This is a genomic window from Colwellia sp. D2M02, assembly GCF_018860755.1.
Lineage (GTDB): Bacteria > Pseudomonadota > Gammaproteobacteria > Enterobacterales > Alteromonadaceae > Colwellia > Colwellia asteriadis.
Map to the genome: position 1 here is coordinate 9,128 of NZ_JAHKPW010000064.1, position 57,671 is coordinate 66,798.

A 57,671-nucleotide genomic window follows, 5' to 3' on the forward strand; every position below is an offset into this window, starting at 1 on the left:
AACTCGGTTTAAGAGATATTTAACAAAAAAGTTAGGAAAAGTAGCTGCTAGAGCAACATTTGTTAAGCCGATCTCAGGTTAAGTAATCATTACTAAGGTAATTGTTTTTTAATAAAACCAATTAAATAATAGGGCTTTCCCGTGGCAAAAATAATTTCAAAAATCAATATTCGAAGTCAGGAGTTTTCCGATAATGCTGCGCATATGCAAACTCAAATTGATGATTTACGCAATAAGCTCAGTGAGATTAAATTAGGTGGTGGTGAACGCAGTCGTCAGCGCCACTTGGAACGGGGTAAACTATTACCACGCGAGCGCATTAATGCGTTATTAGATGAAGGTTCAGCTTTTCTAGAGTTATCACAACTTGCCGCTTATAAAGTGTATGACGATAATGTACCTGCTGCTGGCATTATTACCGGCATTGGTCGAGTATCAGGACAAGAGTGTGTCATTGTTGCCAACGACGCCACCGTCAAAGGCGGCACTTACTACCCTCTTACGGTCAAAAAACACCTTAGAGCACAAGCTATTGCTCAAGAGAATAACCTACCGTGTATTTATTTAGTGGACTCGGGCGGTGCTAATCTGCCCAATCAGGATGATGTTTTCCCTGATAAAGAGCATTTTGGTCGTATTTTTTTCAATCAAGCAAATATGTCTGCTAATAATATTCCACAGATTGCCGTAGTCATGGGTTCATGTACTGCCGGTGGCGCTTATGTTCCCGCCATGGCTGATGAGTCAATTATTGTTAAAGAGCAAGGCACTATCTTTTTAGCTGGCCCACCACTAGTAAAAGCAGCAACGGGGGAAGAAGTTAGCGCTGAAGACTTAGGCGGTGCTGATGTGCATTGTCGTACCTCTGGCGTTACTGATCACTATGCTCAAAACGACCACCACGCACTAGATATTGCAAGAGCTGCAGTAAAGAATTTAAATCGCAATAAACCTATTAATATGCATCTGCACGCATTAGATAGCGTAGAAGCGCCAAGTTATGCATGCGAAGAAATCTACGGCATTATCCCAAAAGAGACGAAGCAACCTTACGATGTCCGCGAAATTATTGCTCGCGTAGTTGACGGCAGTAATTTTGATGAATTTAAAGCGTTGTATGGCACAACCCTTGTCTGCGGTTTTGCAAAAATATTCGGTTATAGTGTTGGCATTGTCGCGAATAACGGCGTACTTTTTGGTGAATCAGCCGAAAAAGGCGCTCATTTCATTCAACTTTGTGCACAACGTAAAATTCCGTTGGTATTTTTACAAAATATTACCGGCTTTATGGTGGGTAAACAGTATGAATCTGGTGGTATTGCCAAGCATGGCGCTAAAATGGTTACCGCAGTAGCAACCGCTCAAGTACCTAAGTTTACCTTACTAATTGGTGGTAGCTTTGGCGCGGGTAATTACGGTATGTGTGGTCGAGCTTATGATCCTCGCTTCTTATTTATGTGGCCTAATGCGCGTATTTCAGTAATGGGTGGCGAACAAGCCGCTGGTGTTATGGCACAAGTCACTCGCGATAAAAAAGCTAAACTCGGTGAGTCTTGGTCAGCAGAGCAAGAGCAAACGTTTAAACAACCTATTATTGATGACTACGAGCATCAAGGTCACCCTTATTATGCTTCAGCACGTTTATGGGACGACGGTATTATTGATCCTGCCGATACACGTAAAGTGTTGGGTTTAGCTATTTCTGCAGCGCTTAATAAAACCATTGAAGACACCAAGTTTGGTATTTTCAGAATGTAATAAGTTACCGCCGATTTAGCTAACAGAATGTACATCGGTTAGCTCATCAGTGTTGAGGACAATAAAATGATTGATAACATTGCAAATCAAATATCTAACGAAGGTGAAAGTGCAATACTGTTTAGCGTAGATGACAGCGGCGTCGCTTTTGTCACGTTAAACACCCCTGATAAGCATAATGCCTTTGACGATACCATTATTGCCACATTAACCGCCACCTTTAGTGAAATAGCAAAACGTGATGATATTCGCGTGGTTATTTTACAAGCCAACGGTAAAAGCTTTAGCGCAGGTGCTGATTTAGCGTGGATGCAGCGAATGGCAAGTTATAGCTATGAAGATAACTTAAACGATGCCAATAAATTAGCCGTCATGTTAAAAACGCTTAACTTTTTACCACAACCGACCATTGCAAAAATACAAGGAGCCGCTTTTGGTGGTGCTGTTGGTTTAGTCAGCTGCTGTGACATTGCTATTGCAAGTAATAAAGCCAGCTTTTGTTTAAGTGAAGTCAAACTAGGATTAATACCCGCAACCATCAGTCCTTATGTTATTAACGCAATAGGGGTTAAAGCATCGCGACGTTACTTTCAAACTGCCGAACGCTTTTTTGCTGACAAAGCACTACAGCTTGGTTTGGTTGATGAGGTTACAGAGCCTGAGTTATTAAACGATGCGCTAAATGCTATGGTGAAAAAACTGCTTAATAATGGCCCTGATGCCATGGCACAAGTCAAACAGCTTATTTTTGATGTTGCTTACCAGCCCATTAATAACAATTTGCTTGCCGACACCAGTGAGCGTATCGCAAAAATAAGAGTCTCTGCTGAAGGACAAGAAGGTTTAAGTGCCTTTTTTGATAAACGCGCACCCGCATGGCAACACGCTATTACCTCACCTGTTACCGAAAATAAGAGCAAAGGATAACCCTCATGTTTACTAAAATATTAATTGCCAACCGTGGTGAAATTGCTTGTCGAATTATTAAGACCGCCAAAAAAATGGGAATTCTAACGGTTGCGGTTTATTCTGATGCAGATAAAGACGCTTTACATGTACATATGGCAGACGAAGCGATTTACCTTGGCCCCTCACCTTCGCGTGAGAGCTACTTATTAGGCGATAAAGTTCTTGCTGCTGCGAAAAAAACAGGCGCCCAAGCCATTCATCCTGGTTACGGTTTTTTATCTGAAAACAGTGATTTTTGTCGTGCTTGTAGCGAGCAAAACATTACATTTATTGGTCCTCCTGTTGGCGCTATTGAAGCGATGGGATCAAAATCTGCTGCTAAAAATATTATGGAAAAAGCACAAGTTCCTTTAGTGCCTGGTTATCATGGTGATGATCAAAACGAACGGGTGTTAAAAAAAGCAGCTGATGACATGGGTTATCCTGTACTACTTAAAGCAACCGCTGGCGGCGGTGGTAAAGGCATGCGACAAGTTTGGTCTGAAAATGAATTTAGTGACGGTTTTGCCGCAGCAAAACGTGAAGCAATGTCATCTTTTGGCGATGATACTATGCTGGTTGAAAAGTACTTAACCCAACCTCGTCATGTAGAAATTCAAGTGTTTTGTGATAACCATAATAATGCTGTTTACCTTTTTGAGCGAGACTGTTCGGTACAACGCCGCCATCAAAAAGTGATTGAAGAAGCGCCAGCATTTAACATGAGCGAAGCACTACGCGCTCAAATGGGTGAGTCGGCAATAAAGTCAGCGCAAGCTATTGGCTATCAAGGCGCAGGAACTGTGGAATTCTTACTTGATATTGATGGCTCATTTTACTTTATGGAAATGAATACCCGTTTGCAAGTAGAGCATCCGGTCACAGAAATGATTTCTGGACAAGATTTAGTAGAATGGCAATTGCGTGTTGCCGCTGGTGAGAAGCTCCCCAAATCACAACAAGAGCTAACCCTGAACGGCCATGCATTTGAGGCACGTATTTATGCTGAAGACCCAAATAATGACTTTCTTCCTGCCACAGGTACATTAAACCTACTAAAAACGCCAATAGAAAGTTCGCATGTGCGTATTGATACTGGTGTTAGGCAAGGCGATGAGGTGAGCGTTTTTTACGACCCGATGATTGCTAAATTAATTGTATGGGATGAGAGCCGTGCTAAAGCCTTACAACGCCTAACCAAAGCATTAAGAGAATACCGCATTGATGGCGTCACTACCAATATCGACTTTTTATATAATGTTGCGACAACGCAAGCATTTCAGCAAGAGCAAATTGATACCGGCTTTATTGAAAAAAATCAGAGTGCTATTTTTCACCAAGCAACGACAACCGATGAGTGCATGAAAATAACGCATAAACTACCCATTGCGGCATTATTTTTAGTGTTGTCACTCGCGCAAAAATCAAAGAAAAGCGCTTTAAAAAGCTCAGACCCTCACTCCCCTTGGCATCATAGCGATGCTTGGCGTTTAAACGAGCCACACCATCACCGTTTTACGCTTGCCTATGACGAGCAGACATTTCATATTAATGTTGAGCAACAAAGTCGAGCAGAGCAGCGCGACTTTATAATCTACATTCAAAGTGACAGCAGTGACACAAGCCAAAAATTTATCTGCCAAGGTGAATTAATGGGTGAAAATATCATTGCTGTTATTGATGGTCACCGTAGTCAAACAGTGATTGCACAAAGTGATAATAGCCTTAATTTATATCAAGAAGATGGCGTATATAGCTTTACCCAAGTAGTAGCCGATCGTGGACAAAGTAATGAAGCAAGTGATCATGGCGGCTTAAATGCCCCAATGAATGGCACTATAATCAGCGTGTTAGTTAACGCAGGAGATAATGTTACCAAAGATCAACCATTAATGATTATGGAAGCCATGAAAATGGAACACACCATTAAAGCTCCCTGCAATGGCACCATTAACGAAGTATTTTTCAACACTGGAGATATGGTTGATGGTGGTGCTGCTTTACTTGCTTTTAGCAGTGATAACAGCCCTACTAACAAGGAGCTTTGATAATGAATGATATAACTCAAACCAGCTCACCTACATTACCGACATTCGTTAAAATTGTTGAGGTAGGCCCACGTGATGGCTTGCAAAATGAAGTTATTCCTATCTCAGCACAAGATAAAGTTTCTTTAATAACTCAACTTGCAGATGCAGGTGTGAGTTATATAGAAAGTGGTAGTTTTGTATCACCTAAATGGGTGCCACAAATGGCAACTTCCACTGAAGTTTTTCAAACATTAACACGTAAACCTAGTGTCACTTATGCCGCACTAACACCAAATATGAAAGGGTTTGAAGCGGCAATGGCAGCGGGAGCTGATGAAGTAGCAATATTTGCAGCAGCATCAGAAAGCTTTAGCCAAAAAAACATTAATTGCTCAATTGAGGAAAGCATTACACGCTTTGAGCCAATATTAGCCGCCGCTAAAAATGCCAATATTAAAGTACGCGGTTATGTCTCTTGTGTTGTAGGTTGCCCATACGAAGGAAACATCTCCCCTGATGCCGTCGCTTTGGTTGCTCAAACCTTATACAACAAAGGCTGCTATGAGATATCACTTGGCGATACTATAGGTGTAGGCACACCAGCGAGTGTAACAAAGATGTTACAGGCAGTTAGCGCACGTGTACCAATGGCTAAACTAGCAGTTCATTTTCATGATACCTATGGCCAAGCGTTAACTAACATTTACGCAGCACTTCAGCTTGGTATAAATGTCGTTGACTCGGCTATTGCAGGCTTAGGCGGCTGTCCCTATGCTAAGGGCGCTTCTGGCAATGTTGCAACCGAAGATGTTGTCTACCTATTAAATGGTTTAGGTATAGAATCAAATATAGATTTCAATAAACTGCTCAGCGCAGGATGGTTTATCAGCGATAAACTAGGTAAGGCCCCTATATCAAAAGTATCTAACGCCTACCTAGCTAAAGCTCAATAAAATAGAGTTCATAACTAATTACTCAGGAGAGAAAAATGGCAGGATTTGACAAAGTAGTGTCAAGCTACGAAGAAGCCATGGCAGGGTTAACCGATAACATGACCATTATTGCTGGCGGTTTCGGTTTATGTGGTATTCCAGAGAACCTTATCGCCGAAATAAAGCGTAAAGGAACTAAAGGCTTAACCTTGGTTTCAAATAACTGTGGCGTAGATGACTTTGGGTTAGGCGTACTCCTACCTAACCGTCAAATAAAAAAAATCATTGCATCATATGTTGGTGAAAATGCCGAATTTGAACGTCAAATGATGGCAGGTGAATTAGAAGTAGAATTAACACCACAAGGAACATTAGCTGAAAAAATGCGTGCTGGCGGCGCTGGTATTCCTGCATTTTTTACAGCGACAGGGGTTGGCACTCCAGTAGCCGAAGGCAAAGAAGAGCGAAGCTTTAACGGACGAGACTATATTTTAGAAGAAGCGATTACTGGCGACTTTGCTATTGTTAAAGCATGGAAGGCCGACAGGTATGGCAATTTAGTTTTTCGAAAAACAGCACGTAACTTTAACCCATTAGCAGCGACTGCGGGTAAAATTACGGTAGTTGAAGTTGAAGAAATTGTTGAAGTAGGTGAATTAGACCCTGATCAAATTCACACTCCAGGTATTTACGTTAATCGTGTGATTAAAGGCAGTTTTGAAAAGCGCATTGAGCAACGTACTACTCGCCCAGCAGACTCAGAAACTGCCCAACCAAAGCATCAGGGAGAATAACCATGGCTTTATCAAGAGAGCAAATTGCTCAACGTGTTGCCCAAGAATTAAAAGACGGTTATTACGTCAACTTAGGCATTGGTATCCCAACACTTGTTGCTAACTTTGTGCCAAAAGGTATTGAAGTAATGTTACAGTCTGAAAACGGTTTACTGGGTATGGGACAATTCCCAACAGAAGGTGAAATTGACGCAGACTTAATCAATGCTGGCAAACAAACCGTTACTATGGCAACAGGTGCTTCTATTTTTGATTCTGCCGAGTCATTTGCCATGATTCGTGGTGGTCATGTTGATTTAACGGTACTAGGCGCTTTTGAAGTTGATGTTCATGGCAATATTGCTTCTTACATGATCCCAGGAAAGCTAATTAAAGGCATGGGCGGTGCTATGGATTTAGTTGCAGGCGCAGACAATATTATTGTAACTATGACTCACGCATCGAAGCATGGTGTATCTAAGCTGCTTAATAATTGCTCTTTACCGTTAACCGGTAAAGGTTGTATTAAAAAAGTACTTACTGATCTTGCCTTTATTGAAATAAAACAAGGTAAGTTTCATTTACTTGAGCGTGCACCTGGCGTTACCGTAGAAGAAATTATTAAATTAACCGAAGGTGAGCTCATCGTAAACGGTGATATACCTGAAATGAAATTTTAGTAAACATGAGACTCAATAAGAGCTAAGTATCCGCTAAACTTGCATTTTCGGCAAAATTTAGTGATACTTAACTTCGACAAAGAAAAGGCAAGGCTCGCGAAAACGTGCTACGCAAAACCACCGGTCTAAGGGTTTAGTAATACTGCTAAGCCTATGACAGCGGAGTTACCTCGTTAAGGGTACATCCTGTGGTTTTTTCTTTTATTAACTCAATTATTTAAGGTTATTAAAATGAAAAAATTATTACTAGCTTCAACCATTACAGCTTTAACATTAACGTTTACATTTAACGCACCAACAGCTCAGGCTGCTAATATAGCTCAAAGCTTATGCGACTATGTCGCTGCTGATGACAAAAAACGTATGCGTTCTTTTTTAAAGTCTCATAAATTAAAAATACGTAGTATTTTTGATGGTGTTCAATGTAATGGCCAGAACTTGTTAGAATTTGCAGCAACGTCAGGCTCAGTAGAGACTGGCTCTTTGATGATTTCAAAATTACCAAAGAAAGTTGTATCAGCTAATTTAGCGCTTATTCAAACAGGATCACAACCGTTGATCGATGCTGCTAACGATCGTGTTAGTAGCTAAAAATTATTTCAAGTAAACGTTAATGTTTTGTAGTAACAAAGTATAAGAATGTTTCACTGGTAAATAATTCTATGTCACTTAAAAAGCCAGCATTTGCTGGCTTTTTTTTATCTACAACTTACAATGAAGTTAGGTAGTGTTAATAATAAAATAATCGATGAGTAGTAAACGAAATAAAAACCATAGTCAACATGCTCTAGTATTAACTGGCGGTGGTGCACGCGCTGCTTATCAAGTCGGTGTATTATCTGCTATCGCTAAATTTGTGCCTCGTAATCATCCAAGTCCCTTCCCCATTCTTTGTGGAACATCAGCCGGAGCAATCAACTCAACAGCACTTGCTTGTTATACCTCATGCTTTCAATTGGGGGTTAAAAAGCTTGAATGGGTTTGGAAAAACTTTAATATTTCCCAAGTTTATCACTGTGATCCAACAAGGGTTTATGGTCACATTGCTTATGGCATGCTGGCTAGCTTTCAGGCGGATTACGCAAATAAATCATCACACAGTTTATTAAATAACGCACCATTAAGACACTTACTTAATCGCTTGATCGACTTTAGGAGAATTGATAGAAATATACTTCAAGGAACATTATCTGCATTATCAGTTACGGCATCTAGCTATAGTAACGGCGATTCTATTAGCTTTTATCAAGGAAAGGATAATATACAGCCTTGGTCGCGTGTGAAACGAAAAGGTGAAAAAAGCCAATTAAACACCGAACATTTAATGGCTTCGGCCGCTATTCCTATGGTATTTCCATCAGTAAAAATTAAAAACCAATATTTTGGTGACGGGTCTGTACATCAACTTTCACCGTTAAGCCCTGCAATACATTTAGGCGCTAAACGATTATTTATTATTGGCGTCGAACAACCAAAAGAACTAATACACCCTAATGAAAACAACCCTCACCCACCAACAGGTGCAACAGTAGCAGGGCACTTACTCGACTCTATATTTTCTGACACTATGAGTAGCGACCTTGAAAGAATGTCGAGAATTAATGCAACCTTACAACTCATTCCTCAAGAAGTGCGCGCTAAAAATGAAGGGTTGCAGCATATTGACAGTTTTGTCGTCAACCCAAGTCATAATTTTAACGCAATTGCTAGCGACTATTATCAAGATTTACCGCTCTCGATTCGGTTACTACTAAGAAGCTCAGGTATTAAGAGTGAGTCTGACTCAAGTATTATGAGTTATTTACTCTTTGATAAAAATTTTTGTAGTGAGCTGATTAAACTTGGTTTTGAGGATGCAATGCAAAAAGAAAGTTCTATACGAGCATTCCTTGACCTTTAGAATTTTATCACCAATAAAATCATACACCTATTGTGCTTAATGACCTTTTTGAATAAAACGTTCTACTTGCTCTATGCTTTTAGGCTTACCGCGCACAATCAGTGTATCTTGGGCTTGTAAAATGGTATGGCTTTCAGACATTTCAATTTCTTTATTTTCTCGGCGTAAACTTACAACATGGATATTTTGGGCTGATAAGTTAAGTGCCTCAATAGACTGCCCTTGCGCAAAGGAGTCTTCGTTAATTAAAATTGCATGAGCAAATTCAACCCTATCTATGACAGCTGAACTCATATCTGTTTGTTCGCCTTGAAAAAAGCCATGAAGGTGATTGTAATGATTTTTACGCTCGTGCTGTACTCGGCGCATAATACGAGAAAAAGGCACGCCCGTTAACGAAAGTACTTGTGAAACTAACATCAAACTGCCTTCTAAGCTTTCGGGCACGACTTCATTAGCGCCAGCAGCTTGCAATACGTTAAGTTGATCATCATTACGAGTTCTGACCAGAATAGGGACATCAGCCGACATAGATCTTATTTTTTGTACTACCTCTAAAGATTGCTTGTCTTCACCAAAAGCAATCACTACTAACTTAGCTTTAGTAAGGTGCGCGGCATTAAGTATTTCGCTTTGTCGAGAGGAGCCAAACAATACTTTTTCACCTGCCTCTCGCGCTTTCCTTGTTCTAAGTGGATCTATATCAATAGCGACAAAATCAATGTTATCTTGTTTTAAAAAACGACTAACCGTTTGCCCTACACGACCAAAACCACAAATAACCACGTGATTTTCAAGGCTAAAATGCTCAGGCAGCTGTATTAAGTCTTCAGTATCGGGTGACTTTTCTTGACTTAAAAATAATGACCAAGCGCGTGCATTATTTATCATATAAGGTGTAATAGCCATACTCAGTACGCCAGCACCTAATAACATCGACGTTTCACGTAATGATAAAATTTGGCTTTGATCGGCTAAGGCAATAAGTACAAAGCCAAACTCCCCCATTTGAGCTAGTATTAAACCCGACGCCCAAGCATCTTTAGCGGACTCTCCTGCCTTCATTGCTAAGAACTTAATAATCAATATTTTAATTAACATAAAGCTAATAATTAGCCCTAATAAACTCACTGGTGAAGAGAGTAATAATCCAACATCAAGTTTCATTCCAACGGTAATGAAGAATAGCCCGAGTAAAATATCGCGATACGGCCTTATATCAGCCTCAAGTTGATGTTTATATTCACTCTCACCCAGCATCATTCCTGCTAAAAAGGCTCCTAAAGCCATAGATAAGCCAAACCATTGAGTAAAAGCCGCAGCTAATAAAGTGACCAACAGGGTCGTTAATACAAACAACTCATCGGTTCTCACCTGCGCAATAATATTAAATACTTTAGGTAGTAACCATTTACCGATAAGTAAAAGTAGCGCTACGACAAAAACACCTTTAACCATGGCAAGCAATAACGCCCACACCATAGAGCCCTGACTATCAAGCGCCAACATAGGAATAATAATTAATAACGGAACAACAGCAACATCTTGAAAAAGTAAAACCGCAACAGAGAGCTGCCCTGACTTACGCTGCATTGCGCCACTTTCACTAAGCTGCCTAATAACAATTGCAGTTGATGATAATGTTAATACACTAGCCACCACAAAAGCGCCCGCAAAACTCAACCCAAAGAACAGCCCAGCAAGAATAAAAACAATTAACGATAGGACAACTTGTAAACTACCAACAGATAGCACTATATGTCGCATAGCGATTAAGCGGGGTAATGAAAATTCAAGACCAAGGGTAAACAACAAAAAGACAATGCCAAGCTCCGCAAAATGTTCATAACTTTTCTGATCATTAACAATATTAAAACCATATTGGCCCACCAACATACCTGCAACCAAATATGCGAGAATAGCTGGCAGCTTTAAGCGGCGAAATAGCCAGACCACAAAAACGGCACAAGTTAAAATAGCTAAAATATCAAAATATCCGCTCACGTATTATCCTTTCGTTATATTGTAAAAATGTTCATCCGTAGAGCTATACGCGTAATAAATAGTAGTTATAGGCATAAAATAACCTATGGCAAACTATTGCCGCTTACTACTTACTAATAATTTGACGTTAGTACAAATCCAATAACATCTTAATATTGTAGTCTATAGCTTCAGGTACATACTAAATTTTAGCTCACAAACAAAATTACTTTTCAATGACTTAAGTTATCACACACAAGCCACATCTAAATTATTCTTTTAGCTTTAACTTATATTTTAAAATTGGCTTAAAGCTTGCTTGGTTACAACTATTAACTCAATACGTCAGATTATTAACACCATTATAAATACCTTGGCGTTACCCTGACGAATAAAAGCTGAACCCAGAGGTATATGCATGCAGACTTTAAATGTATTGGATAATAGGTTTTCATCATTTTCAACATTAAGTACATCACCAGCCGATGAGCTAGCAGCTAAAAAAACATATGAAGCGCTTTTTAGTGCTGATCGTACTTTATCGTTAGTTGAATTATTTAATACCACATTAGACTTAGCGTCATTACTCAATAATTTCTCTATTGAAGCTACTCGCTATTTAGATTTCAGTGGTTTGTTTTTTAAAAGTTACTCCGTAAACATAGCATTAGATGGCAGTAAAAAGGCTAAGTATGAACATCGTTTTGATTTAAAAATTAGTGACACATATATTGGCACCTTAACTTATGCCATTAATACACCGATGAGCCTTATTAACATTCAAATACTAGACAAACTACATCAATGTTTGTCTTATCCATTAAAGAATGCAATTAGCTATTACGACGCCATTCAATTAGCGATGCAAGATGCACTAACAGGCTTAGGCAACCGTCGCTATTTTGATGAGCAACTCAAACGTGCTATGCACAATGCAAATCGCCATCATAGTGTGGTTGGTTTAGTGTTAGGTGATTTAAACAAGTTTAAAGCCATTAATGATAATTATGGCCATGCCGTAGGCGATCAAGTACTGATTGAGTTCTCAAACATTTTACGTTTATGTATCCGTGACTCAGATAGCTTATTTCGCTTTGGTGGTGATGAGTTTGCGATATTGATTGAAAATGCTAATGAAAGTGCTATCAACCTTATTGAGCACAGAGTAAGTAATGCACTACATGAGAATATATTGTTAAGTAAATACAATTTGGGGTGCAGCTTAGGCGCAACCTTAATGAATAGAGCGGATAGTGAACAAAGTATATTTGCGCGCGCTGACAGAGCGTTATATAGAAAGAAAGCTTATACCGCACAACACTTAAGTGTGATCTAGCTTATTGATGTATAAACTATTCATAAATAATGACACCCGCTAAAATAAGGTTATTCACGAACTAGTTATAAAACTTAAGATATTAAATATTAGGAAAAAAGCGGCTAGAGAAATATTTATTAAGCCAAGTTCAGGCTAAATACTAACTCAATTGCTTAAAAGCAACTTGCCGTTCAGTTGCAGAAGCATTGACAAGTAAGCGACAAAAACGCACCGTTTGCGCAAAATAGCGCGGTGTAATATCACCTTTTGATAATTTATATAGCACCGCACTGAAGTAATGCCGATCAATGAAAAATGTTTTTGCGTAATGCTTAATCGCATCATCTAAAGAAGGGTAAACCACATCATCAAAAGTAAACGTTAAAGTAGGCTCATTGTCATAATATTCAACTCCGTCAATCACTAGCGGCCAGCTTTGATAATTAACTCTATCTCTGGCGACTTCGTAAACAAACCAAGCACTACGAGCAAAGCCTGCAAAATTCCCATGCTCAAACTCACTGGTAGCTAACTCTTCTTCCGTCCAATTAATGCCGATGGCTAAGTGTTTATTGTACCTAACCATTAGGCTACTTTTAACAAAATGATTAACTTGCCAAATAGAGTGTACCGCCGCGCTTTTGGCTATTTTATTACACTCATCACAGCTAGGAACCGATAATAAAACGTGCGGGCAATTAAAAGCAGAACGTTCTCCATCAGGGAAAGTAAACTCCCCTGAGTTAGGCTCACCACAAAACCAGCAACAATGTCTTTTATCAAAAGGGGTTTCTGTTATTACTGGCATCATAGTAGAAGACTTAACGTTTTTTCTTTATTTTATTATTGTATTTAGTGGCACTTGCTCCACGACCTTGTCCTTTTTTCTTCAATTCTTTTTTCGCTATACCTTGATTTTTTTCTTGAGTAGCACGGTATCTATTTTTACTCTCTTTTTTTACCGTTGCTTGCTGATACTCATCAGCTTCTGTGCGGTTAAACTCATAACCAGGCACAATAATACGTTCAAACTTGCGCTCTATAAGTAACTCAATATTTTCTAAGAAGCGTTCATCTTTAGGGCTAACTAGCGAAATAGCGGTACCAGATTTACCTGCTCGGCCTGTACGGCCAACACGGTGCACATAATCCTCGGCTAAAAATGGTAGGTGGAAATTAACCACATAAGCTAAATCATCAATATCTAAACCGCGAGCAGCAACATCAGTTGCAACCAATACTCTCACTTGACCTTCTTTAAACTGCTCTAATGCTTTATTACGCGCACCTTGTGTTTTATCACCATGGCACAACGCCGCTTTAATGCCATCAAGCTTTAGCTCTTTAGCTAAGGTGTTAGCACTTTCTTTAGTTCCTGCAAAAACTAATACTTGCTGCCAATTGTTCACGCCAATAAGTTCTGATAATAATTCACGTTTTCTTGCTTCACTTACCCAATAAACGGCCTGCTTAATTTTACCTGAAGTGGTATTTTGTTTAGCAACACTAATTGTTTTAGGTGTTACTAATAACTGGTTAGCGAGTGATTTTACACGTTCAGAAAATGTTGCAGAGAACATTAATGTTTGATGCTTATGTTTAATTGCCACCATTAGCTTTTCAATATCCGTTAAAAAGCCCATATCGAGCATTCTATCGGCTTCATCGAGTACTAAAAATTTCACTTGTGATAAGTCAACATTACGTAATGTTAAATGCTCTAACAAACGACCTGGCGTGGCAATTAATACATCGAGCCCTTGCTTAAGCATGTTAGTTTGCGAGGCCATTCTGCCGCCGCCATAAATAACGCCACTTCTAATTGGAAGGAACTGACTAAAGGTTTTAACATTTTCGGCAACTTGATTAGCAAGTTCGCGTGTAGGCGTTAAAATTAACGCACGAATAGCTTGCCCTGACGCGACTTTATCATTTTCAGCAGCTGCGCTATTTGCCGCATTATTGGCTTTAGCTATTTCATCTAGAATAGGCAAACTAAAAGCGGCTGTTTTGCCTGTTCCCGTTTGGGCGCTCGCTAAAACATCAACACCTTGACGAATAACAGGAATAGCTTGTTGCTGTATCGGGGTTAAATTTTTATAACCACATGCTTTTACTGCTTTTAATAAATTAGCCGACAAGCCAATTGCATCAACACTCATAAATCACCTAAGTTCAAAAATCAAAGCTACAATAGTGAAGCTTAATATGGCGGCGATTATAATATAAATAGTAACGTTAGTCTTATAATCCTCATCATTATCGTGAACATTACCGCTATATATTCAACTTATGATGAGTATTCTGATTTTAATGATAATTCACTTGCATGTTTCGCCTAGGCTTATACACTTAGATTACCTAATTACATGTATATACAGTTTTTATTATATTTTATCGTGATTATGTTGAGTCGTTAAAGGAAGTACGTTGTTCAAATCATCTATTATATTATCAATAATAATGTGCTTTAGTACTACGGTGCTGGCCGACACTAAAGTTAAGCTTGGCATGTCTAATGCCACAGCTGGCCCTGTCGCATCCTTAGGAGCCGAGCTATACCTTGGCTCTCAAACCTATTTTGAACAACTCAACTTACAAGGCGGTATTAATGGGAAACAGGTTGAGTTACTTAGCTTAAATGATAATTATGAGCCTAAATTAACGGTAATTAACACCAGAACTTTCATAGAACAAGAACAAGTATTTGCTTTATTTGGTTACGTTGGTACACCAACATCCTATGCTATTTTACCGATTTTAAAAAAAACCGGAATCCCTTATCTGATGCCATTTACTGGTGCTGACTTTTTACGCCGCCCGATTAAAGAAAACATTTTTAATTTAAGAGCAAGTTACCTACAAGAAGCACAAACCCAAATAGACTATTTAATCAATAAAAAGCGCTATAAAAACATTGCCTTAGTGATACAAGCGGACGAATTTGGTTTAGCCGCTCAACGAGCTTTAAACAAAGAGTTGAGTCGCTACAATATAACGCCAGTTGTGAATGCTCGTTACCAGCGAAATACACGAGATATGAGTCATGTTATTAAAAAACTACAAACAAAACCTATTGATGCGGTTATTTTTATTGGTACTTACGAGCCCTTTAGTCACTTAATCAACACTGCCGCTCAAGAAAAAATTGACGTACTGTTTACCAGCCTATCGTTTATAGCCAGTCACGAAGTATACTCTCGGCTCAAATATAATAGCCGCGTGATGATAACGGAGGTTTTCCCCGATCCAAGTGAATGTCAGTGGACTATCTGTCAAAAGTTTAAAAATGATATGACAAAAGCGGGAGTAAATAAATTAAATAGAGTGCAGCTAGAAGGTTATATAAATGCCCATGTATTTTCCGAGGTTGCAAAACGCTGCGAACAGGAATTAAGCCATGCATGCTTAATAAAGCAGTTTGAGCAATACTCCTTTAAAGACAAATATTTAGACATTAAATTTAGTGATAGCAATCACCAGGGCTTACAAAAAATATATTTATCTTTTAGCCCTGGAGCATTATTGCCATAGTTAATTTATAAATAAGTTAGCCAATATCATCAAGCGGCCAAGTCACAATGTGATTCTCATAATCTTCGAGTCTCACTTCATCATCTTTTAGAATTTTACCGCGTACCGACATGCCCGCTTTATGCATGGCAGATTTTTTACCTTTATGTAACAGTGGATGCCATGATGGAATATCTCGCCCTTCTTGCAATCGACGATAAGTACAACTGGGTGGCATTAGTAATACAGCTTCAATATTTTTGGGTGTTAACCGAATACATTCAGGCACTAATTCTGTTCGTGCTTCATACTTAGAGCACTGACAAGTCTTTTCATTAAGCAACTGACATGCAATGTTTGAATAATATACTTGCTCACCTTCATTAATATGATCTGTCGATAATAATTCGTTTTCATCTTCAGCGCTTTCATCATCAATAAATTTGTTTAAACAGCACTTTCCACAGCCGTCACATAATGACTCCCATTCACTCTTGGTCATTTCTTTTAATGATTTTTGCTGCCAAAAAGGTTGCTCTGCTTGGGTATTAGTCATGATATTAGTTCAAGTTATATTCGACAAAAGATAGTACGAGAGCCTACTGATCTGAGTACATAAAATTCAGACATAAAAAAAGGCATCGCTCCAGGATGCCTTTATTATAACAGTTTACTGAACGGGCGGGAACTTGATACGATCAGATAAAAGCCCAACAGAGCTAACAAAATAATATGATAAATTCCAATGCATTAAGCTCTTATAGTTATCATAAGCTAAGTACACTCGACCATTTTCATCATCAGGAAAAACCAATGCAGCTTTAATATCAACATGTGGTAAGTTAGTACCATCAACACGGCGTATTCCTAATGCCTGCCACTCACTCAAGGTTTTTTCACTGTCACCCCAAGCTTTTAACCAGTTTTTACGACTACCGGTATTTCTAGGAATAGCTAACGATGTGTCAAAGTTTTCTGGCAATTTAACTTGTCGACCCCAAGTTAGCTCATCATTCCAACCTTCTTTTTGTAAGTAATTGGCCATTGACGCAAATATATCAGCTTGGTTTTGCCAAATATCTTTCTTTCCGTCACCGTCGCCATCAACCGCGTAACTTAAAAATGACGTAGGCATAAATTGGTTTTGTCCCATAGCACCAGCCCAAGAGCCTTTCATGTTATCAATATTAATATGTCCTTCATCAAGTATTGTTAATGCTGCCATAAGCTGCTTTTTAAAAAAGGTTTCGCGTCGCCCTTCATACGCTAATGTAGATAACGCTGAAATAACATTGTAACCGCCGGTATAACTACCAAAATTTGTTTCTAATCCCCATAAAGCAACAATAAATCGTGGCTGAACACTGTACTTTTCAGCAACATCATTAAGCAAGTCCTTATGTTGTTTATACAAAGTTCGTGCTTTATCCACTTTCCATTGCGGCACGCGCTTTGGTAAGTATGTATCTAGGGTTTCTACTTTTTCAGGCTGGCTTCGGTCTGCCTTGACCGCTCGCTTATGAAACTTAACATCGGCAAAACTATTATTAACTAATGCTTCACTAAAGCCTTGCTTAATCGCTTCATTTTTTAGTTCGGTAACATAAAGTGCAAAGCCCTCTTCTGTTAGCTCTTTTTTTTCAGCTAACGCTTGAGTCGACATGGCGCTGGTTGCTAAAACGAGTGCCGTTAAAGCTTGTTTTATTTTAGTTAGGTTAAATGGCATCATCATTCCTTAGTGCTTAATTCATTTTGAGCTGTCATTTGCGCTTTATGTGTTTTTAGTAAATCTTCCTTCGGTGGTGGAAGTTGCAAATAATATCCTTGCTCGTTAAGGCTACTTTTTACTTTCTCTAAGTCAGCCAACGCTAATTTTTTCTTAGTGGCCAAGTTAGTTAAGGTAACTAAGTGTGGTGTGCCAAAAGTAATCATGAGCGCTTCTGGCACACTAGAGAAGTCATCTCGTGACTTAACATAAAGGTAAGTTTGATCTTTTTTGGGGCTTTTATAAATTGCACATAGCATAATGGAGACCTATATCGGATAAGTAAGTTAACGAGATAAATATATCACGAGCATCTGTTTATGTTCAGTGCTTATCGTAAATATATTTCAGCCTAATAGAGTCTACGTTAAGCAGAGTGAATTTATTAGGTGGAATATGTAATTTAACTGTTATGTTGCTCGAGTGTTTCGACGAATGTTTCGCATACATTATTTAACCTGAACCAGGTTTAAAAGATATTTAGCAAAATTGTCGCTTACTAGACGTTAAACTGGTTATTCGCAAAGTTAATCAGCGCTTCACCCACTAACGCTTTACGCCAGCCACTAAGCAATTCCACAGTGGACTCTAGCTCTTGAGCACGGTTTAGGTTGAAATGCCATGTTAAAAACTGATTTATTTGCTTTTTAGAGGCTAAGCACTCAAGCGGAATATGATGTAATTCACTTTGCTGGGTAATAAAGGTTTTAACTTTCTTAAAAATTTGTTTGTAACCGGGGTAGTCATCTAAACGCTTTATTTTTTCGGGGTATGAATTAACGTCACTGTGCTCGGCTTGTTTTAACACAGCCAGCATAGCCTTACCTTGATGGCGTACATCAAGTACTTCAGCCCCTTCAATTTTTTGCATCGCTTGCAAACTATCAGGGTTACTTTGTGCTACGGCCATTAACGTTGTGTCTTTCACCACAAAACCTAACGGTAAGTCACGACTTTTGGCTTGTTGATAGCGCCACTGACAAAGAAACTTTAAGGTATTAAGTTGTTTGGTATTTAAACGCCAGTTCATTTTCATATTAAGATAAAGCTGGCTATCATCAATAGGCGTGAATTTCTTATCAATTAAAGATTGCGTTTCTTGTTGGGCTATTTCTACATAACCCGCTTGTGTTAACGCTGCCAATAACTTGGGGTATAAGGCAAACAAGTGCTCAACATCAGCGCCAGCATAAGATAACTGCTTTGCTGTTAAGGGTCTTTTGGTCCAATCGGTTCGTGATTCTGATTTATCAAGTTCAAGATCAAGGAAGTGTTTAACCATAGCAGCATAGCCCATAGATAGACCATGTCCTAAAAATGACATCATAATTTGGCTATCAATCAAGTTAACCGGTTTACAGTTACCTGAGGTTAAAAACACTTCTAAATCTTCAGATCCAGCATGGAGCACTTTAGTTATTTTTTCATTACGCATTAATTGCCAAAATGGTGATAAATCGGCGATTGCGATCGGGTCTATCAAAGCAACCACATTACCATCAGATACTTGTAACAGTCCTAGCTTAGCGTACAAAGTCCGTGTACGAACAAACTCAGTATCAACAGCAAGCAATGGAGCCGCTGATAGTTGTTCACATAATTCATTTAATTCGCGTTGGTTTTCAATTAACTGATAAGGCATGTAATAGTATTTCTAATGGTAATAATGAGAATTAACAAAGTGCTATTTATGGCGACGACGAGTACTTTGACTTTGTCTTTGTTGATGCTTTTTAACTGAGCGACGAATACGACGACTTTTAGCGTTATCCATCGCTTTTTCGTCAACTTTTACCTTACTTTGTGTTTCAGGCGTTAAGTTAACCAGCTTACGATAATAGTTTACATCTTTTAAGCCAAGTTCTTTCCAACCACCTAAAGGCAGTTGACGTTGCATTTCCATGTCGCCATAACGGACACGAATTAATCGGCTAACCTGTACTTCTTGGCTCTCCCATAAACGACGTACTTCGCGGTTACGTCCTTCAGATAACACTACATGAAACCAGTGATTACGGCCTTCACCACCACGGTAGGTGATTTTTTGAAAACGTGCAGGACCATCATCTAAAGTAACACCTGTTCGTAAGGTTTGTAACATCGCTTCGTTAATTTCACCAAACACACGTACCGCGTATTCACGCTCTACTTTTTGAGATGGGTGCATTAAACGGTTTGCCAATTCGCCATCGGTAGTAAATAACAGCATACCCGAGGTGTTAATATCTAAACGGCCAACCGCAACCCAGCGCCCAGTTTCTAATGGTGGCAGACGATCAAAAACCGTAGGTCGACCTTCAGGGTCTTTACGCGTACACATTTCACCTTCAGGTTTGTTGTAAATAAGTACGCGACAAATATCATCACTTTGTGCCGTTAGTTTTACTAAGTGACCATCAATTCTTATTTGCTCTGTACCTTTGATACGATCGCCTAGAAACGCTGATTTACCGTCAACACTGACACGGCCTTCGGTTATCATTGTTTCTAATTCACGACGTGAGCCTTTACCGGCTCGAGCGAGGACTTTTTGAATTTTTTCTGAATCGGTGTTTGAAGCCGTTTGAAAATTTACCTTAACTGGCTTTGGCGCAACTTTTTTACCTTGTTGGCCATTTTTTCCCACTAACTTTTTAGCCGCGCCTTTAACAGTACCTTTTTTAGCGGTAGTGTTTTTATCACTGCCGCGTTTGCCGTACTTGTTATCAGCAGCGTTGTTTTTATCTGCTTTATTTTTACTTGCGTTATCTTTATTTGCTTTTTGCTTATCAACAGCCATGCTATTTTCTCGATTACGTCAGTAGTGGCTCCCTTGAAGCTTACTTCTGACTCATTTATTGGTGTATTGCTAATCACTCACCTTAATGAGCGAAAAACGCAATACGATAGTTGAATAAGGTTATTCAAACGGCGACGGATCACCTTCACCAACTCGAATAATTTCAATATCGTCATTAGAAAAATCTATGACTGTAGTTGGGTGCTCACCTAAATGACCACCATCAATAATTAAATCAACACTGTGTTCTAATAAATCTCGTATTTGCTCAGGATCAAACTCAGCCATAGTTTGGCCTGGCATAATTAAACTGGTAGACATTATAGGCTCTGCCAGTTCACTCAACAAGGCTTGTGCAATGGTATTATTAGGAACTCGAATACCTATGGTTTTCTTTTTTGGGTTTAACAAGCGCTTAGGTACTTCTTTGCTACCTTTAAAAATAAAGGTATAAGCTCCAGGGGTATTGTTTTTAAGTAACCTAAAAGCACTATTATCAACACGCGTATATTCTGAGATTTGTGATAAGTCTTTGCAGACTAGAGTAAAGTTATGCTCTTTATCGATATCTCGAATACGACAAAGTCGCTCTAGTGCTTTTTTATCACCTAAGTGACAGCCAAGTGCATAGCCAGAATCGGTAGGATAAACCACCACGCCCCCCTGATTAATGATCTCTGCGGCTTGCTTCATTAAGCGCCCTTGCGGATTATCAGGATGTACATAAAAAAATTGACTCATGATAGTTTCCTTTTCTTTTTAATGATAATTAGCGCGAATACTGCTTTCATATTATTTATCGGTAAAATTAACATTAATGCCATAGCGCCCAAATAGGTTTAGCACCCACTGGCATAGTTAAATTGCGCCCTAAATCACTCCACTTACTTGGGTAATGAAAATCAGAGCCCATCGATGCGTATAAATTGTATTCTAAACAATATTCTAGCATTTTTTTTCGCTGTTCAGGTGACATCTGTGGTAAAACCACCTCTAAGCCATCACCATTGGCATGGGTAAAATCAACGATTAAGCGCCTGAGCCACTTAGCCGATAAATCATAACGTATGGGATGCGCCATCACCGCAGTACCGCCTGCGGCATGAATAACACGCACCGCCTCTTCAATACTACACCAGTTAGGTTTAACGTAAGCTCGCTGTCCCTTAGAGCCTTTTTTACCAATATACTTGTCAAATGCCTGTTGCATATTACTAACATGGCCTTGCTGATAAAGCACCTTAGCAAAGTGCGCGCGAGTAATAGAGCCTTTGCCTGCCAATGCTTTAGCATCATCGTAAATGTTAGGAAAGCCACATTTTGCGAGTTTTTCACCCATAGTGGTCGCACGTAACTCACGAGCCGCTTGTTGGTCGCTAATTAATTGTGTGAGTTCGTTATTGCTTTTATCGATATTCAAACCAACAATGTGAATTTCAAACCCTTGCCACGCGGTAGATATTTCAATGCCGTGAATGAGTTTTAGTGGAACATTTTTTTCTGCAATATAATTATCAGCTATATCAAGTGCAGCTACCGTATCGTGATCGGTAATCGCTAGCACATCAATTTGATAGTTCTGTGCCCTATCTATTAAGCTCTGTGGCGACAATCCGCCATCTGAGCAATTAGTGTGGCTATGTAAATCAATACGTTTATGCGCATAGCCTTGGGTTTCAATGATCAAATGTGGGAAATCAATGGTTGACAGTAGCGCCATAATATTGTCTTCTATAGGAATTAAAGCTTATCTAGATGATTCTAGGCAGTACCTATAAGTTTACTGATAAGTGCATTATAAAGATACAAGCAAAAGGTTATTCTTAGATGAAAACAGCAATTAACATGACAATGTGGTGGTGGCATAACTCAACATAATACGGGTTGTGATAATTGCGTGTATCTATAAATAAGATAAAACACATTACCAAAAAACCCGCCCTATTAGCGGGTTTTTTACTTTTTAGCATTAGCGATAACAATACGAGAAAAACAATGAACAAAACAAAAACATGGTTTATTTGGTGGCTTTTGCCAATTTATGCAGGATGACAACGCCCCAATTTACATAATTTAGAAGAAAAATATCATGAATATAGAAACCATTACCGATAGCGCACGCTATCAAAGTGATCCACTGAGTGTTTATCAATTATTATGTCACAACAAAGATCATAATATTTTACTCGAGTCAGCTGAAATAGATAAAAAGCATTTACTAAAGAGCTTATTATTAACCGATGCCGCCGTAAAAATAGTTTGTCATGGTAATACTGTGACCTTATCAGCACTTTCTTTAAACGGTCAAGTTGCCATTGCTTTTGCCGAGCAACAATTACAAGCTTATGGCGATGCAATTCTTAAGAATCACTTATCAAATAACAAACAAACGTTAACCGTTACCTTTGCCGCTGTACCTAACGAGTTAGATGAAAAAGAGCGCTTAAACGCGGTCAACTCATTACACAGTTTACGCCTCTTTAATCAATGCATTACTGCCCAAAGCCACCCTTTCGCTGTATTTCTTGGTGGCGCTTTTGCTTTTGATTTAATGGCAATTGCTGAAGACTTACCAGAGGTTAACGAGGGCGAAAATACTTGCCCAGACTTTGTTTATTATTTAGCCGAAACGTTAGTGGTTATAGATCATGAAAAACAAAGTACAGAAGTGATCGGTAATATTTTTAGCCAACAGCCGTCAAATAGCGAGTCAGCTAACAGCAGCGACTTAAACCAGCAATGCGAACAACAAATTAAAACCCGTTTAGCACAAATAACGGCAGCCTTAAGCCATGATATTTCAACAGAGCAAGTAAAATCTCTGAACGTGTTGATTAATCAAGTTGTTGATGAAAACACGACAGTACCTGAGTTAACCGTTGATATTAGTGATGATGCTTATTGTCAAATTGTTGAAAAACTCAAAGAAAACATTCGCGCCGGTGATATTTTTCAAGTAGTGCCCTCTCGCACTTTTACTTTACCTTGTTATAACCCGATTACCGCTTATCAAGCGTTAAAGTTAAGTAACCCAAGCCCTTACATGTTCTACCTTAAAGACAGTGATTTTTGTATTTTTGGTGCATCGCCAGAGTCGGCCATAAAGTACCAATCAAGCAACCGACAAGTTGAAATTTACCCAATTGCGGGTACACGTTCACGTGGCTTTGATAGCCAAGGCAATATCTCTTTAGACTTAGATAGCCGTATTGAATTAGAACTACGCCAAGATAAAAAAGAATCCGCTGAGCACATTATGCTTGTTGATTTAGCACGTAATGACATTGCTCGAGTATCGCAGCCTGGTACGCGCTATGTTGCCGATTTATTAAAAGTAGACCGTTATTCTCATGTTATGCATTTGGTGTCACGTGTTTGTGGTACTTTGCAAACAGAGCTTGACGCATTGCACGCATACCAAGCCTGTATGAATATGGGCACATTATCTGGCGCACCTAAAGTTAAAGCCACGTCATTAATACGCGAAGTGGAAGGCAAACGACGCGGCAGTTATGGCGGCGCTGTAGGTTACCTTACCGGCACTGGTGAAATGGATACCTGTATTGTTATTCGTTCTGCGTTTGTTAAAAATAATATGGCGCAAGTACAAGCTGGCGCTGGCGTTGTTTATGACTCAGACCCTATCAGCGAAGCGAATGAAACCAGACAAAAAGCACAAGCGGTACTTAACGCCATTAAGTTAGCCAACCAAGAAAGTGTTGCTAGCTCAAAAAATATCACGACGACCCCTACTAAGGAGCATGCTCATGACTAAGCTTTTCATGCTCGATAACCTTGACTCGTTCACGTATAACTTAGTTGATGAATTTCATTGTTTAGGTTTCGAGCTTAACGTTTATCGCAATACCCTAAGCGCAGATTTCATTTACCATAAAATGCTAGAACATACTAAAAACACCGGTGAGCCCGTAATGTTAGTGTTATCTCCAGGCCCTGGAGAGCCTAAAAACGCTGGTTGTTTAATGGCGCTTATTGCTTTATGTGCAGGTAAAATACCCATGCTAGGTATTTGTTTAGGTCACCAAGCCCTAATCGAACATTACGGCGGTAGAGTTGATCGCGCTGAGGAAATTGTTCATGGCAAAGCCTCAAATATTGAACATAGTGCAAGTGGCGCTTTTAAAGGTATTCAAAACCCATTACCGGTTGCCCGTTACCATTCACTGGTTGGTAAAGAAATCCCCACCAGCTTAAATGTTATTGCTCACTATCAAGATATGTGTATGGCAATTAGTAATGAAAATGACGCCGTGTTAGCGTTTCAGTTTCACCCTGAGTCTATTCTTACCACCTTTGGTAGTACGCTTTTAGCACAAAGCATTGAACATTTATTAGCTTTGCAAAGCACGCTTAACAGCCCCTTTTTAACTAAAACGAATAACGAGGTAGCTCATGGCTCAGCATAACCTACTTGCGGCTTTAGTCGATGGTCAAAATTTAACGCAAGCACAAACCACTGCTTTTTTTGAGCAAGTTCTCCAAGGAAATATTGACCCCGCCTTACTGGCCAGTGTATTAACAGCGCTAAAAATAAAAGGTGAAGTACCTGCTGAAATTGCCGGCGCTGCAATGGCAATTAGAGAGGCTGCTACTTCTTTTCCAAACCGTGATAGCAATATTACCGTAGCTGACTGCGTTGGTACTGGTGGTGATGGCGCTAACACTATTAACATTTCAACTACCGCCGCTATTCTAGCTGCAGCCTGTGGTATTAAAGTCGCAAAGCACGGTAATAGAAGTGTTTCAAGTATGTCTGGCTCTGCCGACTTGCTTGAAGCGTTTGGTGTAAACCTAAACATGAGTCCTGAAACAGCCAATAGCTGTTTAACCGAAACCAACTTATGTTTTTTATATGCTCCCGCTTATCATTCTGGCTTTAAATATGCCGCGCCAGTACGTAAAAGCATGGGAATTCGTACCTTATTTAATATTTTAGGACCGTTAGTTAACCCGTCTAAGCCTGATATTATGTTACTTGGTGTTTACACGCCTGAGTTATTAGAGCCTATCGCGCAAGCACTTTTATTAACCGGCGTTAAACGTGCCTTTGTTGTTTATGGTAGTGGTTTAGATGAAATAGCTTTACACGGTGAGACTCAAGCCATTGAAATAAAAGCAGGTGAATTAATTCATCGCCGCTTTTCTCCTGATGATTTTGGTTTAGCACAATACTCATTGGAAGATATCAAAGGTGGCAGTCCACAAGAAAACGCCCAAACAATTAAAGCCATTTTATCGGGACAAGGAGAAGCCGCCCATAATGCTGCGGTAATTATCAACTGTGCCGCTTTACTCTACTTACACGATAAAGCCGACTCTTTAGCTGCTGCAGCACAATTAGCAAGCAATGTTTTAGCGTCAGGCCAAGGTTTAAATACATTAATGGCAATGGTTAACTTATCAAATTCAGCCCAATATCAAGTGACCGAGGGAGCGAAATAAGCACATGGCAAATATTTTAGAAAAAATAGTACTAGACAAGCGTATTGAAATTGACGCTTTAAAAAAAGCAAAGCCGTTAGCCAGCTTTATAGATGCGCTTCAACCAACAACCAAAGATATGTATGCGGCGCTTAAACGTACACCAGAAAAACCTGAAGCGGGGTTTATTTTAGAGTGTAAAAAAGCATCACCATCAAAAGGGCTTATTCGTCCTGATTTTGATGTGAAGTCTATTTGCCAAACTTATGATAAATACGCCGCGGCTATTTCAGTATTAACCGATGAGAAGTATTTTCAAGGTAACTTTGATTATTTAGCCTTAGTGACCCAAACCGTTACTTGCCCCGTACTAAATAAAGACTTTTTCATTGACCCTTATCAGGTTTATTTAGCCCGACATTACGGCGCTGATGCTGTATTACTGATGTTAAGTGTGTTGTCTGATGAAGAATATACCACGCTCGCTAATGTAGCAGCGCAATATAACTTAGCAGTACTGACTGAAATATCGAATGAAGAAGAACGAGACCGTGCTATTGCCTTAGGCGCTAAAATGATTGGTATTAACAACCGTGATTTACGTGACTTAAGTACCGATATTAGCCGCACTTTCGACTTTGCGCCAACACTACCTGATGAATGCATTATTATTTCAGAATCAGGTATTTATAATAATGCGCAAGTGCGAGAACTTGCTCCTGCGGTTGATGGTTTTTTAGTGGGTAGCTCGTTAATGGCAATGGATAACAACCCATTTAACGACATTGACTTAGCTTGTCGAAAACTCATTTTTGGTAATAACAAAGTATGCGGTCTCACTAATATCACGGATATTGAAAATGTTGCTAATGCAGGTGCACGTTATGGCGGATTAATTTTTGCTGAAAAATCACCCCGTGCCATTAACAAAGCACAAGCATTAGCCATTATTGACGCCAAACCACAACTTGAATATGTGGGTATATTTGTGAATCACGAACCAAGTGAGATCATAGATTTAGCTCAAAGCCTAAATTTAAGCGCTGTTCAACTACATGGTAGTGAAGATGAACATTATATCGCAGCATTACGAACGGCTTTAAATGACAATAACTGCCAATTATGTGAAATATGGCAAGCAAGTGCTGTAACCTCTGATGTGCCCACGCTAAACGCGACCGTTCCTCATCATGTGTTAGACGGTAAAAGCCCAGGTAGCGGACAAGCGTTTGACTGGCAAGTGTTAGCACAAAGCACACAAGACTTATCTACCAGTTTATTAGCCGGTGGATTAAATAGCGATAATATTGACTTAGCTCTGGCTCAGTTAACACATTTAGATTTATTTGGCCTAGATATCAACTCAGGTGTTGAAACTAGCCCTGGCGTAAAATCAAACGAAAAACTACAACAAGTTTTTTCGCGCATAAGGAATTATTAAGATGACTCAAGAAACCCAAAGCACAGGTGCAACTAGCACTATTCCTAAAGAAACCCTACCTGCCTATTTTGGTGAGTTTGGCGGCATGTATGTGGGTGAACTATTAGTACCGGCATTAGAGCAACTTGAACAAGCATTTATTGAATCGCAAACTGACGAAGAGTTTTTAACCGAGTTCAATAACTTACTCACTAAATACGCTGGTCGCCCAACACCATTAACCTGTTGTCGTAATATTGTTAAAAACCCTTTAGCAAAAATCTATTTAAAACGTGAAGATTTATTACACGGTGGTGCACACAAAACTAACCAAGTATTAGGTCAAGCCCTATTAGCAAAACGCATGGGAAAAACAGAAATAATTGCTGAAACGGGTGCGGGTCAACATGGTGTTGCAACCGCAATTGCTTGCTCGTTATTAGGGCTAAAATGTAAAGTGTATATGGGCGCTGTTGATTGTGAGCGTCAACAACCTAATGTATTTCGAATGAAGTTAATGGGCGCTGAAGTTATTCCTGTAACTGCAGGCTCTGGTACTTTAAAAGATGCCGTTAATGAAGCACTACGTGATTGGTCTGCCAATTACGAAAAAGCGCATTACTTACTCGGTACTGCAGCTGGCCCTCACCCGTTTCCAACCATAGTACGCGAGTTTCAAAAAATGATTGGTGAAGAAGCTAAAGTACAATTATTAGCTGAGGAAGGTCGCTTACCTGATTACGTTATTGCTGCGGTAGGCGGAGGCTCTAACGCTATTGGTATGTTCAATGACTTTATTCATGAAGAAGGAGTTAAGCTTATTGGCGTTGAAGCCGGTGGTAAAGGCATTAACACCAAAGAGCATGGCGCAACACTAGTTGCTGGCACTAAAGGTATGTTGCATGGTAATTACACTTACATTATGCAAGATAAGTACGGACAAATTGAAGAGTCTTACTCTATATCAGCTGGGCTTGATTACCCCGCAGTAGGCCCACAACATGCCTACTTAAAAGAAACCGATCGAGCACAGTATGTGCCAATTAATGATGATGAAGCACTTGATGCATTTCAAGCATTAGCTAAAAGCGAAGGTATTATTCCTGCGCTAGAGTCATCTCACGCACTCGCTCAAGCATTAAAAATGGCAGAGCAAGCAACCACAGAAACTATTTACTTGGTTAACTTATCAGGGCGAGGCGATAAAGATTTAGCTCATGTGCATGCCATATTATCTCCTGAAACAGCAGAGCAAGGCGCCGTAAAACATAGAGGTGAAGCGTAATGAATAATTCAACACAACATAATGATGCCACTTGTCGCTATCAAGCATCGTTTTCAGCATTACGCGAAAAAAATGAAAAAGCGTTTATTCCTTTTGTTACCATTGGTGATCCTAATGCAGAGCAATCACTTGCGGTGATTAAAACCTTAATTGATGCAGGTGCTGATGCGCTTGAACTAGGTATTCCTTTTTCAGACCCAAGTGCTGATGGCATAACAATACAAATGGCAGCATTACGCGCCTTAGGCGCTGGTATGAATACCGACGGCTGTATTGAAATAATTAAGCAAGTTAGAGCCTATGCACCACACATCCCTATTGGTTTACTATTGTATGGCAACCTTGTTTTTGCTCGTGGCATAGATAATTTTTATCGAGATATGAGTGAAGCAGGCGTTGACTCGGTTTTAATTGCCGACTTACCAATAAGAGAGAGCTTACCGTTTAGAAAAGCGGCATTAGCACACAATATTGCGCCTATTTTTATTGCCCCACCCAATGCTAGTAGCGACACATTAAAGGAAGTCGCTTCTTTTTCACGTGGTTATACCTATGTGTTAAGCCGTGCTGGCGTAACAGGGGTTAATGTACAGTCAACACAAGCAGCACCTGCAGCCGACAACCTCATTGCTGCGTTAACACAATATCGCGCAGCACCACCTGTGATTGGTTTTGGGATATCAACTCCTGAGCAAGTTAAAGCCGCACTCCTTGCTGGTGCTTCAGGTGCTATTAGCGGCTCAGCTGTGGTTAAAATAATTGAAGATAATTTACATGACAATCAACAGATGCTAACTCAACTACATAGTTTTGTCACAAACATGAAAGCAGCGACTAAAAGTAGTTAACCTGAATAGGGTTAGTTAATACTTTTTAAGCTCAGCAAAAAGGAGTCTTGGTACTCCTTTTTGCTATCTATACGTAAACCTACCAACGATTAATCGGCTAAATTTTTTTCCCAAAACTGATTCGCTATAGCACATTAAGCAACCTAAACGTTAAGAACGTAATGACTAATGTTAGTAAGGTGAAAACAAGCGCCAGTATATAATAACCTACCCGCTGCAGCTTTATTTTATAGCGTTTAAAGCGTGAAGCTTGCTCACCCGTTAAATCAGGAAAATCATTAAATACAACCGTAATAGTATGAACAAGTAACAACCATAAACATAAAAGAAAGCTCAACACGGTATGCGTATCACCGATACTTTCACTTTTCAAAGCGGGTATAAATTGCGTAATTAAAAATACAATAAGTACCATTAGTAATAAATGAACTAATCGCAGGTATGGATGTAATTGTTGCGCTATTTTAGAGAAAAGTATCAACATAGTGTTATCACGGTAACATAGCCTAAAAACCAGAGCTTAGGTTAAGATATTTAATAACATACTAATATCAAAAGCACAGAAAAAACATAAAAAAAATGCGACTCAAAGAGTCGCATTTCTGTATCTAGCTTATATAGCGCATCCTGCACTTATATTTATATTCTCATTTCTTCCTTGAATACAATCCTTGTAACTCCTTAAATATATATCCCTAAGTAAGTCATCCTAAACTTATGTCTTCCTGACCTTGATAATCCTTATCAAGCTACATCCTTGTTTAGTTTTCCCTATAGCATCCTGCTATTAGACTTCATCCATAAAGTCTTCCTTTAAACCTGTCTCAGTTAGTTACCTAAATGAGTAAAGCATCCTGCTTTAGGTTTTCCTTAAGTTTACTATTCCGTAACATCCTTATTGCTTCGTCCCGAAGTATCCTTGGCATCCATTTTATTGCCTTGCTTAATCATTAAGCGTTATACTTTCCAAGTATTTTCCATTTGTAGTAACAACATCCCCGTAGCTACTATCTCATCCATGACAGCGTATTGCTTTAAGGCTTCCTGCCCTATGTCTTCCTGACATGATTAATATTACACTTAAAATTTATGGTTAGTAGTAACCAGAATAAAATTATTTAGATGTAACATAAGTGCAACTTTCAATAAAAAATAAAAAGCCTTTAAAATCATAACAGTAAATAATTAAGCTTCTATTTTACAGCGACAATTGCCATGATATCGCACATCACTGTGAGACATGTCTTACAAAAAAAATAGCACATATGCCGATAACGTTTTAAGTGAGTGTGGGAATTATCCTTTGTTTCTGGAATTTTGATACCCTTCTGGATTTTTCAGACCTGTTTAACCTGCATATGCACTAACGTTACAGATGATTACTGTGTGTATTCACAGGTTAAATTTATATCCTAGAATTAACTCAATTGAAGCCGCTTGTGTGTGGGTTTCAGTTTGAAAATAAAAATCAAATATAAGTAGTTCCAAAAACTCTTAGATATCTTTGAATGTAACTAATTATAAAATATAGATTTATGTGATAATATTTTTTATTCTAACTTTATCTAGATAATACTTCTCCTTATGAATCAGCCCCTTTACCTTAAGCGTACACTTGTTAGTGATGACCAAAGATATACTGAGGCTAGCTTATTAAAGGCGTCTAAGTACATTATCGTTTTGGCTGAACCTGGGGCTGGTAAGACTGAACTTATAAAAAGCTTGGCTAAACAGTTAACAGTTAAAGAAGTTACAGCAAATGTATTTCGTCACAGAGCTTCTAATCAATCGAATAAAGCTCTTGTAATTGATGCTTTTGATGAGTTATCAAAAATAGATCAATCAGGTATTTACCAATTACTTGCTAATGCTTCAGAAATTAACCCAAGTCACATAGTCATATCAAGTAGGTCCAGTGAATGGAATACCTCTACAACAAATATGTTTGAAGAGTTTTTTGGTAAAAAGCCTGTCATTGCTAGGCTGTGCGAATTTAATGAGTCAGAACAACAAAATATTTTTTTCCATCATACCTCTCAAGATGATTTTGTTGAATTTAAGGCAGAAGTTACCCGATTTTCTTTAGATCCACTTTTACCTAACCCACAGTTTCTAAAGTTGTTTGCAGATGCTTATATTGAAAGTAATGGTCATTTTACGGATAAGCGCTCTATTTTCACCCAAGCCATTACTCATTTAGCGAAAGAGACTAATCAAAGTGTAAGACCAAGCCCTAAGTTCTCAACTAAGAATAAAGTAGACATTTCATCCGAAATATTTGCAAAAATCCTATTATCCGGTTCAGAGGGAGTAGGAATCAGTGAAGTTAATGAAAGTAGGATGTACCCCATACTTGGTTCGTTATTGAACACTAGCGATTTAGATGTAAGTAGTCTTTTGGCAACACGCCTTTTTAAACCAGGAGACAATATAGATCAGCATAGACCCGTTCATAAAATAGTTGCTGAATACTGTGCTGCTGATTACCTAGTTAAGCGTATTCTTATGCCATCAGACCCTTTAACTATCTCTCAATGTGTGTCTATTATTGCACCTAACTTAACAGTGAGAGATGAGTTGCGTGGACTACTTGGTTGGATGGCATCCTTGGGTAATAAATTAATAGAAGAGACTATAATTGAACTTGATCCCTATGCAGTGCTAGCAAACGGGGATCCTTCTCAACTAGAACCATCATCAAAACGACTTCTATTATCAAAGTTAAAAGAAATTGAAGCTAGTGACCCTTATTTTCGACGGAATGATGCATGGCGAAAATTCAATGTTGTGGGCTTTTTTACGCATGAAGTTATAGAAGATCTCAAGCCAATTATCTCCGGTGAAAGTGATGGTAATTTACGAGATTTATTACTTGAACTATTAGCTGGAACTAAAGAATTAAAATGGCTAGAAGCAGAGTTGCGTCAGATTATTTTAGATCCTAATGAAAATAAAAACACAAGGATGTTAGCTAATACCTGTGCGCTAGGTTTGGATGCCTATGACTTTCATTCCGACTTAAAGCATTTGATTGTAGAAGGTACATACTCTTCTTTAGCTATAGCAGCTGATATTATCAAATATTATGACCCTGAAAAGTTCACTTCTACTGAATTAGAAGACTTCTTTAATAGTTGCGCTAACTTATATCCAAGTTATAAAAAAGGTTTTGAGCGAACCATAGGGCGCCGTTACTTCATTAATGGGTTAGTGTCCTGCTTGAGTTTACAGACTACCGAAGCGCTTTTAAATTCCTTAAGCAAAGGCTTGGCTTGCACCTGCGGAAAAAGAGCGTTTGAATGTGATTGCCGAACAGGAATAAGTAAAATTATTGGTCACTTGTTAGATCGTTACTTTGAAGTAGCTAAACCACCTCATGACCCATTACAGATTTGGCAATGGGTTAAAAGTTTAAATTTTCATGGACGAAATAGTACCCGAAAGATAGCTTCGGTAAATTATTTGCGCGAAGATAATTGCTTACGCCAAGGTATTATTACTCATGTATTTGGTGAGCTGACTGACCGTAAACAGATTTCTCAAACCAGGTGGACAAAATTCACAAGCCGAGAGTCACATGCCGGACTTGCTTTTAAAATTGAAGATTATCAGTTCATCGTCGATTTAGCGTTTGAACGTGATAATACTGAACTATGGGCGAACTTTATAGAGTTCCATAGATACCATCACCACTCAGAACACAAAGATCCTAATAACCTACGTTGTCACATGCGAAAGCAAGCACTTTTAAAGCCAAAGTTTATGGCTAAATGGGCCTCATTAAATAGACAATATGATATACAAATTAAGAATGATGATCGCCAGTGGGGCTTAAGGCATCGTAGAGGCGTTAAGCGCTATGAAAAAAAAGAGCATGCTGTTCACACTGAGAACATAAAGTACATTAATGAAAATCATGATCTAGTTGAAGGTGGTCGTCATTGGGGGTATTTAGTTCGTTTTTCAGAATGTATCCTAAACAGACCTGAGGAGATAAATAATAACTTTGGTGATGAAAATATTGTTCGAAACTCCTTGAGAAATTGTTTTGATTTTATTGAACCTGAAGTTCCTAACATACAAGAACTTGCTGTAAGAAAATGTTCACCTTATTTCTATAATATTGAAATCATAGTTGTAGCAGCTTGTATAGAAACCATGCGTTTAAATGGTAATTTAAACAGTATAAAACATTTATTCTTAGTAGCTCTGAAAACATATTTTAACATTAGCTACTCTGGTGTTAGTGAAAATGAAATGAGTGCATTGAAAGCCGAAGTAGATCGGTTAATCTTTCCTAATGTCAATTCGGCTGAAATATTCCTTCGTCAATATGTTGAACCTCAGTTAGCAGAAATAAGTTGTACTCATCCTACTGTAGACTTACTACAATACGACAATGTATTTAACCCATTACAGGCTACCTTATCTATAGAATGGCTTAATCGTTTCGATGAACTTGGGTTGTACACATTGAGTTCGCTTTTTGAAATTGCAGCACAGCATGGTGATCGCGAAGAGTTAAATAACATAATCCTTAAACGTTGTTCTCAACTATTATCAGAGTATCTTCAGCCTAAAAATCATGACTTATTTTCACAAAGATGTAAATTTTGGTTTGTTCGAGCTTGTTATTTTTTAAATCGAGAGGAGGCTGAACCTTACTTTAATTGGCTTAAATCTGATAAAGATTCAGTTTTTATATTTCATGAATATTCGAGTCGAATGAATCGAAGCGATCATCCTCATTGGCCAGAGTTAACGTCTCTTAAGCTTGAAGCTATTCTCGAGGCCTTTTTTGATAAATGGCCGAAGGTGTATTTGCCCGGCAGTTGGGGATCAGAATACCCTCCAGAAGAAAAGGCGTATAGGTTCCTTACAGATATTATTTGGAATATAGGTAAAGATGGCCCAGATGAAGCGATACCGGTACTTAATCGACTCTTACTAAAGTCTGATTTTTCTGATATCCATAAAAATTTAAAAAGCATACAAGCAGAACAACTGAGAAAAAAGGCATTGACAAATTTTGAGGCTCCATCAGCCGCGAAAATAGTCGATTTATTAGATAATAATGCCGTGATTACGGTTGAAGGCTTACGACAATTAGTCATTCAAGAATTGCAAAATTATCAAAAAGAAATTGACGGTGGAGAGTTTAACGTTGCAGATCGTTACTATACTAAAGATAAATCATTAAATGATGTACATTTGGATGAGGTACGTTCAGTTCGAATTATTGCAGAGCGCCTTGACACAGTACTTAAACCTCAAAATATTACCATTATACCTGAATTTCAGACTAAAAATCAAAATAGGATTGATTTTATCGCAGCTAAAGTGATTGATGGTAAAAGAAGTTTACTTGTTATTGAAGCTAAGGGGCAGTGGCATCCTGATTTATATTCAGCAGCTTCAACTCAGCTTTATGAGCGATATTCAATTCATCATGATGCAGAGAAACAAGGGGTTTATCTTGTTATTTGGTTTGGTACCGATGTAAAAGTGGCAGCTCGTAAGGCTGGTAATATAACGACTGCAAAAGAGTTAAAAGAGTCAATTGAGAAAACATTACCTTTAGAAATAAGGGGATTTATTGATGTTTTCGTTTTAGATGTATCTCGATCTTGAGCTATTACTTTAGGCGGATTAGTATTGCCTGCTCAGTAATAGTACAATCTAATAGCATTAATTTTATCGAGAATTTTCAAGGTTTCCTCTGTGAATTATAATAATTTAATTTAGATTTTTTCATTAATTGAATAATCTTTGAATGCATAAATAGGGCAAATCTTGCATTGAGCATGCTGAACTCGTTTTTACCAACAACCGTTGTTCGCTCTAAGCTGCCGTTGGGAACAAAGAAGATCAATGTCCGCAATTGGCTATCAGCTGACCTAAAGAATAACCAACAGCTAACTTCCACTAAGCGCACAAAGGCGAAGGCTTATTTATATTTCAATTTACTTATTAAAACCTAAATTTTACTAACCTCTTTCAACTACGTTCCTGCATTTAGGAAATGCACTGAATCCCTAAAACTCATTGCACGCTAAACGAAAATAATGGTTAGTTAACAACTGTAGTAATAGAAAAACGGCTATTGGTTCTGTGAGGTTCATTGGTTATGTTTTTTATGCCAAATAATACATATTAATAACGTAATAAAGCCACTAGCATAAGTCGCATATAAAGGAAATAAAGTGGGTTTATCTTCTGGGTATGGCGAAGTACTCGATAAGATCAAAGCTGCAATAGCTCCAACAATCAACCAAGCAGTTGCTACTTTCGTTTTGTGACTAGGCGCAGTGATATAACCAGATAAAACCACTAAAGAAGCCGCAACTGAGCCAATTATTGGTTTTTTCCAAACTCCCATAAAATCGGCTAGGATACCAGCAGCTATCGCTGAAACTATAAATGTAATAATGACTATTACAAATGAAAAAGCAAAACCTCTTATTTGATTCATGCTCAAATCCACTAAAAATTTAATGCCTTATTATTAATACCTTATTAAGTACAAACAATTTATTGGTTATCACCGCAAAGTGACGCTTAACTGTTAACGTCCATTTTTGTCACTTGTAGTGTGCAACTTACATCAAACCGTTGAAATACAAACATTAAGACTGATGGTCTTTATTTATAAGCGTTACTGACATATAGGCTAACACAGGCAAAATTATTAGCGTTAATAGCTGCGGGGCGTCAAGAATAGCAGATGACAAAATTGCAGAAGCCCATAATAAACTTAAATCGATACCTTTTTTATGACATTTTTTCATCACAGCCTCCAGTTAACCGTTTAAACGAAACACAGTTATCGTAACAGATAAATTTGAAATAACATAAAACACTTCTATCTGCACTTATTAACGCCTACTTTAAACTCTTGTTGCGTGTTTATTTATTGCTATTATTTAAGTCTTGTAATACCAAGTATAACGGCAATTACGCCACCAGCCATTCCCGCCCAAGCCTCAATAGGCGTATCCCCACTTAATGCTCGAGTAACTTGTGAGCTAGCAGAATCATAAATATTGTAACCCCACATAGCTAATGCAACCCCCACAATAATAAGGACTATTCCAATAATTTTGTTATTCATCTCAACTCCTAAAATTTATAAGTGTGCAATTGAGTGCTCCAACTGACTAAACACATAGCTCGCCCCTAAGCGGCTAAAATTAGCCAATTGCATTTACCCTGCTGAATTACTTGCTAGCCGTTTTTACAAATACTCCCGAAAACAACTAACTGTTATTGCTCTAACTAATAGTCACCTAGTTTTTCTGAAAAATTATGAAAATAACATTTTGAGCAATGAAGTACTTTCATCCATTTGATTTAATGATGTTAACCAACACAGTGCGCTTATGTTTATGATAACCGTTAACCAAAAAACAAACCTAAATGTAGCCTTTTTAGATTTATGCCTAAGGGTTTGCTGTGCAATAGCAGCTCCTGGCCAGCCGCCAGCCAGTGCAAGCAAATGCAATGTACTTTCTGGAGTGCGCCAAGCGCCCCTTTTTGCTTTGTTTTTATCATGCGCATATGAAACAAAGCACAGCGTACTCGCGCCTAAATAAAGTAATACTAAATTTATTGGTAAGTAGCCAAAAATTAACGCAACTAAGATAGTCCCTAAAAATAAAACGGCTAAATAAATTGAAAACTTATTCACATGTTTTTCTGCATGACTTGCGGGCTTTTCGCCTGCAAAAGTCGCCTTATCAGCGCAGTAACGCCCTTGTTTATCTTTCGCTATCGAAAATGTGAGAATGTCATTAACTTGAGGCGTGCGTTTTTTATTTGAAAACGCACTTTTATGAATGAAAACATGATCGCCACCACCATTAGGTACAATAAAGCCAAAGCACTTGTCTTCGCTCCATTTTAGTAGCTTGCCTGTTAAACACATAAGTTACTTCGATAACTAACGATGAAAAACATAATGAACTTGTCTTTTGCTGTTTAAGTAACTTATTGTACTAACTCGTTATTACGATAATGTACCATGACAGAGCCAGAGACATTACCAACAGTTACTTCTTTAATGACCTCATAACCAACATTTTCGAAAAATGCTTTAAACTTACCTGAGGTAGCATAAACAGCAACACCTTCGCTATCAGTATGCTCGTCAAGTACAGTATTTACCGCAGCCATTAAGTAATGACCAAAACCGTGTTGCTGATGTAACGGGTGCACCGCAATAAATGACAATAAATGAAAGGTTTTTAATGGCACAGCTTCGAGCACTGTTTGTTCTTTTTGCATCATTTGTTTGGTACTAAAGTAACCAGCACTTAGTAACATTTTTAAACGCCAATGCCAAAAGCGATTAACGCTAAGTGACTCATCTGGACTATTTAAACAAGCAACACCAACCATAGTGTCACCTAAATATAAACCGACCATGGGTTGCTTTGCTTGCCAAAAGGCGTTTAATTCTTCTCGAATTGCCGCGCGTAAACGCTGCTCGTAGTCTTCTTTATCACTATTGAATATATCAAGAAAAACAGGGTCATCATGGTACGCTTGGTATAAAAGCGATGCAGCAAACTTTAAGTCTTCAGCTTTTAAGTAACTCGCTTTTACATCAACACTTTCACTGTCAGCATTGTTGCTTATAACACTTGCTGGTGATTCCATTTCTGTCATGATAACTCCTACTCTACTGGTGGATTAGCTTGATATTTATTAGTTCCACCTTAGCAGCATAACTAAAAACAGGTCAATTGAAATTACAAATAGCCCATACAAAAAAGCATCACTGAAATAGCGATGCTTCACATAGGTTGGGTAAAAATCACGTACTAAGTTGTCTACTCTGCTACGCGTTAAATTTAGCTTTTTTTAAACTCGTCACCATAACCGGTTTTAATTAGCTCACCATTAACAAATTGCAAATAGGTACATTCATCTTTAGTGGTTAAACCATCTTTATGTTTACGTTGGGTTCGGTAATAAAGTACTTTCACTGTTTTTTCATTTTCACTATACGTCTCAGAAAAATCAGCAACACCAAGCTTTTCTTCAATATCAGCAATACTGGCTCCTAAGTTAACCGCCGCAATGTGTTTACGGTTTTTATAAGCTCTGTCTTCACTATCAACAACAAAATCATGGTTAATGCCGTCATCATTAATTTTTACAACACAGCCTGATAGCGAAAATAATAAGGGGGTAGCAGCTAATAATACAAGTACTGTCTTTTTCATGGTTATTCCTTTTATAGTTGTTATCGTTAGTACACTTTCAGTAAAAGCAAAAAAGTTGCCAAAAAACAAACCATTGATATTAAGGGATTTATTGAAAAAACTTCAAAGAGACATGTAACAATTTTAGCTTTTTTAACTAAAATATGGTTATATTGCTTATCACGTAATTATTAATAAACGCCATGACTATTTTTGATGAAATATTAATGTTTGCTAATCAACTTGCTAATGACGGGAAAAAACCAACCGTCGCTTTGGTTAAGGCTAAGTTAAGTCAGCCAGTTCCTTTACCTACGCTGATTAAAACGCTAAAAAGTTGGCAGCATGATCCTAAGTTTATCGCTCCTCCTGCGCAGACGACTCCCCAAGAAAATAAAAAGCATGAAAACGATGACGCAACCAGCAATGCTATTTTAGAAGAACGAATTCAAATAAGTATTAATAAAGCGCTAAGTCATGAGTTAACGCAAATAAGAGAAGAGCTAAGTGAAATGAAGCAAATGATAGCAGAGCTGACTAAAGAGCTAAAATAAAGTAAAGGCGTTTAGTGCATAGCATTCAAACGCCTTTCAATAAACTGCCTTATTGGCTGTAATAATAAAGGCAAAACTAACTGACTGTTAACACATTAGTAAATAAATCAGCTAATGAGTCGGCAATTTTTTTATGAGGTTTACAACCCACCCTTTCTGCCCACACTTCACCAGTTTCATTATCAAGTGAAATAATAATATCTTCTTCGTCGGTTACAGCAAAAAATACCGTTTCAGCTTGTTTTAAACGCTGTTTCATCATGATGTGACCAATAATATTTTCTTGTAGTCGTTCAAAGTCAGCTTCACTCCAAGCAAACAATAACGTTAAGCTACCATCGGCACATTGTGCTTCAATGCTGTCACTAAAGATGGTTGTAAAATAAGTTTTAATATCTTGATGCAATACTAAGTCTAACGCTTGTTCAACATTATTAAATGATAACGGTTTTGCTATTTCCTTCTGCTCTACCAGCTTAGCAATGGCTATTGGCTGCCAACTACAAAGATCATCGGCCAATTTTTCACTGATACAGGGAGACGACCACTGCTCATCAAATTCAGTACTGGGTAATTCGTTATTGTTACGCTCTTGATGTAAAGCAACATGTTGCTCTGCAAATGTAAGTACAGCTTGCGCTAAAGTTGTATTTGATGATGTCATATACGACTAAGATCCTTTAAAATAATACTATAATTGTTAACGGTAGAAGTTTTTATGAGCAAATATGAAAAATCAGCTGCATTAAGCGAGCTAACTTTAGGGAAAGAAACTCAATATAGCAGTGAATATAACCCAGATTTACTGCAAGCAGTACCCCGAAGTTTAAATCGTGATGATTTATCATTAACCGACACAACATTACCTTTTGTTGGTGAGGATGTTTGGTACGGTTATGAACTTTCTTGGCTAAATACCAACGGCAAGCCTGTGGTTGCAGTCGCCGAGTTTAGGTTCCCTTGTACGAGCCCTAACTTAGTTGAGTCGAAATCATTTAAGCTGTATTTAAATAGTTTTAACCAAAGCCGTTTTTCATCAATGGAGCAAGTACAAAAAATTCTCGCTGCTGATTTATCACATACGGCTGGCGAGCAAGCTTCGGTTGCCCTTTTTAGCGTTGATGATTGCCCTAACTTAGCCATTAACCAGGCAAGTAGTTCACTTATTTGTATTGATAATGAAGATATTTCTATGGATGAATATCAATACAATGCACAGTGGTTAACTAATATACAAGCAAGTCATGAGGCTAATGACCAACCTAGTATAAATGAAACGCTTGTAAGCCATTTGCTCAAATCGAACTGCTTAATCACCAACCAACCAGACTGGGCCAGTGTATATATTAGTTATCAGGGTGCTCCATTAAATCACGCACAGTTACTTAAATACTTGATTTCATTTAGACAACATAATGAATTTCATGAACAGTGTATTGAACGTATTTTTTGTGATTTACAAAAGTACGCAAAATTAGAGCAACTTACGGTTTTTGCACGTTATACGCGTCGAGGCGGTTTAGATATAAACCCTTTTAGAAGTACCCATTTAACATCGGCTCCAGCGAATAGAACATTGCGCCAATAGCGTTTATGGTCGAGCAGTTTTAGTTTTAGTTTTAGTTTTAGTTTTAAACAGCTTAAACAAAAAATCCAACCTTTATTAGGTTGGATTTTTTAATTGTAGTTACTCAATTAAGTTTTATTTATTTTTTGTCCTCAGGAAACTCAAGCCCAGTCCACTGAGTAAAAAATGCTTTTTGCTGCTCGTTAGCATTCTCTAATGGAGTTACTTTTAACTTATCTTTAGGCCTTTTAACTAAAGCCAGTGATTTACTCGCTAATACGTCACGTCTAAAAAAGCTAATGTCTACGGTATTCTCATCATTAAAATCAGCTAAGCGCGTTGTGAGATCTTTATCGACTAAACGCAAACCATCAATAGCAATAATAATGTCGTCTAGGGTAAAGCCAGCATCCCATGCAGGGCTATGCTTTTCGACATGCGTTACTTTCAAACCACTATTAACTTGCTCGGTTTTCAGGCCTGTCCAAATTTGTGTTTTTAACTTAGCACCAGCTTTACCATAGCTCATTTGCAAACCCGCTTTTGCTAACAACGCATCAAAATCTATGGCTAATAAACCAGTAATGTTTTGCTGCCACCATGGCTGGTAATTTTCACCGGTCACTTGGTTTAAAATCGCCAAAATATCATTCTCATTGTAACTTTTAGGTATTTTAAACTGTTGATAAAGCTGATTATGCACATTCCGATAACTTTTCGCTAAATTAGTTCGACTTAATATATCAAAGTCGAGTAACCAAGAGGCCAAATAACCCTCAGCATAGATATTAACGCTATGATTATTACCATAGTCTCCGCTTTCATTAATCCATGCATCAAAGCCTGCTTGTGCAATACTTTGGCTATTTCGCCCTGGCTTATGTTGATGTTTGGTAATACGTTTAGCTAAGTCTTCAAAAAACTCTTTTCTGGTTAATAATTTACCGCGTAATAATAGCTGGTATTGCAGGTAACTGGTTGAGCCTTCTGCAAGCCATAATAGGTTGTCGTAGTTCTCTTGTTGATAATCATAAGGAACAAGCCCTTCAGGGCGATACTGCTTAACATTCCAGGTATGAACAAATTCATGCGCGGCGGTAGAAATAAAACCAATATAGTCTTTTCTTGCTGAAAATTTATAGCGAGAACGTTGAATAATGGTTGAGTTTAAATGCTCTGTAGCACCGCGAGCGCCACTTGTGGCGTGTACCATAAAAACATAACGCTTAAATGGATAGCCTTGCCAAATGCTTTTACTCTGCTCAACCATTACCGTTAAATCCTGTAACATTTTTTGAGTATCGTAGTTACCCTCCCCCCAAATAACTAATTCATATTGGCGATTATCAACTTCAAATTCAAAAAATTGATTAATACCGCTTTCAATAGGCGAATCAACAAGTACATCGTAATTTCTAGCGATAAATTGATGATGATTATCACCAAAGTCCAACCCTGAAACACTGCGCCATGCTTTAGGCACTACCATTTGCACGGTATGCTTTTGCGGACGACTTTCCTCGCTATACATCACCACGGTCGAGTTATCAATAAAGGCGTGGCTATCATCAATATGGCGAGTTCTTTTACCTAATTGATTTGCATAAACTTGGTAGGTTACTGTTAGCTTTTTATGTTGGGTGTTATTTATTCGCCAACTATCCTTACTTACTTTTTCCCACAAAAGCGCATTACCTTGCTCATCTTGTGCTGAAAATTTTCTGATACCGTTAGCCAAATTTAAAATTTCATATCTACCTGTGCGCCATGTAGGTAAATAAACGAGTGTATCCTTAGTTTCAGACGCTTTAAACTGAACCTGAACCGTTGCTAAGTGGTGTTCAGGGTTATCAATATTAATCGTAACATTAACCTCAGCATTGACACTGAACGCTATAAGATAAAGAAGTAAGGTGAACAGTAAGCTTTTACATAAAACCATAATAAAATCCTAAGTGGTGGCATGATAAATAATGATTATTCTAGCTTAATTGGAACAATTTTATACGATTAGATAGTAGCGATAGAAAATAATATGACTTTTTCTGCCCCGACATACAATAAAGAGAGCATTTGTGCTTAAATTTGTCTTATACTGTTGAATGTGTGTGAATAAATACTTGATATTAATTTAAAACATTTAGTACTTTCCAAAGAAAAACAAGATAAAACCCAAAGAATAAACAGAGATTTAGGACTTTAAGGATAAGCTTTTTTTATGAATGACAACTCTGTCGGACAAGCGCAATTAGACACATTGCAAAAAAAACTTGATAGCGCCATAGACTCACGTAGAACGTTAGAAGAGGATTTCAAAACCCAATCGACACTACTTATTCAGTTTATCAGTAAACTATCATTAGTTTCTAAAGGGGTCGATCTCGAGCTTGATAATCGCTTGGCAAAATTACGGGCTTTATTTACTAAGTCCGCACCGATAGCTGACATTGAAAACAGTATCGCAATCATCACAAAGCTACTACAACAGCATGCAATAACTAACGAAAAAAATATTGCACAAATGCATCAACGTTTCAATTTTGCAGGTGAGAGTTTACAAAAGGTTAACGGTTTACCCAGCGACCTCCGCCGCAATTTACGTGAATTATTATCAGAAACTAAAAGTACAAAAGATGCGTTAATTCAATATGTTCCTTTATTAAGCCAATTACTAGAGTTTTATATAAATGCCTTGAGCGCTAAAGAAAAAGCAGCAACAAATGGCTTATTAACAACACCTAACAATGCAGGTGATTCTGCGCAAACGACTTTAGAAACCTCTTCTGAGAACAATAGTAATACTGCTTCCACTTTTGAGTTAGACGGAAGTTTATTAGAAAAAATCTCCGTAACGTTAAGTGCTCTCAACTTATCTCAAGCACATACCAATCAATTATTAGCAATTAAGAAAAAGCTAATGGCTGACACAACAAATAAGGAAATAGTAAACCACTTCCTTGAAATATTTGATGTCATCGTTGCCGAGTTCAAAAATGAACAAAATAATGCTAAATCTTTTTTAACCTCACTTAGTGACACTTTAACGAGTGTTCAGTTAGCGGTAAAAGAGACGCTCGAAACACAAAAGTCTTCACAATTAGCCAACGATAAAATTAATGTTGTACTACAAAAACAACTTGTTGATATGACCGGTACTGTTGAAAAGGCACTGTCGCTTGATCAAGTAAAATTAGACATCAATGATAAATTGCAGAAAATCGCAGGAACTTTAGAAGCCAAATCGAAAATAGAACAACAGAGTCAATTAGCATTAAGTCAAAAACTCACTAAAATGGCAGAAAAAGTCGCTCAGCTAGAAGAGAAAAGCCGCGTGTTTGAAGAAAAGCTTGCCGAGCAACAAATCAAAAGCATGCAAGACGCTTTGACTAAGCTTGCTAATCGTGCCGCATTTGATGACTACTTTGCTAAAGCAATGGTTCGCTTTCAACATCGCCCATTTGAATTAGCCCTAGTCGTTATTGATATCGATGACTTTAAAAAAATTAATGATACCTATGGTCATAGCGCTGGCGATAAAACGCTACAAGTGATTGCTAATACGATTCAAAAACATGTTTCCAAAGATGTTTTTGTTGGTCGTTATGGCGGTGAAGAGTTTGTACTTATTTACTCTCAAACAGCAGAAACTGATTTAATTAATGAATTAAACACAATTAATAAACAAGTTGCTCGCTTACCTTTTAAGTTTAAAAACAATAAAGTCAGTATCACCTTATCGATAGGTGCCACCCATATTCGTACCGATGATAATATCCATCTTGCTTTTGAACGTGCTGATGAAGCTATGTATAAAGCAAAGTCTCAAGGTAAAAATCAAGTTATTTATTCTAAGTAATGTACGCGTAATTACAGTAACTATACTCGCTAATCATTTAATAATATTAAGGCGCGTATAAAAGGAGGTTCTATGCACATTCAACTTAACCCTGTTGGTAATATGAATTTACTTTCACAAGCTGAAGTAGACCAATTACAATTATCTGCCAGCAGCGAGCTTTACATGCTTTATCGTAACTGCTCTTTAGCTGTACTTAATGCGGGATCGAATACCGATGATGCCGAAGCCATTTATCAAAAGTATAAAAAATTTAAAATCGAAGTCATCAGACGAGAGCGTGGCGTAAAAATTGATTTAGACAATCCACCATTACACGCCTTTGTAGACGGTAAAATAATTCGTGGTATTAGAGAGCACCTTTCAGCAGTATTGCGCGATATATTATTTATTAATAGTCGTTACTTAAATATGCCTATTTCGTCTGAAAATATTACCGACACTACCTTTGATATACTGCGTAATGCCAATCTTATTTTACCTGAAACTGAGCCTAATTTAATCACCTGTTGGGGCGGCCATTCAATTAGTCATAATGAATATAAATATACCAAAGATGTTGGTTATCAATTAGGGCTTCGTGCTTTTAATATTTGTACTGGTTGTGGCCCTGGTGCTATGAAAGGACCAATGAAAGGTGCGACAATAGGCCATGCAAAACAGCGAAATAAATCAGGTCGTTATATCGGTTTAACTGAGCCAAGTATTATTGCTGCTGAGCCACCAAACCCTATTGTTAACGAATTAGTGATAATGCCTGATATAGAAAAACGCTTAGAAGCTTTTGTTAGGATGTCGCATGGCTTGATCATTTTTCCTGGTGGCGCAGGTACTGCTGAAGAGTTACTGTATATTTTAGGGATTATGCTTAATGAAAAGAATAAAGATCAAAAACTGCCTATTATTTTAACAGGCCCTGCTAGTGCTAAAGCCTACTTTAAAGAAATCCACGCTTTTATTGGTGCTACATTAGGTGAAAAAGCGCAATCTTTATATAAAATTATTATTAACGATGCGCCTGCCGTTGCCCGTGAAATGAAAATAGGTTTAGAGCAAGTATTAACACATCGCAAAGCAACAGGTGACTCGTTCCATTTCAATTGGTCTTTAGAAATAGAAAGCGACTTTCAACACCCATTTGAGCCAAACCATGCAAATATGGCGGCATTGAATATCAGCCATGAGCTGCCTACGGCTGAACTAGCGGCAAATTTACGACGTGTTTTTTCTGGTATAGTTGCCGGTAATGTAAAGTCGGGTGGTATCAAAGCAATACGAGAGCTTGGTCCTTTTCAAATATCAGGTGATAAAGAAATTATGACATTAATGGATAAACTACTTGCTTCATTTGTTGAGCAGCAACGTATGAAACTACCGGGTACTGAGTATATCCCTTGTTATAACGTTATAGAGGAGTAATCGGTGTCCGCTCATTTAATCTTAATTGATGCTTTAAATTTAATTCGTCGTATTTATGCGGTGCAAGAGCGGCCATTTATGTTAACTAAAAACAGTGCTAATGATGAGTTATCAAATAACACTCAGCAACAAGTGTTATTTAATACTCAAAATGCCTGTGTGGTGGCCTTAAATAAAATTATTAATGAACACAACCCAACCCATGGGTTGGCGGTTTTTGACAGCCAAAAGCCTTGTTGGCGCTATAAGTTGTATGCGGATTACAAAAAAGGCAGAAAAAAAATGCCTGAATCACTCGCCAATCAATTAAGTCATATTCAAGATGCTTTTATGGCTGAAGGTATTGATTCACTAACATCTGACGAAGATGAAGCTGACGACCTTATTGCGACATTAGCGACTAAAATGGCGTTGCATGGTCAGAGAGTCACCATTATTTCAACAGATAAAGGCTTTTTGTCACTACTTAGCCCTAATATTCATGTCTATGATTACTTTAACCGTCGTTACCTAGATGAAACTCATGTTAAAAGTAAGTTTAATGTAAAGTCATCACAGTTAATGGATTTATGGACGCTCACTGGTGATAACACCAACAAAATACCTGGTGTGGCAGGTATTGGGCAAGTAACCGCCGCAAATTTAATTAACGAATACGGCTCACTAAAAAATATTTTAATGAGTGACGACTTAAAATCGACGATTAAAAAGAAGCTCGAAGAAAGCAGTGAACAAATAACGTTAACTCGCCAATTGCTAACATTACAACAAGATATCCCTCTAGGTTTCAACCTTAAGGATATTCGCATAACATCACCTTCAACTTCAGCACAAAATAATGCTAATATTATTCCCTTAATCGCCCCAACAGCTTAACTAGCTAACAATGTCACTACGGTATTTTCAACATGAATAAAAAAGTAATCACACGCATCGTACTTGCTCTAGCTGCATATTTTGTCTTTGTTATGTTAGTGGTAATTTTCTATGACGATAGCCCAGACCAAATGAAGTGGGACGACAGAGAGGCTTATAATCGACAGTTTATTGCTAAAATAAAGCTGAATGAATTTACCTTTGAACATGCTTTAGAAGAGCTTGGTAGCCCCGATATTACAGAAGCTAAGCAAATCGACGACACCCGTTTTCAGGTAATGTTTTATAGAACTCAACATGTAAAGTCTGACGGTATTACCACCCAAGATGAGTGTACCTTCTTACTATTTATTAATGGTGTTTTAAAAGAAATAGGTTTAGGTAATAACTACCCCGACAATTGGAAAATAATCACGCCTTATCAGCAAAGTACTTAGCGCTTAGACTAAAGTCACCTTGCTAGCCCAATTGAATGATTCTACTATAACAGTATAGAGTCGAAAGCATTAGCAGCACCATGCCATGACTTAACCCATGTAAACTTTCAAGCTCGAAAACAGAAAGTTTACATGGTATAAAACAACTAACAAAACACTTTTATACGACTTAAAAACTTGAGTCGATTGAAAGTGTTTTCTATCTATAAAATACTAAGGTTGATCACGCTTCAATATTGCATTCATAATCGTGAGTTAATTTTCACCATAGCAAGATGTATTAAATGTCGTTAGTTGCCTAAAGCACAAACCTCATCGCTAACTGAAATTCCCCACTAACCAATAGATGCAACCTCAAAAGAGATCAGCTTTACACAAATAAGTATCGATTACTTATAACTCACAATTAAGGTGAATTTAATGACTAAACAGACCATCACAGTTATCCCTGGCGACGGCATTGGCCCAAGTATTATCGAAGCAACCATTAAGGTGTTAGATAAAGCAGGATGTAATTTTGACTATGAGTTTGCAGATGCTGGTCTAACTGCGCTTGAAAAGCACGGAGAATTAGTGCCAAGTGAAACGCTTGAGTTAATTGCTAAAAATAAAGTGACCCTTAAAGGCCCTTTAACGACTCCTGTTGGCGAAGGTTTTACCTCAATCAATGTAACGTTACGTAAACAATTTAAGTTATACGCAAATTTACGCCCTGTTATTTCATTTAAAGGTACCAAAGCTCGTTACGAAAACATTGACATTTTAACCGTGCGTGAAAACACTCAAGGTATGTACTCTGGCGCAGGCCAAATCACCAGTGAAGACGGTAATGAAGCTGAAGCAAAAAGTATTATTACCCGTGAAGGTGCTGAAAAAATATTAACATTTGCTTATGAAACAGCACGTAAAGAAGGCCGTAAAAAAGTTACCGCGGTACATAAAGCAAATATTTTAAAATCGACCTCTGGTTTATTCTTAAAAGTTGCTCGCGAAGTTGCACAGCGCTACCCTGACATTGAATCAAGTGAAATGATTGTTGATAATTGCTGTATGCAGTTAGTTATGAACCCTGAGCAGTTTGACGTTATTGTAACCACTAACCTTTTTGGTGATATTCTTTCTGACTTATGTGCTGGCCTTGTTGGCGGCTTAGGTATGGCGCCAGGTGCTAACATTGGCGAAGATTGTGCTATTTTTGAAGCTGTTCACGGGAGTGCGCCAGATATTGCAGGTAAAAACTTAGCAAACCCAACGTCTGTTATTCTTGCTGCCATTCAAATGCTTGAATATTTAGGAATGAGTGATAAAGCACAAAAGATCAAAGCAGCCATTACTGATGTTATTGCATCAGGTGATAGAACAACTGGTGACTTAGGTGGTACGCACGGTACAACTGACTTTACTGAAGCTTTACTTGAAAGACTGTAATCTATTTATATTACCCTTATAGAAAAAACAGTGACTCTTTAAAATCAAAACGAGTAATAAATATAATATTTATTACTCGTTTTTTTATAGCTTATTTATGGATTAGTTATCCAGATAATACCGTTGAGTGAATCAGCAACTAATACAAAAACTATAGATCAACTGCAATTAGTGGTGCCGGTGATAGTAATCTTGCGTGTACGGTGATTTCTTCACGGTCATAATATAAATGCTTAGCGTATAACTCGTATTTGACGTTATGCTTATTAAAAGCATCTTTAATTGCTTGTAAGTCTTCGGATACCTGCTGGTAGCGCCCTTTCATTGGTAGCTTTAAGTTAAACATTGCCTCTTTACAATAGCCATGTAATAACCATTCACTCATTAACTTAGCAACACGCTGTGGTTTTTCAATCATGTCACAAACTAGCCAATATACGTTTTGCTTTTGAGGAAGGTATTTAAAGCCATCCATCATTTTATGCTTAACCTGCCCGGTTTCCATTAGCGACTCAGCCATTGGCCCGTTATCAATCGCAGTAACCATCATACCTCGGCGAACGAGTTGATAAGTCCAACCGCCTGGTGCGGAGCCTAAATCAACCGCATTCATACCCGATGTTAAACGGGTATCCCATTCTTCACGAGGAATAAAATAAAGAAATGCTTCATCAAGTTTTAAAGTTGAGCGACTTGGCGCAAGGCTTGGAAACTTTAATCGAGGAATCCCCATGATATGAGGAGAGCTATTTCTCGTTAAAGAGAAACCTAAGATCACTTGCTGACCACTAAAGAAAAGCGCATGTAAAATAGCGCCGTCGTCATCAACTTGCTCAGTAGCTTTTGATTTTTCGGTTAATACCTTATTCTTTCGTAATGCTTGGCGAAGCGGCACAGAGAGCTTACGACAAAATTTACTTAATTCTTTGCCATCATTAGTATCTGTCATTTCCATTCGTAAATCGGTATATTGCCACTCATTACCTAAAGCTTCAGTGATCGCTTCTACTCGATTATAGTCAGGTAAATCAATTATATCGGTAACCGTAACAAACCATTGGCGAGCAAAAATAAGGCGCTTCAATGGTACTTTATTCATCAAAACTTCACCGTGTTCACTTTCATGTAGATGAAAAAGAACAATGCCTTGATTCTTTTTTAGCTCTAAATAGCCGTAGATTTCATTCCAAGCAGCTTTTTCTTGGACTTCAGCGCCACACTCTTTCTCAAAGCCTGGGCGACAAAATAATACAATGGAGGTCATAAGTTATTCTTACCTTCTAACGCTAGCATTAACCACGCTAGCGCAAATGACATACCACCAATAGGCGTTAACTTACCTAATAAGGGTACTTCAAAAATTAATTTAATATAAATAGTGCAACTAAAACACAAAATGCCTAATAAAAAGCAAATACAAGCGATGATAACAGGTTTAGAAGGCGGTTTTATTTTCGCCCATACCAGACATACAAGTAAGGTAATTGTATGAAATAATTGATATTGCAGTGCTGTAGATAAACTTGACTGCACATTACTTGCTAAGCTTTGCCCACCGTGGGCTAACCAAGCGCCGAATAGTACAGAAAAACAACCACTGATACCAACAAAAATCATCATCGAGCGCATTAAAATATGATTATTGGTGATATTGTTATGATTACTTGCAGACATAGCTGTGTTCCAAAATAAAAGTAACGAGTGTATCTACTGCTGTTTGCAAATGATGTTGATAGCTAAAACCTGACTTTACTCGTGGCTTTAAACTGTGATCACCATCGGCTAAAAAAACACTTTGGCAGTGCTCAGGTAAGTTATAGCTTATGACTTCACTTTGACTACCAAGAGTGTCTCTATCACCTTGTATAATCAATACAGGTAATTTTCCTTCAATTAATGGCTCTAAGCGTAACTTTTCAGGCTTTTTCGCTGGATGAAAAGGATAGCCTAAACAGAAAACCCCTAAAAATTTAGCTTTATTCTCTACATTAGTAGCCAATGTACATGCAACACGGGAGCCCATAGATTTACCGCCAATAAAAAGCGGTAAATCTTGAGCGCATGAACTTTGCAGAAACCTATCAATAACATCTTGGTAGCACGCAAGTAATATTGGCATTCTATCGGGAGGGTAACGTTTCCCTGTTGCAATACGCTTATCCATAAAAGGAAAGTTAAAGCGTAATACATTAACTTTTGCTAGGTTAAGTAAACGTGTCATTTCAACCATAAACTCATGATGCATATCAGCGCCAGCACCATGAGCAAAAATAACATTGGCAATAGCCCCATCAACGGTATTTTCTTCGCTGCTCACTTCTATAGATAACGTATCCATTAATTAATTTGTCCGTCAGTTATTTGTTCTTGCTCTGCACGTACCATGTCAAGCATCCACTGTCTAAAAGCCGCTATTTTACCATTATCTTTTTGCGCTTCTCGACAAACAATAAAGTAAGAGTTTTTACTGACTAAAACATCATTAAACGGACAAACTAAACGTCCTGCATCAATATCTGGCTTGGCCAATACGCTGTAAGCCAAGGCAACACCTTGGCCATATAGTGCAGCCTGCAACACCATAGTTGAATGACTAAAGATTGGCCCATGGTTAACATTACCGCCTTTAACGTTTACTTGTTTAAACCAACGTTTCCAGCCTTTACGCGATGTATCATGCAATAAGGTATGATGAGATAAGTCCTCTAAGGTAAGTAGTGGCGGCTTACCGTTGGCGGCGTTTTCTTGCAGTAATAATGGGGAGCACACGGGAATTAAATATTCAGTATGAAGTTTTTCTGCATAAATATTGGGCCAGCTGCCCCTTCCATAATAAATGGCGATATCGACATCTTCGGTTAGTGAGTTTTCAGCTTGGTCAACCGCTTTAATTCGCACATCAATATCACCGTGTAAGGCATTAAAAGCACTTAAGCGTGGTACTAACCATTGAATAGCAAAGCTTGCTTGTGAACTAACGGTGATGGCACCTTTAGCGCCACGCACTAATAAACGCTCTGTTGCTTCATGTAGTGAATTAAAAATATCTTTAATGTCGAGATAATATGATTGTCCCTCTTCTGTTAATAACAGTGAGCGGTTTTTTCGCATAAACAATTTAATGCCTAAATGCTCTTCCAAAGCTTTTATTTGATGACTAATTGCAGCTTGCGTCACAAATAATTCTTCAGCAGCTCGCGTAAAGCTTAATTGCCTTGCAGAGGCTTCAAATGCTCGCAATGCGTTGAGTGGCGGTAGTCTATTAGCCAAGATTCACCTATAAATTAACAAGGAATTTACAATTATAAATGCATAAATAATTAGAAATACAGCATATCAATTTTACATTAGTTTTTCTAATGAATAACATTAAATTAAGTCATTTTTATTTTTAGTGTTGTTTACGTAATATACACCTTGTAGATGAAGGACATCATCTCAACATTCTTTGAAAGTTAAGTATAGTGTGTGCTCCCAACCCATACGCTGTATTTCTTTCAAAGGGCTATGCCAGAGAAAAGGTCCTAAGAAATCTACCTAAACAACGTGTTTTATTATTAGGTTAATTACTGGACAACATATATCATGAAAAAAACTAACGCATTACTTACATTACTCACTGGCCTTATATTTAGTACAAGTGCAATAGCAGCAGTACCAACCACTGAACGTGTTAAAGCTGAGCCAACTAAGCCAACAAGCATACACCTTATTAACGAAGCGGTCGCATCATCACTTGCAACAATCAAGCTAGATACAGACTACACTCAGCAAGTTGAAAATAATAGCTTTGCTATTAAAAAGCAGAAACTTAAACGTAATAAGACAATGAATATTACCAGCAATGAAATTGCAGCGGATTAATAGTGTAACATCTGATACTAACATCAAAAAAGGAGACTTATAAGTCTCCTTTTTTAGTTATTACCTGTAACTATTACAAATATTAACCTGTAATTAACGGCTCAAAACCTTTAACTAAATCATCAATTGCTTTCATTTGCGCTAAATATGGGGCTAACTTATCTAACGGTAACGCACAAGGGCCATCACAGCGCGCTTGTGACGGATCAGGGTGCGCCTCAATAAACAATCCAGCAATACCAATAGCCATACCACTACGAGCTAATTGTGCTGCTTGTGCACGACGACCATCAGCACTATCAGCTCGTCCGCCAGGTTTTTGTAAAGCGTGTGTCGCATCAAAAATAACTGGGGCATAGTTTTTCATTTCATCCATGGCTAACATATCAACCACTAAGTTATTGTAACCATAGCAACTACCACGTTCACATAAAATAATATTTTCATTACCCGCTTCACCAAACTTAGTAATAATATGCTTCATTTCATGAGCCGCTAAAAACTGAGGTTTTTTAACATTAATAATTGCCCCTGTTTTAGCCATAGCAACGACGAGATCAGTTTGACGTGCTAAAAAAGCTGGTAGTTGTATAACATCAACCACCTCACTAACTGGCTGTGCCTGATACGGCTCATGTACATCGGTGATAATAGGAACATTAAAGGTGTTTTTTATTTCTTCAAATATCTTTAAACCTTCATCAAGACCAGGGCCACGATAAGAGTTTACCGATGAGCGATTCGCTTTATCAAAAGAGGCTTTAAAAACATAGGGAATACCCAACTTTTGAGTAACCTCTACATAATGTTCAGCAATGGTCATTGCTAAATCACGCGATTCTAATACGTTCATACCACCAAACAAAACAAACGGTTTATTATTTGCTACGTCGATATTTTTTATTTTTACAGATGTAATTGTCATAATATTTCCTAAACTTCCTTAGGGCTGTTAATGCTGATGTAAAGTGCTGGTACGTATTTATAGAAACGTTTACATAAGGTATTTTTACTATTTGAAGTAAAAAAATACAAAACCGAGTATTAGTGCTAATAAGCCCAATACGACAGCATCATTAGTGATCAATGGTGTACTAGCTAACACAGGGTTTTGCATAAACTTACCTTAACATTTTCCGTACAAATTAATGAAACGTATTATTTTGTACGTCTATTTTTTCAAGTTGAATTTTTAATATCTTAGCGGCTGGATCTTGTGGACACTGCTCAACAAAATAGCGGTAATCATCTACAGCAACTTTGAAACAATCAAGTTGATGTAAAAGAAAACCTCGGTCTCTGCGCAGAATAGGATCATCAGGGTTTAGCCCTAAAATAATATCAATACATGTCAACGCTTTATCAAAGGCTTGCTCACGAATTAGTGCACTTTTTAATGAGATTAGGTATTCAACAATAGCTATTTTATCATTTACTGATTTTAAGTTGTCGTCACCAGGGTCGCCAGATAAGTCATCTAAACGATGATCAAGCTCGGTCCAATCAAGGGATTCTCCCGTCACTGCATCAAAAATAATCGCGTATTGTTCATCGCAGCATAAGCGCACCATAATTTTATTTGGTACAAACACCAAGTCAGTATCAAAGCCACAAGCAGTAATAATTTCTGCGACAATAGCCGCTTTTACGATAGGCGACATTAAACGCTGTTTCAGCCCTTTAGCGATATGATAAGCACTTAAGGGCCAAGAAGCTTGAGCATAATCAATAAATAAATGCTGAAAATATAATTCATTTAGCAAACATTCGGCGCGCTCTAACGGCGATTCAATTTCATTAATTACCGCAACACATTGATCAATAATAGTTTCTAGTACATCAAGTGACGCATCAGTACTTGAGGTTGCTAACTCTTGTACTGATGAACGACTTTGTTGATGTACTTGCTCACCAAAAACAGCTTCTTCAATGAGAATAAGTTTTTGTAATAGCTCTTTATCTTCAGATTTTATTTCTGAAATTAACAATTCATTCATAACAACTTTATTTACTCATTTAGGTAAAAAATAATGCTTCTCTAGTCATCGCTAAACGAACTATTAACATTACCCAGCCAATAGCACCTAAGAAACCTAAGACACGCATTGCTTTATTACGTGCTAATTTAAGCGTGTAATAAGCGGTAAAAATGTAAGCAACCATAGCGAGTAGCTTTTCAGCTAACCACATTTGTTCCATTGGGTTAAAATGCAGCTTTATCGCTAATGCGACACCCACACTGAGTAACAAAGTGTCAACAACATGAGGTGAAATTTTAAGCCACTTTTTATTTAATTTATCCGGATTAATAAATAGCAATAAAAAACGATAAGCGAACAACAGTACGCTAATTGCGGCGAGTGTCATATGTAAATGTTTCAATGGGGTACCCTCTTTAATAGTTTTCTTTTGATGGAGATATTTTTATCGGCTTAGTTTTTCCCTATGAAGTGATAAACCAAGCGGTAATTTTTAGTTTTATTTAGTAAATCGGCGTAAAGTTTACCTACTTTATTTGGCTAAACTGTATAACTATGTAACAGTTTAACTGATAGTACTTAATGTTATATCAGTGCGTGGTTATGGCAAAATTAAAAGACTTTAACATCAGTGAACTGAGTTATATTTTACTGGTAATACTGAGCTTTCCCCAGGTAATCCTATCGTGGCCATTTAAGTCTTTCACCGTTTCAATGCCGTTAAAACCAGCCGTTCGTAAGATATTACGTACAGCCTCACCCTGCTCAAAACCATGCTCAAAAAATAACGCACCATTAGGTACTAAATAATTAACGGCTTTAGCCGTGATATCAGCAATATCACCTAACCCTTGTTCATTTGCCACCAACGCAGACTTAGGTTCAAAGCGCACATCACCAACACTGAGGTTTTCATCATTACCGTCAATATAAGGCGGGTTGGATACTATGATCTCAAAAGGAGTGCTTTGCGATACTTTACTAAACCAGTCACTTTGGTAAATATTAACCTGTGAAAGCGCTAATGCTTTAGCGTTACGTTTTGCTAACGCAACCGCGTCAAAGCTAAAATCTATCGCATCAATATGCCAACTTGGTAACTCTGATGCTAACGCTAATGCAATAGCTCCGGTTCCCGTACCTAAATCTAAACAGTTTAAGTTTTGTTTTTCACCATAATGGGTTAACACTAATTCAATAAGAATTTCAGTGTCAGGGCGAGGGATTAAAGTTGCAGGAGAGACAAAAAAAGGTAATGACCAAAACTCTTTCACGCCAACAATATAGGCGATAGGTTCGCCATTAATACGCCGTGCTAATAATTCAAGGTATTGGGAAGATTGTGCTTGGCTTAATATTTTGTCAGGCCAAGTTAATAAATAGCTGCGTTCTTTTTCAAGCACAAAACATAACAGCAGTTGCGCATCAAGTTTAGCGCTATCAGAGCATGAATCGAGTTGTGCTCGACCATGCTCTATTAGGTGTTCAATCGATAAAATCACAAACAACCTTCAGGTTAGTTTTGCTCGGCAAGCTCAGCAAGTAAATCAGCTTGGTTTTCGAGCATAATAGGCTCCATAACTAACTGAAGATTACCTTCCATCACTTCGTTTAAGCGATAAAGCGTTAAGTTGATACGATGATCGCTCATTCTTCCTTGTGGGAAGTTATAGGTACGAATACGCTCAGAGCGATCGCCACTAGCAACTAAGTTACGACGTGATGACTCTTCTTCACTGCGACGCTTTTCATCTTCTGCTTGTTGTAAACGAGCTTGTAATACCGACATAGCTTGCGCACGGTTTTTATGTTGAGAACGTTGATCTTGACACTCAACAACAACGCCTGTTGGAATATGGGTAATACGAATAGCCGAGTCTGTTTTGTTAACGTGCTGACCACCAGCACCTGACGCTCGGAAAGTATCAACTTTTAAATCGGCTTTGTTGATTTCAATTGCTTCAGACTCAGGAATTTCAGGCATAACCACAACGGTACAAGCCGATGTATGAACACGCCCTTGTGATTCAGTTTCAGGAACACGTTGTACACGGTGACCACCTGACTCAAATTTCATATGACCATAAACACCTTCACCGTTTACCTTCATAATCAATTCTTTATAGCCGCCCTGCTCACTTTCATTGGTATTCATCACCTCGATTTTCCAACCTTGCTTTTCAGCATATCGGCTGTACATTCTAAATAAATCACCCGCAAAAATAGCCGCTTCATCACCACCAGCACCAGCGCGAATCTCAACAAAACAGTTGTTATCGTCATTAGGGTCACGAGGTAATAATAATATTTGTAAGTCGTCTGCTAAGCTACTAACCGCTTGCTTTGCTTCTTTATATTCATCTTGCGCCATTTCACGCATATCAGGATCATCATCTTTTAGCATCATTTCCGCTGTAGCGAAATTTTCTTCAGCGCTTTGATACGATTTAAAAACCGATGTCACTTCATCTAATTGTTTAAATTCTTGAGATAACGCACGAAACTTGTCTTGATCAGCAATTGTTTCAGGGTCGGATAATAGAGCTTGCACTTCCTCAAAGCGTTCAACTAACGCTTCAAGCTTTTGATAAACTGACGGTTTCATTAAAGTAATCTTATTTTAAAATGAGAAAAAACTAAATTGGCGCTATTCTAACACAGTAATATGATGCGTTAAAATGAGGGATTATAAAATTATACGAATAAGCGTTAGTCGAGCGGCTCAATATCAAAAATATCACGTAAATAAAGTAGCTTATCTAACTTTCCGCCTTGTGCTGCAGTTTGAAGCGCACTGGTTGGGGCATGCATAAACTTATTGGTTAACTTAGTCGCTAATTCAGCAACAACCGCTTCTGAATTTTTACCACTTTTAAGTTGAATCAAGGCCTTTTCTAACAAAATATCACGTTCATCTAAACACTGTTTTCGATAACTAATCACGGTATCTTGGGTGTTTAAGCCGCGTAACCATGACATAAAATTGTCAGATTGATCATTAACAATGCTTTCGGCTTGTACTGCAGCTTTACGACGATTTTCAATGTTTTTTGCAATAATGCTTTGTAAGTCATCAACAGTATAAAGAAAAACATCTTCAAGCTCAGATAC

The 57,671-nt window shown here is 38.1% G+C and carries 54 protein-coding genes and 1 riboswitch (1 of these 55 cut by a window edge); of the genes, 25 read left to right on the forward strand and 29 right to left on the reverse strand.

Translation table 11 applies throughout. The features are described 5' to 3' along the window. The first annotated feature begins 141 nt into the window (after positions 1–141). The 8 genes from KO495_RS11435 to KO495_RS11470 all read left to right on the forward strand — a co-directional run bounded on the left by KO495_RS11435 (position 142) and on the right by KO495_RS11470 (position 9,021). Positions 142–1,758 carry a carboxyl transferase domain-containing protein gene (locus tag KO495_RS11435; protein WP_215980542.1) on the forward strand — a complete coding sequence of 539 codons (1,617 nt, stop codon included), beginning with the start codon at positions 142–144 and terminating at the stop codon, positions 1,756–1,758. Between the two features lie 66 nt (positions 1,759–1,824). Then, positions 1,825–2,685, forward strand: coding sequence for an enoyl-CoA hydratase/isomerase family protein (locus tag KO495_RS11440; RefSeq protein ID WP_215980543.1), 861 nt, complete (start codon positions 1,825–1,827; stop codon positions 2,683–2,685). Between the two features lie 5 nt (positions 2,686–2,690). Continuing rightward, positions 2,691–4,754 carry an acetyl/propionyl/methylcrotonyl-CoA carboxylase subunit alpha gene (locus tag KO495_RS11445; RefSeq protein ID WP_215980544.1) on the forward strand — a complete coding sequence of 688 codons (2,064 nt, stop codon included), beginning with the start codon at positions 2,691–2,693 and terminating at the stop codon, positions 4,752–4,754. 2 nt (positions 4,755–4,756) lie between these two features. Further along, on the forward strand, positions 4,757–5,689 hold the full coding sequence (locus tag KO495_RS11450) for a hydroxymethylglutaryl-CoA lyase (RefSeq protein WP_215980545.1): 933 nt from the start codon (positions 4,757–4,759) through the stop codon (positions 5,687–5,689). Positions 5,690–5,724: 35 nt separating this feature from the next. After that, positions 5,725–6,462, forward strand: coding sequence for a CoA transferase subunit A (locus tag KO495_RS11455; RefSeq protein WP_215980546.1), 738 nt, complete (start codon positions 5,725–5,727; stop codon positions 6,460–6,462). A 2-nt stretch (positions 6,463–6,464) separates the two neighbouring features. Then, positions 6,465–7,121 (forward strand): 3-oxoacid CoA-transferase subunit B, encoded by a 657-nt coding sequence (locus KO495_RS11460; RefSeq protein ID WP_215980547.1) that lies wholly within the window; start codon positions 6,465–6,467, stop codon positions 7,119–7,121. Positions 7,122–7,197: 76 nt separating this feature from the next. Continuing rightward, a riboswitch (cyclic di-GMP riboswitch) is annotated at positions 7,198–7,294 on the forward strand. A gap of 58 nt (positions 7,295–7,352) precedes the next feature. Further along, positions 7,353–7,712, forward strand: a complete 360-nt coding sequence (locus tag KO495_RS11465) for a DUF3718 domain-containing protein (protein ID WP_252738924.1) — start codon at positions 7,353–7,355, stop codon at positions 7,710–7,712. Between the two features lie 157 nt (positions 7,713–7,869). Further along, entirely contained in the window at positions 7,870–9,021 is a 1,152-nt protein-coding gene (locus KO495_RS11470; protein WP_215980548.1) for a patatin-like phospholipase family protein, read from the forward strand. A gap of 36 nt (positions 9,022–9,057) precedes the next feature. Here KO495_RS11470 and KO495_RS17745 read toward each other — a convergent pair whose 3' ends face one another. Next, positions 9,058–11,025, reverse strand: a complete 1,968-nt coding sequence (locus KO495_RS17745; RefSeq protein ID WP_215980549.1) for a monovalent cation:proton antiporter family protein — start codon at positions 11,023–11,025, stop codon at positions 9,058–9,060. Positions 11,026–11,422: 397 nt separating this feature from the next. Between KO495_RS17745 and KO495_RS11480 the strand changes: the two genes are divergently transcribed. Then, positions 11,423–12,340, forward strand: coding sequence for a GGDEF domain-containing protein (locus KO495_RS11480; protein ID WP_215980550.1), 918 nt, complete (start codon positions 11,423–11,425; stop codon positions 12,338–12,340). Between the two features lie 142 nt (positions 12,341–12,482). Here the strand turns inward: KO495_RS11480 and KO495_RS11485 are convergent, their stop codons facing one another. Both KO495_RS11485 and KO495_RS11490 read right to left on the reverse strand, forming a co-directional pair. Continuing rightward, positions 12,483–13,133, reverse strand: coding sequence for a hypothetical protein (locus KO495_RS11485; protein ID WP_215980551.1), 651 nt, complete (start codon positions 13,131–13,133; stop codon positions 12,483–12,485). A gap of 10 nt (positions 13,134–13,143) precedes the next feature. Next, positions 13,144–14,484, reverse strand: coding sequence for a DEAD/DEAH box helicase (locus KO495_RS11490; RefSeq protein ID WP_215980552.1), 1,341 nt, complete (start codon positions 14,482–14,484; stop codon positions 13,144–13,146). Between the two features lie 301 nt (positions 14,485–14,785). Here KO495_RS11490 and KO495_RS11495 point away from each other — a divergent pair, with 301 nt between their 5' ends. Then, positions 14,786–15,856, forward strand: coding sequence for an ABC transporter substrate-binding protein (locus KO495_RS11495; RefSeq protein WP_289847625.1), 1,071 nt, complete (start codon positions 14,786–14,788; stop codon positions 15,854–15,856). A gap of 16 nt (positions 15,857–15,872) precedes the next feature. Here KO495_RS11495 and KO495_RS11500 read toward each other — a convergent pair whose 3' ends face one another. The 7 genes from KO495_RS11500 to KO495_RS11530 all read right to left on the reverse strand — a co-directional run bounded on the left by KO495_RS11500 (position 15,873) and on the right by KO495_RS11530 (position 22,099). Continuing rightward, the gene (locus KO495_RS11500; RefSeq protein WP_215980554.1) at positions 15,873–16,391 is read right to left on the reverse strand and encodes a YcgN family cysteine cluster protein; all 519 of its coding nucleotides are present in this window, start codon (positions 16,389–16,391) and stop codon (positions 15,873–15,875) included. Between the two features lie 114 nt (positions 16,392–16,505). Further along, a complete protein-coding gene (locus tag KO495_RS11505; RefSeq protein WP_215980555.1) occupies positions 16,506–17,561 on the reverse strand; it encodes a lytic murein transglycosylase in 1,056 nt (351 codons plus the stop codon). 2 nt (positions 17,562–17,563) lie between these two features. Further along, on the reverse strand, positions 17,564–17,860 hold the full coding sequence (locus KO495_RS11510; protein ID WP_215980556.1) for a YcgL domain-containing protein: 297 nt from the start codon (positions 17,858–17,860) through the stop codon (positions 17,564–17,566). Positions 17,861–18,099: 239 nt separating this feature from the next. After that, positions 18,100–19,242, reverse strand: a complete 1,143-nt coding sequence (rnd, locus tag KO495_RS11515) for a ribonuclease D (RefSeq protein ID WP_215980557.1) — start codon at positions 19,240–19,242, stop codon at positions 18,100–18,102. 42 nt (positions 19,243–19,284) lie between these two features. Continuing rightward, positions 19,285–20,379, reverse strand: a complete 1,095-nt coding sequence (gene rluB / locus KO495_RS11520; RefSeq protein ID WP_252738925.1) for a 23S rRNA pseudouridine(2605) synthase RluB — start codon at positions 20,377–20,379, stop codon at positions 19,285–19,287. 120 nt (positions 20,380–20,499) lie between these two features. Further along, the gene (locus KO495_RS11525) at positions 20,500–21,120 is read right to left on the reverse strand and encodes an L-threonylcarbamoyladenylate synthase (RefSeq protein ID WP_215980558.1); all 621 of its coding nucleotides are present in this window, start codon (positions 21,118–21,120) and stop codon (positions 20,500–20,502) included. Between the two features lie 73 nt (positions 21,121–21,193). Beyond that, entirely contained in the window at positions 21,194–22,099 is a 906-nt protein-coding gene (locus tag KO495_RS11530) for a PHP domain-containing protein (RefSeq protein ID WP_215980559.1), read from the reverse strand. A 369-nt stretch (positions 22,100–22,468) separates the two neighbouring features. Here KO495_RS11530 and KO495_RS11535 point away from each other — a divergent pair, with 369 nt between their 5' ends. From KO495_RS11535 to trpA, 6 genes are read left to right on the forward strand one after another with little or no spacing between them, the layout of a single operon-like run. After that, the gene (locus KO495_RS11535) at positions 22,469–24,154 is read left to right on the forward strand and encodes an anthranilate synthase component 1 (protein WP_215980560.1); all 1,686 of its coding nucleotides are present in this window, start codon (positions 22,469–22,471) and stop codon (positions 24,152–24,154) included. Further along, positions 24,147–24,806: an aminodeoxychorismate/anthranilate synthase component II gene (locus KO495_RS11540; RefSeq protein ID WP_215980561.1), complete on the forward strand. Its 660-nt coding sequence runs from the start codon at positions 24,147–24,149 to the stop codon at positions 24,804–24,806. Before KO495_RS11535 ends, KO495_RS11540 begins: the two co-directional genes overlap by 8 nt. After that, positions 24,793–25,842, forward strand: coding sequence for an anthranilate phosphoribosyltransferase (gene trpD / locus KO495_RS11545; RefSeq protein ID WP_215980562.1), 1,050 nt, complete (start codon positions 24,793–24,795; stop codon positions 25,840–25,842). The genes KO495_RS11540 and trpD overlap by 14 nt, the downstream gene beginning before the upstream one ends. Positions 25,843–25,846: 4 nt before the next feature. Beyond that, positions 25,847–27,262, forward strand: a complete 1,416-nt coding sequence (gene trpCF, locus KO495_RS11550) for a bifunctional indole-3-glycerol-phosphate synthase TrpC/phosphoribosylanthranilate isomerase TrpF (RefSeq protein ID WP_215980563.1) — start codon at positions 25,847–25,849, stop codon at positions 27,260–27,262. A gap of 1 nt (position 27,263) precedes the next feature. Then, entirely contained in the window at positions 27,264–28,526 is a 1,263-nt protein-coding gene (trpB, locus tag KO495_RS11555) for a tryptophan synthase subunit beta (RefSeq protein WP_215980564.1), read from the forward strand. Next, the gene (gene trpA, locus KO495_RS11560; protein WP_215980565.1) at positions 28,526–29,374 is read left to right on the forward strand and encodes a tryptophan synthase subunit alpha; all 849 of its coding nucleotides are present in this window, start codon (positions 28,526–28,528) and stop codon (positions 29,372–29,374) included. The genes trpB and trpA overlap by 1 nt, the downstream gene beginning before the upstream one ends. A 124-nt stretch (positions 29,375–29,498) precedes the next feature. Here trpA and KO495_RS11565 read toward each other — a convergent pair whose 3' ends face one another. Beyond that, the gene (locus tag KO495_RS11565) at positions 29,499–29,858 is read right to left on the reverse strand and encodes a hypothetical protein (RefSeq protein ID WP_215980566.1); all 360 of its coding nucleotides are present in this window, start codon (positions 29,856–29,858) and stop codon (positions 29,499–29,501) included. 1,100 nt (positions 29,859–30,958) lie between these two features. On the opposite strand from KO495_RS11565, the gene KO495_RS11570 reads away from it, so the two are divergent. After that, positions 30,959–35,005 carry an ATP-binding protein gene (locus KO495_RS11570; RefSeq protein WP_215980567.1) on the forward strand — a complete coding sequence of 1,349 codons (4,047 nt, stop codon included), beginning with the start codon at positions 30,959–30,961 and terminating at the stop codon, positions 35,003–35,005. A gap of 487 nt (positions 35,006–35,492) precedes the next feature. On the opposite strand, the gene KO495_RS11575 is transcribed toward KO495_RS11570, so the two are convergent. From KO495_RS11575 to KO495_RS11600, 6 genes are all read right to left on the reverse strand, one after another. Next, positions 35,493–35,846, reverse strand: coding sequence for a hypothetical protein (locus tag KO495_RS11575; RefSeq protein WP_215980568.1), 354 nt, complete (start codon positions 35,844–35,846; stop codon positions 35,493–35,495). A gap of 154 nt (positions 35,847–36,000) precedes the next feature. Next, positions 36,001–36,162, reverse strand: a complete 162-nt coding sequence (locus tag KO495_RS11580; protein WP_215980569.1) for a hypothetical protein — start codon at positions 36,160–36,162, stop codon at positions 36,001–36,003. 131 nt (positions 36,163–36,293) lie between these two features. Further along, a complete protein-coding gene (locus KO495_RS11585) occupies positions 36,294–36,485 on the reverse strand; it encodes a DUF3185 family protein (RefSeq protein WP_215980570.1) in 192 nt (63 codons plus the stop codon). Between the two features lie 192 nt (positions 36,486–36,677). Beyond that, positions 36,678–37,298 (reverse strand): cold shock and DUF1294 domain-containing protein, encoded by a 621-nt coding sequence (locus KO495_RS11590; protein WP_215980571.1) that lies wholly within the window; start codon positions 37,296–37,298, stop codon positions 36,678–36,680. Positions 37,299–37,360: 62 nt separating this feature from the next. Further along, on the reverse strand, positions 37,361–38,041 hold the full coding sequence (locus KO495_RS11595; RefSeq protein WP_215980572.1) for a GNAT family N-acetyltransferase: 681 nt from the start codon (positions 38,039–38,041) through the stop codon (positions 37,361–37,363). Positions 38,042–38,226: 185 nt separating this feature from the next. After that, positions 38,227–38,601, reverse strand: coding sequence for a DUF3192 domain-containing protein (locus KO495_RS11600; protein WP_215980573.1), 375 nt, complete (start codon positions 38,599–38,601; stop codon positions 38,227–38,229). A 182-nt stretch (positions 38,602–38,783) separates the two neighbouring features. Between KO495_RS11600 and KO495_RS11605 the strand changes: the two genes are divergently transcribed. Further along, a complete protein-coding gene (locus KO495_RS11605) occupies positions 38,784–39,134 on the forward strand; it encodes a hypothetical protein (protein ID WP_215980574.1) in 351 nt (116 codons plus the stop codon). A gap of 76 nt (positions 39,135–39,210) precedes the next feature. On the opposite strand, the gene syd is transcribed toward KO495_RS11605, so the two are convergent. After that, the gene (gene syd / locus KO495_RS11610) at positions 39,211–39,798 is read right to left on the reverse strand and encodes a SecY-interacting protein (protein ID WP_215980575.1); all 588 of its coding nucleotides are present in this window, start codon (positions 39,796–39,798) and stop codon (positions 39,211–39,213) included. Positions 39,799–39,852: 54 nt separating this feature from the next. Between syd and queF the strand changes: the two genes are divergently transcribed. Beyond that, the gene (queF, locus tag KO495_RS11615; protein WP_215980576.1) at positions 39,853–40,722 is read left to right on the forward strand and encodes an NADPH-dependent 7-cyano-7-deazaguanine reductase QueF; all 870 of its coding nucleotides are present in this window, start codon (positions 39,853–39,855) and stop codon (positions 40,720–40,722) included. A gap of 118 nt (positions 40,723–40,840) precedes the next feature. Here the strand turns inward: queF and KO495_RS11620 are convergent, their stop codons facing one another. Next, complete coding sequence (locus KO495_RS11620) at positions 40,841–42,643, reverse strand: PDZ domain-containing protein (protein WP_215980577.1); 1,803 nt, start codon at positions 42,641–42,643, stop codon at positions 40,841–40,843. 276 nt (positions 42,644–42,919) lie between these two features. On the opposite strand from KO495_RS11620, the gene KO495_RS11625 reads away from it, so the two are divergent. From KO495_RS11625 to KO495_RS11645, 5 genes are all read left to right on the forward strand, one after another. After that, positions 42,920–44,557 (forward strand): GGDEF domain-containing protein, encoded by a 1,638-nt coding sequence (locus KO495_RS11625; protein ID WP_215980578.1) that lies wholly within the window; start codon positions 42,920–42,922, stop codon positions 44,555–44,557. A 72-nt stretch (positions 44,558–44,629) separates the two neighbouring features. Continuing rightward, positions 44,630–45,976, forward strand: coding sequence for a nucleotide 5'-monophosphate nucleosidase PpnN (gene ppnN, locus KO495_RS11630; protein ID WP_215980579.1), 1,347 nt, complete (start codon positions 44,630–44,632; stop codon positions 45,974–45,976). A 3-nt stretch (positions 45,977–45,979) separates the two neighbouring features. Next, positions 45,980–46,852: a flap endonuclease Xni gene (xni, locus tag KO495_RS11635; RefSeq protein WP_215980580.1), complete on the forward strand. Its 873-nt coding sequence runs from the start codon at positions 45,980–45,982 to the stop codon at positions 46,850–46,852. 32 nt (positions 46,853–46,884) lie between these two features. Next, positions 46,885–47,289 (forward strand): DUF3192 domain-containing protein, encoded by a 405-nt coding sequence (locus KO495_RS11640; RefSeq protein WP_215980581.1) that lies wholly within the window; start codon positions 46,885–46,887, stop codon positions 47,287–47,289. Positions 47,290–47,709: 420 nt separating this feature from the next. Continuing rightward, the gene (locus KO495_RS11645; RefSeq protein WP_215980582.1) at positions 47,710–48,717 is read left to right on the forward strand and encodes an isocitrate dehydrogenase; all 1,008 of its coding nucleotides are present in this window, start codon (positions 47,710–47,712) and stop codon (positions 48,715–48,717) included. Between the two features lie 151 nt (positions 48,718–48,868). Here the strand turns inward: KO495_RS11645 and rlmM are convergent, their stop codons facing one another. From rlmM to KO495_RS11665, 4 genes are read right to left on the reverse strand one after another with little or no spacing between them, the layout of a single operon-like run. Further along, positions 48,869–49,981 (reverse strand): 23S rRNA (cytidine(2498)-2'-O)-methyltransferase RlmM, encoded by a 1,113-nt coding sequence (rlmM, locus tag KO495_RS11650; RefSeq protein ID WP_215980583.1) that lies wholly within the window; start codon positions 49,979–49,981, stop codon positions 48,869–48,871. Then, entirely contained in the window at positions 49,978–50,391 is a 414-nt protein-coding gene (locus tag KO495_RS11655) for a DUF423 domain-containing protein (RefSeq protein ID WP_215980584.1), read from the reverse strand. Before KO495_RS11655 ends, rlmM begins: the two co-directional genes overlap by 4 nt. Next, complete coding sequence (locus KO495_RS11660) at positions 50,378–51,055, reverse strand: alpha/beta family hydrolase (RefSeq protein WP_215980585.1); 678 nt, start codon at positions 51,053–51,055, stop codon at positions 50,378–50,380. The genes KO495_RS11655 and KO495_RS11660 overlap by 14 nt, the downstream gene beginning before the upstream one ends. After that, on the reverse strand, positions 51,055–51,987 hold the full coding sequence (locus tag KO495_RS11665) for a transcriptional regulator GcvA (protein WP_215980586.1): 933 nt from the start codon (positions 51,985–51,987) through the stop codon (positions 51,055–51,057). The genes KO495_RS11660 and KO495_RS11665 overlap by 1 nt, the downstream gene beginning before the upstream one ends. 315 nt (positions 51,988–52,302) lie before the next feature. Here KO495_RS11665 and KO495_RS11670 point away from each other — a divergent pair, with 315 nt between their 5' ends. Beyond that, complete coding sequence (locus KO495_RS11670; RefSeq protein WP_215980587.1) at positions 52,303–52,581, forward strand: hypothetical protein; 279 nt, start codon at positions 52,303–52,305, stop codon at positions 52,579–52,581. Between the two features lie 82 nt (positions 52,582–52,663). Here KO495_RS11670 and kdsA read toward each other — a convergent pair whose 3' ends face one another. The 6 genes from kdsA to hemA form a co-directional block, all read right to left on the reverse strand. Continuing rightward, entirely contained in the window at positions 52,664–53,506 is an 843-nt protein-coding gene (gene kdsA, locus KO495_RS11675) for a 3-deoxy-8-phosphooctulonate synthase (protein ID WP_215980588.1), read from the reverse strand. A 220-nt stretch (positions 53,507–53,726) separates the two neighbouring features. After that, the gene (locus KO495_RS11680) at positions 53,727–54,578 is read right to left on the reverse strand and encodes a tetratricopeptide repeat protein (protein ID WP_215980589.1); all 852 of its coding nucleotides are present in this window, start codon (positions 54,576–54,578) and stop codon (positions 53,727–53,729) included. A gap of 19 nt (positions 54,579–54,597) precedes the next feature. Further along, the gene (locus tag KO495_RS11685; RefSeq protein WP_215980590.1) at positions 54,598–54,963 is read right to left on the reverse strand and encodes a SirB2 family protein; all 366 of its coding nucleotides are present in this window, start codon (positions 54,961–54,963) and stop codon (positions 54,598–54,600) included. Between the two features lie 238 nt (positions 54,964–55,201). Further along, positions 55,202–56,062: a peptide chain release factor N(5)-glutamine methyltransferase gene (gene prmC, locus KO495_RS11690; protein WP_215980591.1), complete on the reverse strand. Its 861-nt coding sequence runs from the start codon at positions 56,060–56,062 to the stop codon at positions 55,202–55,204. 14 nt (positions 56,063–56,076) lie between these two features. Then, positions 56,077–57,165: a peptide chain release factor 1 gene (gene prfA, locus KO495_RS11695; protein WP_215980592.1), complete on the reverse strand. Its 1,089-nt coding sequence runs from the start codon at positions 57,163–57,165 to the stop codon at positions 56,077–56,079. Positions 57,166–57,269: 104 nt separating this feature from the next. Next, a protein-coding gene (gene hemA, locus KO495_RS11700; RefSeq protein ID WP_215980593.1) for a glutamyl-tRNA reductase crosses the window boundary here: on the reverse strand, positions 57,270–57,671 show its 3' portion. The gene runs 867 nt beyond the window's last position; only the last 402 of its 1,269 coding nucleotides appear in the window; its start codon lies off the right edge, out of view — the gene reads right to left on this strand; the stop codon is at positions 57,270–57,272.

Coding starts and splice junctions, on each gene's coding strand:
- KO495_RS11440 (WP_215980543.1), top strand. CDS start 1,825: ATGATTGATAACATTGCAAATCAAATATCTAACGAAGGTGAAAGTGCA.
- KO495_RS11445 (WP_215980544.1), top strand. CDS start 2,691: ATGTTTACTAAAATATTAATTGCCAACCGTGGTGAAATTGCTTGTCGA.
- KO495_RS11450 (WP_215980545.1), top strand. CDS start 4,757: ATGAATGATATAACTCAAACCAGCTCACCTACATTACCGACATTCGTT.
- KO495_RS11455 (WP_215980546.1), top strand. CDS start 5,725: ATGGCAGGATTTGACAAAGTAGTGTCAAGCTACGAAGAAGCCATGGCA.
- KO495_RS11460 (WP_215980547.1), top strand. CDS start 6,465: ATGGCTTTATCAAGAGAGCAAATTGCTCAACGTGTTGCCCAAGAATTA.
- KO495_RS11465 (WP_252738924.1), top strand. CDS start 7,353: ATGAAAAAATTATTACTAGCTTCAACCATTACAGCTTTAACATTAACG.
- KO495_RS11470 (WP_215980548.1), top strand. CDS start 7,870: ATGAGTAGTAAACGAAATAAAAACCATAGTCAACATGCTCTAGTATTA.
- KO495_RS11480 (WP_215980550.1), top strand. CDS start 11,423: ATGCAGACTTTAAATGTATTGGATAATAGGTTTTCATCATTTTCAACA.
- KO495_RS11485 (WP_215980551.1), bottom strand. CDS start 13,133: ATGATGCCAGTAATAACAGAAACCCCTTTTGATAAAAGACATTGTTGC.
- KO495_RS11490 (WP_215980552.1), bottom strand. CDS start 14,484: ATGAGTGTTGATGCAATTGGCTTGTCGGCTAATTTATTAAAAGCAGTA.
- KO495_RS11495 (WP_289847625.1), top strand. CDS start 14,786: ATGTGCTTTAGTACTACGGTGCTGGCCGACACTAAAGTTAAGCTTGGC.
- KO495_RS11500 (WP_215980554.1), bottom strand. CDS start 16,391: ATGACTAATACCCAAGCAGAGCAACCTTTTTGGCAGCAAAAATCATTA.
- KO495_RS11505 (WP_215980555.1), bottom strand. CDS start 17,561: ATGCCATTTAACCTAACTAAAATAAAACAAGCTTTAACGGCACTCGTT.
- KO495_RS11510 (WP_215980556.1), bottom strand. CDS start 17,860: ATGCTATGTGCAATTTATAAAAGCCCCAAAAAAGATCAAACTTACCTT.
- rnd (WP_215980557.1), bottom strand. CDS start 19,242: ATGCCTTATCAGTTAATTGAAAACCAACGCGAATTAAATGAATTATGT.
- rluB (WP_252738925.1), bottom strand. CDS start 20,379: ATGGCTGTTGATAAGCAAAAAGCAAATAAAGATAACGCAAGTAAAAAT.
- KO495_RS11525 (WP_215980558.1), bottom strand. CDS start 21,120: ATGAGTCAATTTTTTTATGTACATCCTGATAATCCGCAAGGGCGCTTA.
- KO495_RS11530 (WP_215980559.1), bottom strand. CDS start 22,099: ATGGCGCTACTGTCAACCATTGATTTCCCACATTTGATCATTGAAACC.
- KO495_RS11535 (WP_215980560.1), top strand. CDS start 22,469: ATGAATATAGAAACCATTACCGATAGCGCACGCTATCAAAGTGATCCA.
- KO495_RS11540 (WP_215980561.1), top strand. CDS start 24,147: ATGACTAAGCTTTTCATGCTCGATAACCTTGACTCGTTCACGTATAAC.
- trpD (WP_215980562.1), top strand. CDS start 24,793: ATGGCTCAGCATAACCTACTTGCGGCTTTAGTCGATGGTCAAAATTTA.
- trpCF (WP_215980563.1), top strand. CDS start 25,847: ATGGCAAATATTTTAGAAAAAATAGTACTAGACAAGCGTATTGAAATT.
- trpB (WP_215980564.1), top strand. CDS start 27,264: ATGACTCAAGAAACCCAAAGCACAGGTGCAACTAGCACTATTCCTAAA.
- trpA (WP_215980565.1), top strand. CDS start 28,526: ATGAATAATTCAACACAACATAATGATGCCACTTGTCGCTATCAAGCA.
- KO495_RS11565 (WP_215980566.1), bottom strand. CDS start 29,858: ATGTTGATACTTTTCTCTAAAATAGCGCAACAATTACATCCATACCTG.
- KO495_RS11570 (WP_215980567.1), top strand. CDS start 30,959: ATGAATCAGCCCCTTTACCTTAAGCGTACACTTGTTAGTGATGACCAA.
- KO495_RS11575 (WP_215980568.1), bottom strand. CDS start 35,846: ATGAATCAAATAAGAGGTTTTGCTTTTTCATTTGTAATAGTCATTATT.
- KO495_RS11580 (WP_215980569.1), bottom strand. CDS start 36,162: ATGAAAAAATGTCATAAAAAAGGTATCGATTTAAGTTTATTATGGGCT.
- KO495_RS11585 (WP_215980570.1), bottom strand. CDS start 36,485: ATGAATAACAAAATTATTGGAATAGTCCTTATTATTGTGGGGGTTGCA.
- KO495_RS11590 (WP_215980571.1), bottom strand. CDS start 37,298: ATGTGTTTAACAGGCAAGCTACTAAAATGGAGCGAAGACAAGTGCTTT.
- KO495_RS11595 (WP_215980572.1), bottom strand. CDS start 38,041: ATGACAGAAATGGAATCACCAGCAAGTGTTATAAGCAACAATGCTGAC.
- KO495_RS11600 (WP_215980573.1), bottom strand. CDS start 38,601: ATGAAAAAGACAGTACTTGTATTATTAGCTGCTACCCCCTTATTATTT.
- KO495_RS11605 (WP_215980574.1), top strand. CDS start 38,784: ATGACTATTTTTGATGAAATATTAATGTTTGCTAATCAACTTGCTAAT.
- syd (WP_215980575.1), bottom strand. CDS start 39,798: ATGACATCATCAAATACAACTTTAGCGCAAGCTGTACTTACATTTGCA.
- queF (WP_215980576.1), top strand. CDS start 39,853: ATGAGCAAATATGAAAAATCAGCTGCATTAAGCGAGCTAACTTTAGGG.
- KO495_RS11620 (WP_215980577.1), bottom strand. CDS start 42,643: ATGGTTTTATGTAAAAGCTTACTGTTCACCTTACTTCTTTATCTTATA.
- KO495_RS11625 (WP_215980578.1), top strand. CDS start 42,920: ATGAATGACAACTCTGTCGGACAAGCGCAATTAGACACATTGCAAAAA.
- ppnN (WP_215980579.1), top strand. CDS start 44,630: ATGCACATTCAACTTAACCCTGTTGGTAATATGAATTTACTTTCACAA.
- KO495_RS11640 (WP_215980581.1), top strand. CDS start 46,885: ATGAATAAAAAAGTAATCACACGCATCGTACTTGCTCTAGCTGCATAT.
- KO495_RS11645 (WP_215980582.1), top strand. CDS start 47,710: ATGACTAAACAGACCATCACAGTTATCCCTGGCGACGGCATTGGCCCA.
- rlmM (WP_215980583.1), bottom strand. CDS start 49,981: ATGACCTCCATTGTATTATTTTGTCGCCCAGGCTTTGAGAAAGAGTGT.
- KO495_RS11655 (WP_215980584.1), bottom strand. CDS start 50,391: ATGTCTGCAAGTAATCATAACAATATCACCAATAATCATATTTTAATG.
- KO495_RS11660 (WP_215980585.1), bottom strand. CDS start 51,055: ATGGATACGTTATCTATAGAAGTGAGCAGCGAAGAAAATACCGTTGAT.
- KO495_RS11670 (WP_215980587.1), top strand. CDS start 52,303: ATGAAAAAAACTAACGCATTACTTACATTACTCACTGGCCTTATATTT.
- kdsA (WP_215980588.1), bottom strand. CDS start 53,506: ATGACAATTACATCTGTAAAAATAAAAAATATCGACGTAGCAAATAAT.
- KO495_RS11680 (WP_215980589.1), bottom strand. CDS start 54,578: ATGAATGAATTGTTAATTTCAGAAATAAAATCTGAAGATAAAGAGCTA.
- prfA (WP_215980592.1), bottom strand. CDS start 57,165: ATGAAACCGTCAGTTTATCAAAAGCTTGAAGCGTTAGTTGAACGCTTT.